54 protein-coding genes, 1 tRNA gene, 1 other RNA gene and 2 pseudogenes (1 of these 58 running past the window's edge) are annotated in these 57,671 nt (G+C 33.7%); 31 read left to right on the forward strand and 27 right to left on the reverse strand.

Features of this window, described 5'->3' with window-relative positions; translation table 11 throughout:
* Window positions 1-679: pseudogene (locus RMN97_RS08465) on the forward strand (molecular chaperone HtpG); the annotation flags it as partial.
* 512 nt (window positions 680-1,191) lie between these two features.
* Window positions 1,192-1,593, forward strand: a complete 402-nt coding sequence (locus RMN97_RS08470; protein ID WP_309614087.1) for a DUF2721 domain-containing protein — start codon at window positions 1,192-1,194, stop codon at window positions 1,591-1,593.
* 47 nt (window positions 1,594-1,640) lie between these two features.
* On the opposite strand, the gene RMN97_RS08475 is transcribed toward RMN97_RS08470, so the two are convergent.
* The 3 genes from RMN97_RS08475 to rpmH form a co-directional block, all read right to left on the reverse strand.
* A complete protein-coding gene (locus RMN97_RS08475; protein ID WP_309614088.1) occupies window positions 1,641-2,411 on the reverse strand; it encodes a hypothetical protein in 771 nt (256 codons plus the stop codon).
* A 78-nt stretch (window positions 2,412-2,489) separates the two neighbouring features.
* Window positions 2,490-5,342 (reverse strand): carbamoyl-phosphate synthase large subunit, encoded by a 2,853-nt coding sequence (gene carB, locus RMN97_RS08480; RefSeq protein WP_309614089.1) that lies wholly within the window; start codon window positions 5,340-5,342, stop codon window positions 2,490-2,492.
* A gap of 276 nt (window positions 5,343-5,618) precedes the next feature.
* A complete protein-coding gene (gene rpmH, locus RMN97_RS08485) occupies window positions 5,619-5,780 on the reverse strand; it encodes a 50S ribosomal protein L34 (protein WP_008464848.1) in 162 nt (53 codons plus the stop codon).
* 156 nt (window positions 5,781-5,936) lie between these two features.
* Here rpmH and RMN97_RS08490 point away from each other — a divergent pair, with 156 nt between their 5' ends.
* Window positions 5,937-6,452: a DUF2892 domain-containing protein gene (locus tag RMN97_RS08490; RefSeq protein ID WP_309614090.1), complete on the forward strand. Its 516-nt coding sequence runs from the start codon at window positions 5,937-5,939 to the stop codon at window positions 6,450-6,452.
* Between the two features lie 92 nt (window positions 6,453-6,544).
* On the opposite strand, the gene ilvA is transcribed toward RMN97_RS08490, so the two are convergent.
* The 7 genes from ilvA to RMN97_RS08525 all read right to left on the reverse strand — a co-directional run bounded on the left by ilvA (window position 6,545) and on the right by RMN97_RS08525 (window position 15,520).
* Window positions 6,545-7,789 carry a threonine ammonia-lyase IlvA gene (ilvA, locus tag RMN97_RS08495; RefSeq protein WP_309614091.1) on the reverse strand — a complete coding sequence of 415 codons (1,245 nt, stop codon included), beginning with the start codon at window positions 7,787-7,789 and terminating at the stop codon, window positions 6,545-6,547.
* A 21-nt stretch (window positions 7,790-7,810) separates the two neighbouring features.
* Complete coding sequence (ilvC, locus tag RMN97_RS08500) at window positions 7,811-9,286, reverse strand: ketol-acid reductoisomerase (protein ID WP_309614092.1); 1,476 nt, start codon at window positions 9,284-9,286, stop codon at window positions 7,811-7,813.
* 67 nt (window positions 9,287-9,353) lie between these two features.
* A complete protein-coding gene (gene ilvN, locus RMN97_RS08505) occupies window positions 9,354-9,941 on the reverse strand; it encodes an acetolactate synthase small subunit (RefSeq protein WP_309614093.1) in 588 nt (195 codons plus the stop codon).
* Window positions 9,942-9,951: 10 nt separating this feature from the next.
* Entirely contained in the window at window positions 9,952-11,700 is a 1,749-nt protein-coding gene (ilvB, locus tag RMN97_RS08510) for a biosynthetic-type acetolactate synthase large subunit (protein ID WP_309614094.1), read from the reverse strand.
* A gap of 56 nt (window positions 11,701-11,756) precedes the next feature.
* The gene (ilvD, locus tag RMN97_RS08515; RefSeq protein WP_309614095.1) at window positions 11,757-13,436 is read right to left on the reverse strand and encodes a dihydroxy-acid dehydratase; all 1,680 of its coding nucleotides are present in this window, start codon (window positions 13,434-13,436) and stop codon (window positions 11,757-11,759) included.
* 462 nt (window positions 13,437-13,898) lie between these two features.
* Window positions 13,899-14,792 (reverse strand): lytic transglycosylase domain-containing protein, encoded by an 894-nt coding sequence (locus tag RMN97_RS08520; protein WP_309614096.1) that lies wholly within the window; start codon window positions 14,790-14,792, stop codon window positions 13,899-13,901.
* A 62-nt stretch (window positions 14,793-14,854) separates the two neighbouring features.
* Window positions 14,855-15,520, reverse strand: coding sequence for an alpha/beta hydrolase (locus RMN97_RS08525; protein WP_309614097.1), 666 nt, complete (start codon window positions 15,518-15,520; stop codon window positions 14,855-14,857).
* A 69-nt stretch (window positions 15,521-15,589) separates the two neighbouring features.
* On the opposite strand from RMN97_RS08525, the gene RMN97_RS08530 reads away from it, so the two are divergent.
* Entirely contained in the window at window positions 15,590-15,901 is a 312-nt protein-coding gene (locus tag RMN97_RS08530) for an N-acetyltransferase (RefSeq protein ID WP_309614098.1), read from the forward strand.
* Between the two features lie 75 nt (window positions 15,902-15,976).
* Here RMN97_RS08530 and mtaB read toward each other — a convergent pair whose 3' ends face one another.
* The 3 genes from mtaB to RMN97_RS08545 all read right to left on the reverse strand — a co-directional run bounded on the left by mtaB (window position 15,977) and on the right by RMN97_RS08545 (window position 19,053).
* Entirely contained in the window at window positions 15,977-17,317 is a 1,341-nt protein-coding gene (gene mtaB, locus RMN97_RS08535) for a tRNA (N(6)-L-threonylcarbamoyladenosine(37)-C(2))-methylthiotransferase MtaB (protein WP_309614099.1), read from the reverse strand.
* A gap of 154 nt (window positions 17,318-17,471) precedes the next feature.
* Entirely contained in the window at window positions 17,472-18,647 is a 1,176-nt protein-coding gene (locus RMN97_RS08540; RefSeq protein WP_309614100.1) for a GlmU family protein, read from the reverse strand.
* 154 nt (window positions 18,648-18,801) lie between these two features.
* Window positions 18,802-19,053: a type B 50S ribosomal protein L31 gene (locus tag RMN97_RS08545; RefSeq protein WP_309614101.1), complete on the reverse strand. Its 252-nt coding sequence runs from the start codon at window positions 19,051-19,053 to the stop codon at window positions 18,802-18,804.
* Between the two features lie 227 nt (window positions 19,054-19,280).
* On the opposite strand from RMN97_RS08545, the gene RMN97_RS08550 reads away from it, so the two are divergent.
* The 6 genes from RMN97_RS08550 to RMN97_RS08575 are packed head-to-tail and all read left to right on the forward strand — an operon-like array spanning window position 19,281 to window position 25,069.
* Window positions 19,281-19,817, forward strand: a complete 537-nt coding sequence (locus RMN97_RS08550) for a DUF4199 domain-containing protein (RefSeq protein WP_309614102.1) — start codon at window positions 19,281-19,283, stop codon at window positions 19,815-19,817.
* Entirely contained in the window at window positions 19,818-20,774 is a 957-nt protein-coding gene (locus tag RMN97_RS08555; protein ID WP_309614103.1) for a glycosyltransferase family 2 protein, read from the forward strand.
* A 44-nt stretch (window positions 20,775-20,818) separates the two neighbouring features.
* Window positions 20,819-21,313, forward strand: coding sequence for an ORF6N domain-containing protein (locus RMN97_RS08560; protein WP_309614104.1), 495 nt, complete (start codon window positions 20,819-20,821; stop codon window positions 21,311-21,313).
* Between the two features lie 4 nt (window positions 21,314-21,317).
* Window positions 21,318-23,045, forward strand: coding sequence for a phospho-sugar mutase (locus RMN97_RS08565; RefSeq protein WP_309614105.1), 1,728 nt, complete (start codon window positions 21,318-21,320; stop codon window positions 23,043-23,045).
* Entirely contained in the window at window positions 23,045-24,874 is a 1,830-nt protein-coding gene (locus RMN97_RS08570) for an ABC transporter ATP-binding protein (protein ID WP_309614106.1), read from the forward strand. The genes RMN97_RS08565 and RMN97_RS08570 overlap by 1 nt, the downstream gene beginning before the upstream one ends.
* A gap of 15 nt (window positions 24,875-24,889) precedes the next feature.
* The gene (locus tag RMN97_RS08575) at window positions 24,890-25,069 is read left to right on the forward strand and encodes a hypothetical protein (protein ID WP_309614107.1); all 180 of its coding nucleotides are present in this window, start codon (window positions 24,890-24,892) and stop codon (window positions 25,067-25,069) included.
* Between the two features lie 4 nt (window positions 25,070-25,073).
* Here the strand turns inward: RMN97_RS08575 and RMN97_RS08580 are convergent, their stop codons facing one another.
* The 3 genes from RMN97_RS08580 to RMN97_RS08590 are packed head-to-tail and all read right to left on the reverse strand — an operon-like array spanning window position 25,074 to window position 30,009.
* Window positions 25,074-25,787, reverse strand: coding sequence for a hypothetical protein (locus RMN97_RS08580; protein ID WP_309614108.1), 714 nt, complete (start codon window positions 25,785-25,787; stop codon window positions 25,074-25,076).
* A gap of 37 nt (window positions 25,788-25,824) precedes the next feature.
* Window positions 25,825-28,302: a carboxypeptidase-like regulatory domain-containing protein gene (locus RMN97_RS08585; RefSeq protein WP_409024885.1), complete on the reverse strand. Its 2,478-nt coding sequence runs from the start codon at window positions 28,300-28,302 to the stop codon at window positions 25,825-25,827.
* Between the two features lie 9 nt (window positions 28,303-28,311).
* Window positions 28,312-30,009, reverse strand: coding sequence for a M23 family metallopeptidase (locus RMN97_RS08590; RefSeq protein WP_309614109.1), 1,698 nt, complete (start codon window positions 30,007-30,009; stop codon window positions 28,312-28,314).
* 185 nt (window positions 30,010-30,194) lie between these two features.
* Here RMN97_RS08590 and RMN97_RS08595 point away from each other — a divergent pair, with 185 nt between their 5' ends.
* The 4 genes from RMN97_RS08595 to rny all read left to right on the forward strand — a co-directional run bounded on the left by RMN97_RS08595 (window position 30,195) and on the right by rny (window position 32,555).
* A complete protein-coding gene (locus RMN97_RS08595) occupies window positions 30,195-30,485 on the forward strand; it encodes a hypothetical protein (protein WP_309614110.1) in 291 nt (96 codons plus the stop codon).
* Between the two features lie 4 nt (window positions 30,486-30,489).
* Window positions 30,490-30,783 (forward strand): cell division protein ZapA, encoded by a 294-nt coding sequence (locus tag RMN97_RS08600; RefSeq protein ID WP_136150536.1) that lies wholly within the window; start codon window positions 30,490-30,492, stop codon window positions 30,781-30,783.
* 53 nt (window positions 30,784-30,836) lie between these two features.
* A non-coding RNA gene (ssrS, locus tag RMN97_RS08605) (6S RNA) lies at window positions 30,837-30,943 on the forward strand.
* A 49-nt stretch (window positions 30,944-30,992) separates the two neighbouring features.
* Window positions 30,993-32,555 (forward strand): ribonuclease Y, encoded by a 1,563-nt coding sequence (rny, locus tag RMN97_RS08610; RefSeq protein WP_309614111.1) that lies wholly within the window; start codon window positions 30,993-30,995, stop codon window positions 32,553-32,555.
* A gap of 51 nt (window positions 32,556-32,606) precedes the next feature.
* Here the strand turns inward: rny and RMN97_RS08615 are convergent, their stop codons facing one another.
* From RMN97_RS08615 to RMN97_RS08630, 4 genes are all read right to left on the reverse strand, one after another.
* Window positions 32,607-33,002, reverse strand: a complete 396-nt coding sequence (locus tag RMN97_RS08615; RefSeq protein ID WP_309614112.1) for a response regulator — start codon at window positions 33,000-33,002, stop codon at window positions 32,607-32,609.
* Between the two features lie 66 nt (window positions 33,003-33,068).
* Window positions 33,069-33,968, reverse strand: coding sequence for a site-specific tyrosine recombinase XerD (gene xerD / locus RMN97_RS08620; protein WP_309614113.1), 900 nt, complete (start codon window positions 33,966-33,968; stop codon window positions 33,069-33,071).
* A gap of 77 nt (window positions 33,969-34,045) precedes the next feature.
* The gene (locus RMN97_RS08625; RefSeq protein ID WP_309614114.1) at window positions 34,046-34,606 is read right to left on the reverse strand and encodes a porin family protein; all 561 of its coding nucleotides are present in this window, start codon (window positions 34,604-34,606) and stop codon (window positions 34,046-34,048) included.
* A gap of 126 nt (window positions 34,607-34,732) precedes the next feature.
* Window positions 34,733-35,335, reverse strand: a complete 603-nt coding sequence (locus RMN97_RS08630; RefSeq protein WP_309614115.1) for an outer membrane beta-barrel protein — start codon at window positions 35,333-35,335, stop codon at window positions 34,733-34,735.
* A gap of 290 nt (window positions 35,336-35,625) precedes the next feature.
* Between RMN97_RS08630 and aroQ the strand changes: the two genes are divergently transcribed.
* The 4 genes and pseudogenes from aroQ (at window position 35,626) to RMN97_RS08650 (ending at window position 39,545) form a co-directional block, all read left to right on the forward strand.
* The gene (aroQ, locus tag RMN97_RS08635; RefSeq protein ID WP_309614116.1) at window positions 35,626-36,039 is read left to right on the forward strand and encodes a type II 3-dehydroquinate dehydratase; all 414 of its coding nucleotides are present in this window, start codon (window positions 35,626-35,628) and stop codon (window positions 36,037-36,039) included.
* Window positions 36,040-36,164: 125 nt separating this feature from the next.
* Window positions 36,165-36,536: pseudogene (locus tag RMN97_RS08640) on the forward strand (GxxExxY protein).
* A gap of 164 nt (window positions 36,537-36,700) precedes the next feature.
* Window positions 36,701-39,172: a DUF5686 and carboxypeptidase regulatory-like domain-containing protein gene (locus RMN97_RS08645; RefSeq protein WP_309614117.1), complete on the forward strand. Its 2,472-nt coding sequence runs from the start codon at window positions 36,701-36,703 to the stop codon at window positions 39,170-39,172.
* Between the two features lie 46 nt (window positions 39,173-39,218).
* A complete protein-coding gene (locus RMN97_RS08650) occupies window positions 39,219-39,545 on the forward strand; it encodes a hypothetical protein (RefSeq protein ID WP_309614118.1) in 327 nt (108 codons plus the stop codon).
* A 29-nt stretch (window positions 39,546-39,574) separates the two neighbouring features.
* On the opposite strand, the gene RMN97_RS08655 is transcribed toward RMN97_RS08650, so the two are convergent.
* From RMN97_RS08655 to RMN97_RS08675, 5 genes are all read right to left on the reverse strand, one after another.
* A complete protein-coding gene (locus RMN97_RS08655) occupies window positions 39,575-40,342 on the reverse strand; it encodes a TSUP family transporter (RefSeq protein WP_309614119.1) in 768 nt (255 codons plus the stop codon).
* Window positions 40,343-40,384: 42 nt separating this feature from the next.
* Complete coding sequence (locus RMN97_RS08660; RefSeq protein ID WP_309614120.1) at window positions 40,385-40,828, reverse strand: hypothetical protein; 444 nt, start codon at window positions 40,826-40,828, stop codon at window positions 40,385-40,387.
* On the reverse strand, window positions 40,828-42,141 hold the full coding sequence (gene murA, locus RMN97_RS08665) for a UDP-N-acetylglucosamine 1-carboxyvinyltransferase (protein ID WP_309614121.1): 1,314 nt from the start codon (window positions 42,139-42,141) through the stop codon (window positions 40,828-40,830). Before murA ends, RMN97_RS08660 begins: the two co-directional genes overlap by 1 nt.
* Window positions 42,142-42,234: 93 nt before the next feature.
* Complete coding sequence (locus tag RMN97_RS08670) at window positions 42,235-42,948, reverse strand: DUF4290 domain-containing protein (protein ID WP_309614122.1); 714 nt, start codon at window positions 42,946-42,948, stop codon at window positions 42,235-42,237.
* Window positions 42,948-43,232: a DUF493 family protein gene (locus RMN97_RS08675; protein WP_309614123.1), complete on the reverse strand. Its 285-nt coding sequence runs from the start codon at window positions 43,230-43,232 to the stop codon at window positions 42,948-42,950. Before RMN97_RS08675 ends, RMN97_RS08670 begins: the two co-directional genes overlap by 1 nt.
* A 157-nt stretch (window positions 43,233-43,389) precedes the next feature.
* Here RMN97_RS08675 and RMN97_RS08680 point away from each other — a divergent pair, with 157 nt between their 5' ends.
* From RMN97_RS08680 to RMN97_RS08700, 5 genes are all read left to right on the forward strand, one after another.
* Window positions 43,390-43,926, forward strand: a complete 537-nt coding sequence (locus RMN97_RS08680) for an ATP-binding protein (RefSeq protein ID WP_309614124.1) — start codon at window positions 43,390-43,392, stop codon at window positions 43,924-43,926.
* A 99-nt stretch (window positions 43,927-44,025) separates the two neighbouring features.
* Window positions 44,026-45,924: an ATP-dependent DNA helicase RecQ gene (locus RMN97_RS08685; RefSeq protein WP_309614125.1), complete on the forward strand. Its 1,899-nt coding sequence runs from the start codon at window positions 44,026-44,028 to the stop codon at window positions 45,922-45,924.
* Window positions 45,925-45,940: 16 nt separating this feature from the next.
* Window positions 45,941-46,888, forward strand: coding sequence for a methionyl-tRNA formyltransferase (gene fmt, locus RMN97_RS08690; RefSeq protein ID WP_309614126.1), 948 nt, complete (start codon window positions 45,941-45,943; stop codon window positions 46,886-46,888).
* A 146-nt stretch (window positions 46,889-47,034) separates the two neighbouring features.
* Window positions 47,035-47,337 (forward strand): HU family DNA-binding protein, encoded by a 303-nt coding sequence (locus tag RMN97_RS08695; RefSeq protein ID WP_290283893.1) that lies wholly within the window; start codon window positions 47,035-47,037, stop codon window positions 47,335-47,337.
* Between the two features lie 120 nt (window positions 47,338-47,457).
* Complete coding sequence (locus tag RMN97_RS08700) at window positions 47,458-48,018, forward strand: YqgE/AlgH family protein (protein WP_309614127.1); 561 nt, start codon at window positions 47,458-47,460, stop codon at window positions 48,016-48,018.
* Here the strand turns inward: RMN97_RS08700 and RMN97_RS08705 are convergent.
* Window positions 48,015-48,851: an aminotransferase class IV gene (locus RMN97_RS08705; RefSeq protein WP_309614139.1), complete on the reverse strand. Its 837-nt coding sequence runs from the start codon at window positions 48,849-48,851 to the stop codon at window positions 48,015-48,017. The two genes, RMN97_RS08700 and RMN97_RS08705, sit on opposite strands and share 4 nt — an antisense overlap.
* 62 nt (window positions 48,852-48,913) lie before the next feature.
* On the reverse strand, window positions 48,914-49,306 hold the full coding sequence (locus RMN97_RS08710; protein ID WP_309614128.1) for an START-like domain-containing protein: 393 nt from the start codon (window positions 49,304-49,306) through the stop codon (window positions 48,914-48,916).
* A 199-nt stretch (window positions 49,307-49,505) separates the two neighbouring features.
* Here RMN97_RS08710 and RMN97_RS08715 point away from each other — a divergent pair.
* From RMN97_RS08715 to RMN97_RS08750, 8 genes are all read left to right on the forward strand, one after another.
* Window positions 49,506-49,579, forward strand: a tRNA-Met gene (locus RMN97_RS08715).
* Between the two features lie 139 nt (window positions 49,580-49,718).
* Window positions 49,719-51,071: a site-specific integrase gene (locus tag RMN97_RS08720; protein ID WP_309614129.1), complete on the forward strand. Its 1,353-nt coding sequence runs from the start codon at window positions 49,719-49,721 to the stop codon at window positions 51,069-51,071.
* Window positions 51,072-51,149: 78 nt separating this feature from the next.
* On the forward strand, window positions 51,150-53,852 hold the full coding sequence (locus RMN97_RS08725) for a DEAD/DEAH box helicase family protein (RefSeq protein WP_309614130.1): 2,703 nt from the start codon (window positions 51,150-51,152) through the stop codon (window positions 53,850-53,852).
* 66 nt (window positions 53,853-53,918) lie between these two features.
* Window positions 53,919-54,758 carry a DNA damage-inducible protein D gene (gene dinD, locus RMN97_RS08730; protein WP_309614131.1) on the forward strand — a complete coding sequence of 280 codons (840 nt, stop codon included), beginning with the start codon at window positions 53,919-53,921 and terminating at the stop codon, window positions 54,756-54,758.
* On the forward strand, window positions 54,759-56,798 hold the full coding sequence (locus tag RMN97_RS08735) for a site-specific DNA-methyltransferase (RefSeq protein ID WP_309614132.1): 2,040 nt from the start codon (window positions 54,759-54,761) through the stop codon (window positions 56,796-56,798).
* A 2-nt stretch (window positions 56,799-56,800) separates the two neighbouring features.
* Window positions 56,801-57,256 carry a hypothetical protein gene (locus RMN97_RS08740; protein WP_309614133.1) on the forward strand — a complete coding sequence of 152 codons (456 nt, stop codon included), beginning with the start codon at window positions 56,801-56,803 and terminating at the stop codon, window positions 57,254-57,256.
* A gap of 6 nt (window positions 57,257-57,262) precedes the next feature.
* Window positions 57,263-57,451: a hypothetical protein gene (locus tag RMN97_RS08745; protein WP_284651337.1), complete on the forward strand. Its 189-nt coding sequence runs from the start codon at window positions 57,263-57,265 to the stop codon at window positions 57,449-57,451.
* On the forward strand, window positions 57,435-57,671 hold the 5' end (the start) of the coding sequence (locus tag RMN97_RS08750) for a hypothetical protein (RefSeq protein ID WP_309614134.1). Its footprint extends 2,187 nt past the window's final position; 237 of the gene's 2,424 nt are visible here — the first part of the coding sequence; the start codon lies at window positions 57,435-57,437; its stop codon lies beyond the right edge, outside the window. Before RMN97_RS08745 ends, RMN97_RS08750 begins: the two co-directional genes overlap by 17 nt.

Consider the following 57,671-nt stretch of genomic DNA (forward strand, 5'->3'; position numbering starts at 1 on the left):
TTTTAAAATTTTAAATAAACTCAACATCACCCACGACGAATTGAAAGAAGCCATCAAGGAAAATCAAACGGACAAAAACGGAAAACTAGTTGTTTTGTATGCTTCTAATAAAGAAACACAACACAGTTATATTGAAATTGCAAAAGAAAAAGGATACCAAGTTTTATTATTGGATTCGCCAATTGTATCGCATTTAATTCAAAAATTAGAAAGTGATAATGAGAATGTTACTTTTACTCGTGTTGACTCAGACCATATTGATAAATTAATTCAAAAAGAAGAAACTCAAATTTCTAAACTTTCGGAAGAGGATTCAACTAAACTTAAAACAGTTTTGGAAGAAATTGTACCTAAAGCCAACTATTCGGTTCAATTAGAACCTTTGGATAGCAATGCAGCACCATTTATCATCACACAACCAGAGTTCATGCGACGAATGAAAGAAATGAGTCAGTCTGGCGGTGGCGGAATGTTTGGAATGGGGAATTTCCCGGAAATGTACAATGTTACCGTAAACACCAATTCAGAACTAGCAAACACCATTCTTAATACGGAAGACAAAACGGCACAGGAAAGCTTGGTAAAACAAGCCTTGGATTTAGCTAAAATATCGCAAGGATTATTGAAAGGCGAAGAACTTACTGCTTTTGTAAAAAGGAGTTTTGAAGTTATTATGTAATTAGGCATTAGCCAAACGGCAATAGTTAAAGCCTGCAAGTACCAACTTGCAGGCTTTTTTGTTTACTTTTTTAAATTATTTATTAAACAAAAGAATTATTTTATTATATTTATAAATTATTAACATTTTAATTAAAAAAACATGTTTGACAAGTTTAAAAAATCAGAATTATTTATTTTATTAATAGTAATTCTGTTAATATTTATTTCTGAATATTACTATGTGATTTTAAAAAATCACGAAAGAGCTATATTTATTGGTTTATGGCCGCCAACAATTATCGGACTCTTAATTTTCTTTAACTTAAAACTAAAAAAATAACATGGAAAATCTTGACGTTATCATCCTTACCATCTTTGTTATTTTATGTTTTATAGCATTCCTTATTTCTACTTTTTGGGCATTTGAAAGTGCTACAAAACTAGACAACTTAAAATATGAAAAAAGTGGAATTATATCAAGACTACTTGCATATATACAAAGTTTAGTTAATTGATAAAAAATGATTAATAATGACACTTCACATCGAAACTCCGGCCTTACTCTTCTCAGCAACATCATTGATATTGTTGGCCTATACTAATCGTTTTTTAACCATTGCCCAAATCATACGCAGTCTAAAAAAACATTACGATGAAGTACATACGAAAAGTATTTTGCTGCAAATCAAAAACCTAAATCTGAGACTTTCGCTTATTCGCTATATGCAACTTTTTGGTGTGCTATGTTTGTTTCTTTCTGTGTTTGCAATGCTATCACTTTTTTTAGAGCAACAAACTATGGGTATTTATTTATTTGGCGCAAGCTTGTTGACATTACTGATTTCACTCGGAATATCTTTTTGGGAAATTAGTATATCAGTTACTGCACTACGACTTCATCTTAGTGATTTAATTGATGAGAAAACACAATAAACTGTAACGAAAATTGGAAACAGTCACATTACAACATATAAATTCCTTTAGTTGTAAAAATATTGGGTTGTTTCAGTCTCGCTTGGACTGCCATCTTCTATTGTCGTCTCAAGCGTAGGAAAGTTAAGTCCATTGTAGGTATAACTTGAACTGAAAACATAAGTCAATGAAGGCGAAGAATAACTTTGGGTCAAAACGTTACGAGTACCTCGAATGCTTTCACTATTTACAAATTTTAACTTGTCAAATCCAATTATATTTTTGAACGGATTATTCTTTACATCGTACACATAAGTAGTGGTAGAAGTCTCACCAAAACTTTCAATTGTATTTTCGTAGGTACTAACATCTCCATTAGCAAAAGTAATGACTCCGGTGCGCACTAAATTGGTTTGACTTGTTAAGTCGCCTTGAAAGCCAGTGACCGAAACTGTTGCGTCGGTGTTATAAACATAGGTCTCTCTAATTCCGTTATTGAAATCAAAATCTAAAGAAAGGCTCGATGTCAGCAATCCGGCGCTATTATAGGTGTATGTTTCTGTTTGCAATAGTGTGTTAGCAGCATCGAAATACTCGATTAAGGTAACTAAATCGCCTGTATATGTAAATTTCTCATAACCCTCTAAATCAGTAGCTCGCACCAATTTTTTTCCGTTATAAGTGAAGTTTGTGGTATACGTTGAACCATCATTTGCATATGTTTCTATTGTTCTCATAACCAAAACCTCATTTTCATCTGTAGTAGATGCACTTTCACTTGTAGAGCAAGAAGTTAGAACTAAAGCACAGAATCCAAGAAGGCAAAATAACTTTTTCATTTTATTTATTTTTTAGAGTGCAAGTTTAAAGAATAAACTTTAAAAATAATATATTTCCTTATTATTTTTATTGAAAGACTATTTGCTTAAATACATTTTTCTTCTCGAATACAATTCGTAAAATTGATCATCCTTTAAATCATCAATAAACAAAATGCTTTCACCTGTTGATTTCATCTCCGGACCAAGTGCTTTGTTCACATCTTTAAATTTGCTAAACGAAAAAACAGGTTGCTTTATTGCGAAACCTTTTAATTTTGGGTTAAATGTAAAATCGGTTACTTTGTTTTTACCCAGCATCACTTTCGTGGCATAATTTACATAAGGTTCGCCATAGGCTTTTGCAATAAAAGGCACCGTTCTCGAAGCTCTAGGATTGGCTTCAATAATATAAACTGTATCGTCTTTTATAGCAAACTGAATATTGATTAACCCAACAGTTCTTAATGCTAGCGCTATTTTCTTAGTATGATCTTTAATTTGCTGCATCACAAATTCACCCAAATTAAACGGTGGCAAAGTCGCATTACTATCGCCCGAATGGATTCCGCAAGGCTCGATATGTTCCATGATTCCGATGATGTAGATATTTTCACCATCACAAATCGCATCGGCTTCCGCTTCTATCGCTCCATCTAAATAATGGTCTAACAGCAATTTATTTCCGGGAATATTTTTCAGTAAATCAATAACATGTTCTTCCAATTCCTGCTTGTTGATGACAATCTTCATGCCTTGTCCACCCAAAACGTAGGACGGACGAACTAATAACGGAAAGTCTAGAACATCTGCCAATGCTGAAGCTTGGTCAGCATTCTCCGCAATTCCAAATTGTGGAAACGGAATTTTTAATTCAGTCAGTAATTCCGAGAATCTTCCTCTGTCTTCTGCTAAATCTAGCGCGTCGAATGAAGTTCCAAGTATCTTAATATCGTATTTTGATAATTTCTCAGCTAATTTCAAAGCGGTTTGTCCACCAAGCTGAACGATTACACCTTCGGGTTTTTCATGTCGAATGATATCATAAATGTGTTCCCAAAAAACAGGCTCAAAGTATAATTTATCTGCCGTGTCAAAATCAGTGGAAACCGTCTCCGGGTTGCAGTTAATCATAATAGTTTCGTAACCACATTCCTTGGCTGCCAAAACGCCGTGAACGCAAGAGTAATCAAACTCAATTCCCTGCCCTATTCTGTTTGGTCCTGAACCTAAAACAACCACCTTCTTTTTATCGGTAACGATGCTTTCATTGTGAACATAACGTTCTCCTGTTGCGGTTTCAATTTCAGCTTCGAATGTCGAATAATAATAGGGTGTTAACGCTTTAAATTCCGCCGCACAAGTGTCTACCAGTTTGTAAACACGCTTGACATTCATATCGTCACGCAATTTATAAACTTGGCTTTCCAAACATTTTAGCATGTGGGCAATTTGACGGTCGCCATAGCCTTTTTGTTTCGCTTCGAGTAATAATTCCTTTGGAAGACTGGTAACGTTATATTTTGAAATTTCTTTTTCTATCGTATATAATTCTTCATATTGTTTCAAAAACCACATATCAATCTTAGTGATTTCGTGGATTCTGCTTAACGGAATTCCCATTGCAATCGCATCATAAATCACGAATACTCTGTCCCAACTGGCAAATGTTAGTTTCTCGATGATTTGCTCGTAGTTCTTGTATCCTTTTCCGTCAGCTCCTAATCCGTTGCGTTTTATTTCTAGTGATTGTGTCGCTTTGTGTAAGGCTTCCTGAAACGAACGCCCGATTCCCATTACTTCCCCTACTGATTTCATCTGCAATCCTAACGTTCTGTCTGCTCCTTCAAATTTGTCAAAGTTCCAACGCGGGATTTTTACAATCACATAGTCCAAAGTTGGTTCAAATAAGGCTGATGTTGATTTGGTGATTTGATTTGGCAATTCATCTAAGTGATATCCTAAAGCCAGTTTAGAAGCGACTTTTGCAATTGGATAACCCGTTGCTTTAGACGCCAATGCAGAGGAACGGGAAACTCTTGGGTTGATTTCAATCGCAACGATATCTTCCTTTTCATCTGGTGAAACAGCAAACTGTACGTTACAGCCTCCAGCAAAATTCCCGATAGAACGCATCATCAGAATAGCGTAATCCCGCATTCTTTGAAAAGTAGTATCGGATAAAGTCATTGCTGGTGCAACCGTAATCGAATCTCCGGTATGGATTCCCATTGGATCCATATTTTCGATGGAGCAAATGATGACAACATTGTCGTTTTTATCTCGAAGTAATTCTAATTCATATTCTTTCCAACCAAGCAAAGCCTTATCAATAAGTACTTCATGTATTGGTGACATTTCTAATCCGTAGGTTAGTTTTTCGTCAAATTCTTCTTTGCTGTGTACAAAAGCTGCTCCGGTTCCACCAAGCGTAAACGAAGGTCGAATTACCAATGGAAAACCAAATTCCTGTGCAATCTCTTTTCCTTGCAAGAAAGAAGTTGCGATTTTGGCTGGTGCTGTAGGTACATTTATTCTTGCTAATAATTGTTTAAATTGTTCTCTGTCTTCAGTAACGTTAATTGCATTTACATCAACCCCAATTAATCGCACACCAAAGTCTTCCCAGATTCCTTTTTCATCTGCTTCAAGACAAAGGTTCAAAGCTGTTTGTCCGCCCATTGTTGGAAGAACTGCATCAATCTGTGGATGTTCTTTTAAAATCTGAATTATGGATTTGGTTGTAAGTGGCAATAAGTAAACGTGATCCGCCATACTGGGATCGGTCATAATCGTAGCCGGATTGGAATTGATTAGGATTACTTCAATTCCTTCTTCGCGGATGGAACGCGCGGATTGTGAACCGGCATAATCAAATTCGCATGCCTGACCAATTACGATTGGACCTGAACCTATGATTAAAACCGATTTAATGGAGTTGTCTTTGGGCATTTTAGTTTGTAGTTTATTGTTTTTAGTTTGTAGTTGTTGTTATTATTTATGCTGGTCTCTAGCCCCGATTGTAACGGAAATCCTTTTTATTTTTGATGCTGTCCCGAAACTTCGGAATGTCGAAGCATAAAAATAAAAAGATTGCAGTGGAAAGCGGGAAATAGCTCCTAAAAATTATCATTATTTATAAACATGTTTGCTTCGTTCCTCGCAATGACCTAAAAAAAAGCCGTTACTAATAAAAGTAACGGCTTGATATTGATTAATTACTAATCATTATTTTTTGTGTCTTGGTTCAGAAGATACAGTCAATTTATGTCTTCCTTTTGCTCTACGACGCGCAAGGACTTTTCTTCCATTTGCAGAAGCCATTCTGTCCATAAATCCGTGTTTATTTCTTCTCTTTCTTTTCGATGGTTGAAACGTTCTTTTGCTCATTACAGTGTATCTTTAAAATCTTGTATTAATTTCTATGGTAATACGGCTCTTTAAAACCGAGTGCAAATATACAAACCTTTTTTTTTCTGGCAAGTAGTTTTATAAAAATATTTTCATTTGATTTTATTACATTTGCAACCACAAAATATATAACATATGTTTCACAGATTTATCAAATTAATTATAGCGGCTTTATTAGTGGCAACAGCCGTTTGGCAATTCACTGAAGGAAATATCGGAAACGGGATTTTTCTAATCCTATTGACGACCATTCCTATTTTTCTTTATTACAAAAACGAATTTATTCTTTTGGCCTTTTTAAAATTGAGAAAACAAGACTTTGCAGGTGCGAAAGTATGGCTAGATAAAATCAAAACCCCTGAAACAGCTTTGGTTAGAAAGCAACAAGGCTATTACAATTATCTTCACGGATTGATGATGTCGCAAACGAATTTGCATCAATCGGAGAAATTCTTTAAAAAAGCAATTGAATTGGGTTTGAGTATGGATATGGATTTGGCTGTTGCCAAGTTAAACTTAGCCGGAATTGCGATGTCGAGAAGACGCAAAATGGAAGCCACAGCATTGTTAAACGAAGCAAAAAAGCTTGACAAACAAAACATGTTGAATGATCAGATTAAGATGATGAAAGAGCAGATGAAGAAGATTTAGTATTCAGTCTGCAGTAGCAGTTGGCAGTAATATGCTAAATAAAAAACGACCTGTCTCGTTCCAAAAAACGAGACAGGTCGTTTTTTTATGACTTAACCAATCAGTTGCGCGTATAGATCTTCTTTTTCGTTTAAATAGCGGTATTCAAATCCATGCTCTTTCATTCTTAATTTTATAGCATCGATATCTTCTTTATTTTTGAGTTCTAAACCAACTAAAGCGGGTGCTATTTCTCTATTATTTTTTTTAGTAAATTGGAAAAAAGTAATGTCGTCTTCTTTGTTCAATATTTTATTTACAAATTCTTTCAATGCTCCAGGACGCTGTGGAAATTGAATCATAAAATAATGTTTTAATCCTTCGTATAAAAGGGAACGCTCTTTTATTTCTTCTGTTCTTTCGATGTCATTATTGCTTCCGCTAACGATACAAACTACATTTTTACCTTTTATTTGTTCTTTATAAAAATCTAATGCCGCGATTGAAAGTGCTCCCGCGGGTTCAACAACCATAGCTTCTTCGTTATATAATCGCAAAATAGTTGTACACACTTTTCCCTCAGGAACCAAAATAATATCATCTAGGTGTTCTTTGCAAATTTCAAAGTTTAAATGCCCAACCTGTTTTACAGCAGCGCCATCAACAAATTTATCGATAGTTTCTAAATACGTATTTTCGCCGTTTGCAATAGAAGTTTTCATGGCTGGTGCACCTGATGGTTCGACGCCAATAATTTTAGTTTTGGGACTTAACTCAGCAAAAACGGTTGAAAGTCCAGCAGCTAAACCGCCTCCGCCAATGGGAACGAAAACATAATCAATAGGATTTTTTGATGCTTCTAAAATTTCCAGACCAACGGTTCCTTGACCGGCTATAACTTTGATATCATCAAATGGATGAATAAAAACTTTATGGTTTTCGTTAGCATTTTTTATCCCTTTAGCATAAGCATCATCAAAAGTATTTCCCGTTAAGACGATTTCTACATACGATTTGCCAAATAATTGCACTTGTTTTATTTTTTGTTTCGGAGTAGTTTTTGGCATATAAATGATGCCGTTTATTTGAAGAAGATGACAAGAATAAGCAACGCCTTGCGCATGATTCCCGGCACTGGCACATACAATACCCGCGTTTTTTTCTGCATCTGAAAGTGAACTCATTTTGTTATAAGCACCGCGTATTTTATAGGAACGAACCACTTGCAAATCTTCTCTTTTGAAAAGAATTTTTGCCTCAAATTCCTCTGATAAATTTAGGTTTTCAGTCAATGGCGTAACTTGAACTACTCCATTCAACTGATTTTTTGCTTGTGCTATTTCTTGAAATAAATTCATGTTATCTCCTATTTGGATTTCTTATTCTACAATTTTTTTCATTGCGGTCATAGCGTTACGAAGTTCGGCTCCACAAATTTCAATGGAATGATTTCTAATCGCTGCATTAATTTTCACCAATTCGAAATTATCAGTTACAGCATTATTAGTGTTATAGCTTTTTCCAATTAAATTGGTGTCGACTTTTTTCATAAAATCAGCTAAAAGCGGTTTGCAGGCGTGATCAAATAAATAGCAACCATATTCAGCAGTATCCGATATCACTCGGTTCATTTCAAATAATTTTTTTCTGGCAATTGTATTCGCAATAAGCGGTGCTTCGTGCAATGATTCATAATAGGCCGATTCATTTTTAATTCCGGCAGAAGTCATGGTTTCATAAGCCAATTCAACTCCCGATTTTACAAAAGCGACCATCAAAGTGGCATTATCAAAATATTCCTGTTCCGAAATTTCCATTGTTCCGGCAGCTGTTTTCTCGAAATGAGTTTCGCCTGTTGCTTCTCTCCAAGTTAATAGATTTTTATCGCCATTTGCCCAATCTTCCATCATAGTTTTTGAAAATTCACCAGACAAAATATCGTCCATATGTTTTTTAAACAAAGGAGTCATAATGGTTTTCAATTCGTCTGCCAATTTAAAAGCTTCGACTTTTGCCGGATTTGAAAGTCGGTCCATCATGTTGGTAATTCCACCTATTTTCAATGCTTCAGTAATTACTTCCCAACCGTATTGAACCAGTTTAGAAGCATAGGAAGCATCAATTCCTTTTTCTATCATTTTGTTAAAACTCAAAATCGAACCCGTTTGCAGCAAGCCACAAAGAATGGTTTGTTCTCCCATCAAATCCGATTTTACTTCAGCCACAAACGACGATAATAAAACACCTGCTTTGTGTCCGCCAGTTCCAACGCAATAGGCTTTTGCGATTTCCAAACCATCACCATTTGGATCGTTATCTGAATGCACCGCAATTAACGTTGGTACACCAAAACCGCGTAAATATTCGGCACGAACTTCTGATGCAGGCGATTTTGGAGCAATCATAATAACGGTTAAGTCTTTACGGATTTGCGTTCCTTCTTCCACAATATTAAATCCATGTGAATAGGATAAACAGGCACCATGCTTCATCAAAGGCACAATTTTATTGATTACCGGAGTGTGTTGTTTATCTGGCGCTAAATTGGAAACCAAATCGGCAGTTGGAATAATTTCTTCAAAAGTTCCCACTTCAAATCCGTTTTCGGTAGCATTGACAAACGAAGCTCTTTTGTTGTCAATAGCTTCTTGACGCAAGGCATAAGCAACGTGAAGTCCACTATCGCGAAGATTTTGGCCTTGAGCCAAACCTTGAGCACCACAACCAATTATGACTATTTTTTTACCATTTAATTTTGAAACTCCATCTGCAAATTCGCTGCTTTGCATAAAATCACATTTTCCTAATTCCTGAACTTTTAAACGATGAGGAAGTGAATTGAAATAATTTGACATTGTATTTTTTTTTAAATTTTTGCTTATATTGATATCGTATTTTGCAATTGATATTGCCATTGAAAATTTACATTTCGAAAATCATACTCTTATGATTTAAGAATTCGTTGTTTATTGGTTTCTTGGTTGGATCATTTTTCTCCATATCCAAAACTTTTTTGTGAACACCTTCACTTGATTTTATAATGGCAATTCGAGAGCTTTTTACAAATTCTATCAAACTGTATTTTGACAATTCGGTTAATAAATTATCCACTTCATCGTCTTGACCTGTAGTTTCAAAAACGGTATAATCATCCCGAATAACTACAGCTCTTGCTCCAAATTCTCTAAGCAAACGCTCTACTTTCACGTCTTTCATTATAACTGAGGTTGGAACTTTATAAAGTGCTATTTGTTGCCAAATAATTTCATCATTGGTATTGTAAAAAACTTTGAAAACTTCAACATTTTTTTCCAATTGACGAACAATGTTTTTAACTATGGCCTCTGTTTCTCTGATTACAATTGTAAATCGGTAGATGTTTTCAATTTCGCTTGGAGAAGAATTAAAACTGTCCAAACTTATTTTCCTTCTTGAAAAAATAATGGCTATTTTATTGAGCAACCCAACCTGATTCTCGGTGTAAACGGTTAATGTGAATTCCTGTTTCATAATACAATTTTTAAATTTCTTCTTTGCTCAAAACGATTTCGGCAACACCTTTTCCTTGCGGAACCATTGGAAAAACATTGTCTTCATGAAGTACGGCAACTTCTAAAAGAAACGAACTCGGGTTATCTAACATTTCTTTCAAGCCTTCTCGAAGTTCTTCCCGTTTCGAAATTTGTTTTCCATCAATATTGTAGGCTTTCGCCACTTGTACAAAATTCGGACTTTGAATATCGGTAAACGAATAGCGTTTTTCATGAAATAGTTCTTGCCATTGGCGTACCATTCCAAGATAGCTATTATTCAGAATTAAGATTTTTACGTTTGGTTGAAACTGCATTATTGTTCCCAATTCCTGTAGGTTCATTTGTGCTCCTCCATCACCCATAATGGCTATTACTTGACGTTCCGGTGCTCCAAGTTTTGCTCCAATTGCAGCTGGTAGTGCATATCCCATCGTTCCTAAACCACCGCTTGTAATATTACTTCGGGTTTTATTTTGTTTTGTATAACGACATGCCACCATTTGATGCTGACCAACATCAGTTACGATTACGGCATCACCATTGGTTAGTTCATTAAGCACATTTATCACTTCACCCATTGTTAAACCACCTTCGGTTGGATTTAGTTCTTTTTCTATTAAGGTTGTGGTTTCTTTTTCTCTTTTGATTTCAAATTCTTGAAACCATTCTGGGCGAGGTTTATTTTCAATTAAAGTAGTAAGCAAAGGCAAAGTTTCTTTGCAATCGCCCCAAATAGAAACTGTAGTTTGGACATTTTTATCAATTTCTGCTGGATCAATATCTAAGTGAATGATTTTTGCTTGTTTGGCATATTTATCTAATCTCCCAGTAACACGATCATCAAATCGCATTCCGATTGCAATTAAAACATCACATTCATTGGTTAAAAAATTAGGCCCATAATTGCCGTGCATGCCCAACATTCCAACCCCTAACGGATGATCCGTTGGAATTGCACTCATTCCCATAATTGTCCAAGCTGCAGGTAAATTTCCCTTTTCAATAAAACTTTGAAACTCTTTTTCAGCATTTCCTAAAATGATTCCTTGACCAAATACTACAAATGGTTTTTTAGCCTCATTGATTAATTTTGCCGCTTTTTCAATATATTCAGGTCTCACAATAGGATTTGGTCTATAACTTCTAACATGAATACATGATCTGTAGCCAATATAATCGAATAATTGCAATTGTGCATTCTTCGTGATGTCTATTAAAACTGGACCCGGACGACCACTTTTCGCAATGTAGAATGCTTTAGCAAGTACTTCAGGAATTTCATTAGCATCCGTAATTTGATAATTCCATTTTGTAATTGGAGTAGTAATGTTAATTATATCTGTTTCCTGAAAGGCATCAGTTCCCAATAAATGAGCAAAAACTTGACCTGTAATACAAACCAACGGAGTGGAATCTATCAAAGCATCTGCCAAACCTGTAACCAAGTTTGTTGCTCCTGGACCGCTTGTCGCAAATACAACACCCGTTTTTCCGCTAACTCTTGCATAACCTTGTGCTGCATGAATGGCACCTTGCTCGTGACGAACCAAAATGTGATTTAGCTTTTCTTTAAAGTCAAAAAGAGCATCATAAATTGGCATGATTGCTCCTCCAGGATAACCAAAAATAGTAGTTACACTTTCAGATAATAAAGCATCAATTACTGCCAAACTTCCTGTGGTAGAAATAGGTTGTCTTCCTGCTTTTTCGATTTTATCTAATTCTAATGTTTTCATAGTTTTATTTTTTTATACCTACAAGGTTTTAGAAACCTTACAGGAAATCTATATATTTACTCTTCATCGGTTACACAACCTTCTGAAGCATCTTTAACCAATTTTACGTATTTATAAAGTACTCCGTTTGTGACTTTTAGTGCAGGAATTATTAATTTTTTTCGTCTTTCTGCCAATTCTGAATCAGTTACTTTAAGATGTATTGTGTTATTAACGGCATCAATTTCTATAGTATCTTCATCATTTACTAATGCTATTGTACCTCCGTCAAAAGCTTCTGGTGCAATATGTCCAACAACAAAACCATGTGTTCCTCCACTAAATCTTCCATCGGTAATTAAGGCAACACTTTTTCCCAATCCAGCACCAATTAAGGCAGAGGTTGGTTTTAGCATTTCTGGCATTCCGGGACCACCTTTTGGGCCAACATATCGGATGACAACAACATCACCAACTTTAATTTTTTTATCCTCAATTCCTTGGATTAATTCTTTTTCGCCATCAAATACTCTAGCTGGACCAGTAAATTTTTCACCTTCTTTTCCAGTAATTTTTGCAACAGAGCCTTTGATTGCTAGATTTCCGTAAAGTATTTGAATATGCCCTGTTTCCTTAATTGGTTTTTCAATTGGGCGAATAATGTTTTGGTCTTCAAAATCAATATCCTTTATATTTTTTAAATTTTCTGCTAATGTTTTTCCGGTTACGGTGATACAATTTCCATGAAGCATTCCTTTACTTAAAAGGTATTTTAATACCATTGGTACACCGCCTTTTTCGTGGAGATTTTGCATTAAATAATTTCCGCCTGGTTTAAAATCGGCTATCAAAGGGGTTTTATCACTAATTCTTTGAAAATCATCGATCGTAATTTTAATGCCAACGCTTTTTGCCATTGCAATCATATGCAATACTGCATTGGTGCTACCACCAAGTGCAATTAAGGTTGTAAGTGCATTTTCAAAAGCCTCAAAAGTCATGATGTCTTTTGGGCAAATATTTTTTTCTAACAATAGTTTTATATAATAAGCAGTTTGCTTACATTCTTCAATTTTTTCATGACTTACTGCAGGATTAGAGCTCGAATAAGGCAAGCTCATTCCGAGAGCTTCAATTGCGATTGCCATTGTATTTGCAGTATACATTCCACCACAAGCACCAGCTCCTGGACAGGAATTTTTAATAATTCCCCTAAATTCTTCTTCGGATATTTTTCCGGCTATTTTTTCACCTAAAGCTTCGAAGGCTGAAACGATGTTCAAATCTTTTCCTTGGTATTTTCCCGGAGCAATGGTTCCGCCATATACCATAATTGATGGCCTATTCAATCTTCCCATTGCAATAATTGCTCCTGGCATATTTTTATCACAACCCGGAACGGCAATAACACCGTCATAATAATGTCCTGCAACCACACTTTCAATACTATCTGCAATTATTTCACGACTTACTAAGGAATAACGCATTCCATCTGTTCCGTTAGTGATACCGTCGCTAATTCCGATAGTATTAAAAATCAATCCGACCATTTCATTTTCATTTACTTCAACTTTGATGTAAGAAGCCAAATGATTGAGGTGCATATTACACGTATTTCCATCATAACCCATTGATGCAATCCCAATGAATGGCTGAGCCAATTGAGTATCATTCAAACCAATCCCATATAACATCGCTTGAGCTGCAGGTTGAGTTGGATCTTGAGTTACGGTTTTACTGTATTTATTTAATTCCATTAGTAATTTGTTTCTTTTAATTCTTCTTGCTTTGAGCTCAGTAAATTTATAATTGAAAAGTATTTTTATAATATCATTATTTAATTTTTTTACAGTATCCGATTAATTTTTTATTAGGTTAATTGATTGATATTCATAATTTTAAATTTATTTTTTTACGATGTCAATTACTTAAATATTAACTTCATTTTCCTTCTAAATTTAGAATAAATGTCATTTACAAAAGGTTTTTATCAAAATTGTATTAAATAAAAAGACCTCCTAAATAATTTTGGAGGTCTTTATGTTTGCAACTAACAAAATCTCCTATCCAAATTGTGGAATGATAATGATAGAGACAATGTTAATAATGTTTGTATTTGAATACATTTTTTTTATTTTTTGAATTTATAAACTCATTTTATCAAATATGTAATAATTTAATTAAAAATTTATAATCTTAAATAATATTATATCTGCAAATTAATAACCTGAAAGTGGTATTTCTATTTCGTATTTTTTCTTGAATGGATTAAGCAGTTTTTTATCGCGTAGCCAGGGATTGTGGATTTTTAAAATTTTATAATTGATGCCTTGTATTTTGGCGAAATTTGCTAAATCGCTTATAGTGCTGTCTACTTCTATTTTTTTAGAAGGAATTCGAGAGTACAAATCACTTTCATAAATACTAAACCCATAAACAGCAGGGTTTTTCATTATTTCCTTAAGTGCTAAAATTCTAAAAACATAACGTGAAGTTTCCTCGGTCAAACCTAAATCGTAGTAATTCGAAACTTTTTGTTCGTCAATTTTTTTACCAACTCCAGTCATTCCTCCATTATAAGATGCTGCAGCCAATGTCCAGGAACCGAATTTTTCTTTGGCGGTCAATAAATATTTACAAGCTGCTTCGGTAGATTTTTCTAAATGGTAGCGCTCATCCACAAGTTCGTTAACTTCCATTCCTTTTTCTTTGGCAGTATCTGGCATAAATTGCCAAACTCCTTTCGCTCCCGAAGGAGAAGTAGCGTTTACGAGACCACTTTCGATTACGGCTAGATATTTAAAATCATCAGGCACACCATACTTTTGCAAGATTGGTTCAATAATAGGGAAAGCTCGGTTAGCTCTTCGTATTATTAATACTGTAGTTGCGTCTAAATTAGCATTGATAAGTAATTCTCTGTCTAATCGTTCTCTAACGTCACTTATTTGCAGTGGTGCAGGCTCTCCTGCAAAGTCAACAGCAGTTGGAAAATACATTGGAGTGCCTTCGCGTAATAATTTTTCTTTGTTGTCTCCTGCTATTCCAAAAATCAGTATTCCGGAAATCAAAATTACTACGAATGTCGATAATAGGGCTTTATTCGTTTTCATAACTGTAGGATTTAATTTTCTCAATCATTTATATTGGTAAAACTACAAAAATCAGTACAACATCACCCATTTTCTAACATAATTTTAGGTAAATTTTCGTTAAACCATTTGTATTTTGTTATAATCATAATATGAGTTCCACCCTTTACTTGGATGCAATTTTTAATTTGTATTATCGGAAAAACTTCATCAGCATCGCCATGAATATGGATAATTTCATTGTCAATTTCTGTTCGATCCCAATTGATTATTTGCTCAATTGCCCAATCTAAATATACTTTATCCCGAACGGAAAGAAACTTTTCATAGAGTTTAAATTTTTGCTTTAAAATGGATGAACCAAAGGTGAATTTGGCTAAAAGCTCAATGTTTTCAAATAGTTTTGTTGGAATAAGTTTGTATGCTTTAGTAGTTTTAGCAATTTTCATTCGCCTTGGTAATTCTGCATTTGATTTTACACTTGAAATAATAATTACCTTTTTGGGATTAATAAATGGCTTCATTTCCTGAACCAAAATACCGCCAAAGGAAACACCAACTAAAATAACATTTTCATGTTTTATGTTTTTTGCCATTCGCTTCGCGTACTCTTTCAGCGATTCATTTTTATTGGGTAAAACCCATTCTAATAAATGCACTTCAAAAATATCAGTTGGTAAATGAATTCGCTCAAAAATACTTGAACTGGCAGCCATTCCAGGCATAAAATAAACATGAATTTTAGTCATTTTTTAACTCGAAACCGGTTAATTATTAGTAACTTTGCATAAAAATAATCCTTTTTATTTACTTGATTTATGGAAGCGACAGTAATTTTAGAAAAAATTGAAATTAAGGACAACACCTTTGCACGTCAATTTGAGACTTTGGTAGATGGAAAATTAATTTCTGTAGAATATTCATTTCAAGAGAAGAAGATATTCCTAACACGAATAAATGTTTTTGAAGGTTTCAACAATGAAGAATTTATCAATGATTTGCTGAAGAACATTATGGAAATTGCTTATGAGCGCAAGTTAAAAGTGGTTCCTATTTTACCAAAAATTGCACTTTTCTTCAGAAAGAATATTTGTTACAGAGATTTACTTCCTCCTGGAATTAAAATATAAATTTTAAAAAATACAATACGGAAAATACAAATTCCAAATAAATATCAAAAAGTAATTTTAAATCCCAAACTTCAACTATACTGGAATTTGGGATTTTTCATTTTGGAATTTTAACCTTACGCTTCCGTCTTCGTCTATTCTAGACAAACTGATTTCGTGAAGTGTGTTTACCAAATCCGGATTCCATGGTATTTTTACTTTCACGTAATTTTCAGTAAACCCATGAATATATCCTTCTTTGTTTTCGCCTTCAAAAAGTACCGTTCGATTCGTTCCAATCTGACTTTCATAAAAAGCACGACGTTTCTTAACCGATAATCCACGAAGCATTTTACTTCTTTTATTTCTCACATTCATCGGAACAACACCATCCATTTCAGCAGCTTCTGTGTTGTCTCTTTCCGAATAAGTGAAAACGTGCAAATACGAAATATCCATTTCGTTTAGGAAATTATACGTTTCCAAAAAGTTTTCATCAGTTTCACCAGGAAAACCAACAATAACATCTACTCCAATGCAGGCATGAGGCATTACTTCACGGATTTTATTTACTCGCTCTGTATAAACTTCACGTAAATAACGTCGCTTCATTTTCTTCAAAATCTCGTTACTTCCAGATTGTAATGGAATATGAAAATGCGGCACAAATGTTCGGCTTTGCGAAACAAATTCAATGGTTTCGTTTTTCAAAAGATTTGGCTCGATAGAAGAGATTCGGAGTCTTTCAATACCTTCGACTTCATCCAAAGCCTGAACTAAATCCAGAAAAGTATGCTCGTGTTTTTTATTTCCGAATTCGCCTTTTCCGTAATCACCAATATTTACTCCGGTTAGCACAATTTCTTTAATTCCCTGTTTCGAAATATCAGAAGCGTTTTTCAACACATTTTCCAAAGCATCACTTCGAGAAATTCCTCTGGCTAACGGAATCGTACAGTAAGTACATTTATAATCACAGCCATCCTGAACTTTCAAAAATGCACGCGTTCTATCGCCAAGGGAATAACTTCCAACGTAGAAATCGGCTTCTTCAATTTCGCACGAATGCACTTCGCCCATATCATTTTTGGACAAATCATTAATATAATCGGTGATTTTGAATTTTTCAGTAGCGCCCAAAACCAAATCAACGCCGTCAACAGCAGCTAATTCTTCCGGTTTTAATTGTGCATAACAACCAACGGCAGCAACGAATGCTTTGTCGTTGAGCTTCATGGCTTTTCTTACTACTTGTTTGAATTGTTTATCGGCATTTTCAGTTACAGAACATGTATTGATAACATAAATATCGGCAACTTCTTCAAAATCGACGCGGTCAAAACCTTCGTCCTGAAAATTTCTCGCAATGGTAGACGTTTCGGAGAAATTTAATTTGCAGCCTAAAGTATAAAAGGCAACTTTCTTTTTTTGTTCCATAATTCAATTCAATTAATGAAATCGTTGTCAAAAATTGAGAACGCAAAAATACAAACTAAATTTCTATTAATAAAGCTGTTAAAAATAAAAGACCGCAAATTCGCAAATTGATTATTTAATTTGTGAATTTGCGGTTAAATAAAATTAAAAGAAACTATTCTTTTCTGTATTTTTTTGTGATTTCAAAAACGTGTTCCAGGATTTTAGCATCTTCATCTGAAAATTCTACCTGACGACGTGCCATAACAATTTTAGCAGTTTGAAACGCTTTGGAAGTTAAGTAAGTTGTGAATCCTGCAGCTCCGCCCCATGAATAACTTGGCACAAAGTTTCTTGGAAAACCAGAACCAAAAATATTAGCGGAAACTCCAACCACAGTTCCTGTATTGAACATCGTATTGATGCCACATTTGCTGTGATCTCCCATCATTAATCCGCAGAATTGTAAACCCGTTCGGGCAAAACCTTCGGTTTCATAACTCCACAAACGCACTTCTTCGTAGTTATTTTTCAGATTTGAATTATTGCTGTCTGCTCCAATATTACACCATTCGCCTAAAACGGAATTCCCTAAAAAACCATCGTGTCCTTTATTAGAATAACCCATTAAAACTGAATTACTTACTTCACCACCAATTACGGAATGTGGCCCAACAGTTGTAGCACCATAAACTTTGGAAGCCAACTTAACTCTACCCGATTCGCCCAAAGCAAATGGTCCGCGTATAACAGAACCTTCCATGATTTCAGCATTTTTACCAATATAGATTGGCCCGGTTGAAGCATTTAAAGTCACAAAATCCAGTTTTGCTCCTTCTTCAATAAATATATTTTCAGGAGAAAGTACATTGACACTTTTTGGAATGGGTTGTGAATGTCTACCTTCGGTAATCAACTCAAAATCTTCGCGCAGCGCTGCATCATTTTTGGCAAAAATATCCCAAGTATGTTGCACGGTCAAGCATTCTTCGCTAAATTCAATTATTTCATAACTATCAAAATCAACTTCTTCCTGCGTATCATTCGTATAAAAAGCGATGACTTCATCACCTTGAAAAATAGCTTGATTCTTTTCTAAACTTTTAACCATTTCAGAAAGAATGTCATTTGGAAGGAAAGAAGCATTAATCATAACGTTGTCTTCCATTTCTACCATTGGAAACTTTTCGGAAAGATATTCTTCGGTTAAAGTTGTTGTGGTGTATCCTAAATATTTCTCCCATTTTTCACGAATGGTCAAAATCCCGATGCGAATATCGGCAACTGGTCTTGTGAAGGTGAAAGGCAATAAAGCATTGCGAACTGTTCCGTCAAAAAGTATGTAGTTCATGTTTATTTTATATTTTTTTTGGAGGGACAAGTCGCGACTTGTCCGTACTTGTGCATTGTCCGTACTTACGAAAGCCAAAGTTACAAAGTTTATTCCATAAAAAAACCACTCTCTTTTGGAGAATGGTTTTATAAAAATTTGAATACTTGAACTCTTATTTTGAGTGCTTAGCGTATTTAGTTTTGAATTTATCAATACGTCCTGCTGTATCGATAAGTTTAGATTTACCTGTGTAAAAAGGATGAGAAGTTCTGGAAATCTCCATTTTGAAAACTGGATATTCAACACCTTCGTGCGTGATTGTTTCTTTTGTTTCTACTGTTGATTTAGTGATAAAAACGTTATCGTTTGACATGTCTTTAAAAGCAACTAATCTGTAATTTTCCGGGTGAATTCCTTGTTTCATTTGTAAATCTTTTTTATTGTTATGAAGTAGTTTGTTTTGAAGCTTTCTTTTTGAAAGGTATAAACTAGCTACAGCTTTTATTGTTCTTTTTTTAATTTAGCGTCTGCAAAAATACAACTATTTTTTAAAAATCAAACCAATAGGTAAACTTTTTTTAATTGTTTTGCACTTACTGAAAAGTAATTACGGAATTACTATATTTGTTAACTAATCAAAACCTAAACATTATGAACGAAATTATTAAGAAAAACGGTTTAACGTATGGCGCAATTTTAGGCCTAATCTCAGTTGCATCTACAACTCTTATTTATGTTGTAGATATAAAGTTGTTTATGAGTTGGTGGCTTGGAGGAATTAGCCTTATTTTAAATATTGTGATTGGCGTTGTTTTAGTTTCGAAAACAAAAAAACAGCTAGATAATAACATCAGTTTTAAAGATGCTTTTTCTGTTTATTTTATTGCTGGAGCACTTGGAAGCACTATTTCTGCTCTATACAATTATGTTTTATTTAATTTCATTGATCCTCAAGTCAAAGAAACACTAAAAGAAATGACCATCAAATATACTGTTGAAATGATGGAAAAATTTGGGACACCAAAAGAAGCACTAAATCAAACCATAGCCGAATTGCAAAAAGCCGATAATTATTCTTTAGGAAATATATTTATGGGGTTATTGTTTGTCTATATTATTGTTGCCATTTTTGGTTTAATTTTGGCTGCTATTTTCAAATCTAAATCACCTTCATCACAAGGATTATAAATGAATTTATCTATAATAATTCCACTTCTTAACGAACAGGAATCTTTACCCGAATTACACCAATGGATTGTCAAAGTAATGACAACCCACAATTATTCCTATGAAGTAATTTTTATAGATGATGGTAGTTCGGATGAGTCGTGGCAAATTATTGAACAGCTTTCAAAAGAAAATCAGAACGTAAAAGGAATTCGTTTCCTCACAAATTTTGGCAAATCACAAGCCTTGCATGCCGGTTTTGCCAAAGCCAAAGGCGACGTAATCATTACAATGGACGCGGATTTGCAAGATAGTCCGGAAGAAATTCCTGATTTATATAATATGGTTTTGAACCAAAACTATGATTTAGTTTCGGGTTGGAAAAAGAAACGCTATGATTCGGTTGTTGGTAAAAATTTACCTTCCAAATTATTTAATTGGGCTGCCAGAAAAACTTCCGGAGTTAAATTAAATGATTTCAACTGCGGATTAAAAGCCTATAAAAATATCGTTATCAAAAACATAGAAGTTTCGGGCGAAATGCATCGTTACATTCCGGTTTTAGCCAAAAACGCTGGCTTTGGAAAAATCGGAGAAAAAATAGTCATCCATCAAGCCCGAAAATATGGCGAATCAAAATTTGGTATGAGCCGTTTTATAAATGGTTTCCTGGATTTGATAACCATTTGGTTTTTATCCAAATACGGTAAACGTCCGATGCATCTTTTTGGAGCAGGCGGTGTTTTGATGTTTTTAATTGGATTTATATCTACCGGATTTATAATAATTTTAAAATTAGTTAAACTATATTCAGGTTTTCATACTGTTTTAGTAACCGAAAATCCCCTTTTCTATATCGCCTTAACAGCTATGATTATTGGCTCTCAACTATTCTTAGCCGGATTTTTGGGTGAAATAATTTTAAGAACAAAGAACAACGAAGAACGCTATAAAATTTCTAAAGAAGTGAATTTTTAGTTAAACTTGAGGACGCAAATTGCGACCTCAAACATTTTAAAAGAATGGAATTAGAAGTTATTCAAAATAAAATATTTGAAATACGCGGAAATAAAGTCATGCTTGATTTTGATTTGGCATTGCTTTATAATGTTGAAACCAGGATTTTAAAACAAGCTGTTCGAAGAAACGCTAATCGCTTTCCCTTGGATTTTATGTTTGAACTTTCTGAAATTGAAATGAATTCTTTAAGATCACAAATTGTGACCTTAAAGAAAGGACGAGGCCAACATTCTAAATATTTACCTTTTGCTTTCACAGAACAAGGAATTGCAATGCTTTCCAGTGTTTTGAATAGTGAAAAGGCAATCGAAATCAATATTTCTATTATTAGAGCTTTTGTTATCATTAGGCAGTTTTCTTTAACTTACGCTGAACTTAAAACTAGAATTGAAGAAATAGAAAGTCAATTTCCCGATATTTACAAAGCTCTGAATTACTTAGTTGACAAGGATAAAAATCCAAAAACTGAAAGAAATAAAATAGGTTACAAAAAATAAGATCATGCAAATCGAAAAAAACATATTAGATAAAGTAAACGAATGGCTTACGCCGACATTTGACCAAAAAACGCAAGACGAAATCACAGAAATGATGACTTCTTCTCCAAAAAATCTAGAAGAAAGCTTCTATAAAAATTTAGAGTTTGGAACAGGTGGAATGCGCGGAATAATGGGGGTTGGAACCAATCGCATTAACAAATACACACTTGGAAAAAACACTCAAGGTTTATCCGATTATTTAAAAAAATCATTTCCTGGTGAACAACTAAAAGTCGCTATTGCTTATGATTGTCGACATAACAGCGATACTTTGGCGAAAGTTGTTGCTGATGTTTTTTCGGCAAACGGAATTCAGGTGTATTTGTTTTCAGAAATGCGACCAACTCCGGAATTATCTTTCGCAGTCAGACATTTAAATTGTCATGCCGGAATTGTTTTAACAGCTTCTCACAATCCACCGGAATACAATGGATACAAAGTGTATTGGCAAGATGGTGGGCAAATAGTTCCACCAAATGATGCTGAAATTGTTCAGGTAATTGAAAACTTAAAATACAGCGAAATCAAATTTGACGCTAACGAAAATCTGATTGAATATATTGATGTTGCCGTAGATGAAGCTTTCGCCAAATCAACTGTTGACAATGCAAGTTTTAACACTTCGGTGGAAGCCCGAAAAAATTTAAAAATTGCTTATACATCGTTACACGGAACTTCTATTAAAATGGTTCCGAAAGTATTAGAAAAAGCAGGTTATACTGATGTAAATATTGTTCCTGAACAAGAAATACCAGACGGCAATTTTCCAACCGTTATTTCTCCAAATCCTGAAGAACCGGAAGCATTGACAATGGCCTTAGCTTTGGCAGATAAAATAAATGCCGATATCGTTTTTGGAACTGATCCGGATAGTGACCGTCTTGGTGTTGCCGTTAGAAATAACAAAGGCGAAATGCAGTTGTTAAACGGAAATCAAACGATGGTTGTTATGACGCATTATCTTTTGGAACAATGGAAAAAAGCAGGAAAAATTGATGGCAAACAATTCATCGGTTCAACTATAGTTTCAACACCAATGATGTTAGAATTAGCTTCTGCATATAATGTAGAATGTAAAGTAGGATTAACTGGTTTCAAATGGATTGCAAAGTTTATCAGAGATTTTCCTGAACTTAAATTTATTGGCGGTGGCGAAGAAAGTTTCGGCTATATGGTTGGTGATGCTGTTCGCGATAAAGATGCTGTTGGTGCTATTTTACTAATGTGTGAGATTGCGGCTCAAGCAAAAGAAAAAGGAAGTTCCGTTTACAAAGAATTGGAACAAATGTATGTCGACTTTGGATTCTATAAAGAACATTTAATTTCGATTACCAAAAAAGGAATGGAAGGCGCAAACGAAATCAAGCAAATGATGGTTGACATGCGTGAAAATCCAGTTTCCGAAATAAACGGACAACGTGTAATCATGGTTGAAGATTATCAAAACTCGACAGCGAGAAATCTTTTAACCAATGAAACTGAAACCTTATTCATTCCAAAATCGGATGTGTTGATTTATTATTTAGAAGACGGCTCTAAAATTTGCGCACGTCCAAGTGGAACTGAACCAAAAATAAAATTCTATTTTAGTGTAAATACTGCTATTGAAAATGTGGATGAAATTTTGGCAGCTGAAGCATTTTTGGATACTAAAATTGCAAACATAATTTCAGAAATGCAACTGAACTAATGGATAATAATCTCAAAAAAATACTTCCTTTTGCCTTAAAGTATAAGAAGAATGTAGTTTTAAATATTGTATTCAATATATTTTATGCCTTATTTTCAACACTGGGAATGGTTTCTATAATTCCAACTTTGAAAGTTCTTTTTAAAGAAACGGAACAAGTAACAGTCCATCCAACGTATAAAGGCATTGGCTATTTGGGTAAATATGGAGAAGATTTATTGAATTATTATATCACGAAATTATCAACAGAAAGAGGTGAAGAATATGCACTTTTACTTGTAGTATCCATTGTAATTGTGATTTTTTTACTGAAAAACATTTTTAATTATCTTGCCTCATTTCATGTAACCCGATTGAGAACCGGCGTTTTAAAAGACTTGCGTGAAAAGTTATATCAAAAAATTATTCATCTTCCTGTTTCCTATTATTCTGATGCACGAAAAGGAGACGTCATGTCAAGAATGCTTGGGGATATAAATGAAGTTCAAAACTCCTTTTTCCAGGTGTTAGAATTAGTTGTTCGTGAACCTTTGACTATCCTATTTTCAATTGTGGCAATGTTGGCTATTAGTACAAAATTGACGCTTTTTGTATTTATTTTTATTCCAATTTCAGGTTTAATTATTTCAAGAATTGGGAAAAATTTAAAAGCAAAATCAACACGAGCGCAGCAAGAAACGGGTTATTTCATCTCAATTTTAGATGAAACTTTAGCTGGAATGAAAGTCGTAAAAAGTTATAATGCAGAAAATCTTTTTATTTCAAAATTTAATTCTTCGGTAAAAAAACTGCAACAATTATCCAATAGTATTGGGAACAAAAGTAACCTGGCATCACCTATGAGTGAATTTCTGGGAATACTAACCATTGCTGTACTTTTATATTATGGAGGCTATATGGTTTTAGTTGATAAATCGTTGGCAAGCACTGCTTTTATTGGTTATATTGCTTTGGCTTACACCATTTTGACTCCAGCCAAAAACATTTCGAAAGCATCGTATCAAGTTAAAACAGGTTTGGCTGCAGCCGAAAGAGTTTTCACTTTGATGGAAGAAGAAAATACCATTACATCCAAACCAAATGCTGTTGATAAAAACACTTTTGAAACTGGAATTTCTATAGAAAACATCAACTTCAGATATCACGAAGAAAATGTATTGAAGGACTTTTCGCTTCACGTTCCAAAAGGGAAAACAGTGGCACTAGTTGGTCAATCCGGAAGTGGAAAAAGTACAATTGCTAATTTATTGACCCGTTTTTATGACGTTAATGAAGGTCGAATAATGATTGACAATGTTGACATCAAAAACATTGATTTGCATTCGCTTCGCAACTTGATGGGATTAGTAACACAAGATTCAATATTATTCAACGATACAATTAAATCGAATATTTCATTAGGAAAATTAGATGCCACTGACGATGAAGTCATTGCTGCTTTGAAAATTGCCAACGCTTATGAATTTGTAAAAGAGTTACCGAAAGGAATCTATACTAACATTGGCGACAGCGGAAATAAACTTTCCGGTGGACAAAAACAACGTTTGTCTATTGCTCGTGCCGTTTTGAAAAATCCACCTATTATGATTTTGGACGAAGCTACTTCAGCTTTGGATACGGAAAGCGAACGATTGGTACAAATTGCTTTGGAAAACATGATGCAAAACAGAACATCAATTGTTATTGCGCACCGACTTTCAACCATTCAAAAAGCGGATTTCATTGTAGTGATGCAAAAAGGAAAAATTGTAGAAAAAGGAAATCACGAAGAACTTTTAGCCAAAAACGGAACCTATTCTAGATTGGTTTCGATGCAATCGTTTGATTAATTTAAAACCTATTTTATGAAAAGAGAATACTTTGGAATGCTGTTTTTAATCGTATTTGTAGCTTCAATATTCATTGCTGAGGAATTTTTTGGGGAAGCAAGAGTAACACACTGGTTAAGCACCTTCATTGTTGTTTGGATTATGCTTGCGTTTCAGGTTGGACAATATTCCATGCGATTCCCAAAAGCATTTTAAAGGTTTAAATCGGCTTATAACTAATTACTTTCCACTCTTTATCCAATAAATTCACGAATTGATATTGCACACTGTCTTCTGCATCAAATTCGCCGTTTTTATTAGTATCTTCAATAGTTCTGAAGTAAAGAATATTTTTTGATTCGATGATTTTCCAATCAATTAATTCTTGAAAATCAACAGAAAGCTTAGTAAATTTTTGACCTGAAATCGTGCTTATGTACAACGATTTTATATCGTTGCTGTCTAACTTTCCGTCTTTGTTAGTATCCATATCAGCCATAGAATAGACCAATAATTGTTGTTTGCTTTTATCTGCAAAAGTCTTTAAATAAGTAGCCGTTTCAATTAAAATTTGCTTGTCTGTTAAAGTATAAATGGTATCCTTCCCTATTTCCTGAAACTTCAAATTCTTCAAATAACCTGTAATTTGGTATTCACCATAATTAGAAACCGTAAAACTTTGCTCCGAATCATAAGAAGATTTAATTCCTTTTCCTTTACCCGACATGACACCAATTGGATGAATTAAAAAGTTCGTTCCCTCCATGTTGATTGGCAAATCGGCGACTTCAATTTGATTGGTATCAACAACGACTTGAGGTTTTACTTTTGAAGTTGATTCGTAAGTAACTTTGGGCTTTTCGGCTTCTTCTTTTTTGCAGCTTACAAAAAGTCCAACAAAGACCAAAGCAATATAGAGAAAGTGATTTTTCATTTTCATAAATTTGATTCTCAAAATTAGTGAATTATTTCTACAATCTCGCTGTCAGTTTAACATTGAAAACCCGCGTTGTCATATAGTTTGGAATTCCGTATTGATTTTTGGTATACACATCGCGAACCCAAGTGTTGGTTATAGCATTCTGATTGTTGAACAAGTTGTAAATTTCAAATCCAACCGACAAATCTTTCCATTTCTTTAACCAATGTCCGTCTGGTCTTTCGTTGTTTCTTTCGGTCAGGACATAGGAAAACCCAACATCAGCACGACGATAATCACGCAAACGACTTTGGTATTGGTAGGAATCGGCATAAGAAGGCGAACCACCTGGTAAGCCAGTATTATAAACCAAATTCATGTACAATTTCATATTCGGAATATTAGGCATATAATCCTGGAATAGAATTCCAAATTTCAATCGTTGATCAGTTGGTCGGGCAATATAGCCTTTGTTGCTAATGTTTTCCTCGGTTTTCATATAACCAAAACTCAACCATGATTCCGTTCCAGGAACGAATTCTCCGTTCAATCTCATATCCAAACCATAGGCATATGCTACAGCATCATTATTCGCACGATACCGAATCCTGACATTTTCCAAAGTATAACTGTTCACATCAGTCATCGTTTTATAATAGGCTTCAGTAACTAATTTGAACGGACGATTATTCATTTTGAAATTATAATCATTGCTCAACACAAAATGAATGGATTGTTGTGCTTTCACATTCGGTCTAACAATTCCCAATGAATCTCTCAACTCACGATAAAATGGCGGCTGATGATAATATCCAACAGACAATCTGAATAACATATCTTTATCCCAATCGGGTTTTAATGCAAATTGTGCTCTTGGACTGAAAACTGTTTGTCTTTTTGCACCAGAAATGCCATCACCAGAAACTAACCAACTATGAAAACGAGAACCAGCGGTAACCCAGAATTGGCTTTCTCCAATTTTAGTTTTGGTGTTCCATTGTGCAAATCCGGAAAATCTATCGATGTCAACAAAATTAGTAGCTCTAACATTCTGATACGGAACCAACGGACCAACATAAGGATTGTAAGGTTGTTGATTTGGAAAATCTAATTGTGGTGGATTTATAGAAAACCCAGCAGAATCAATAACTTCCCACTCTACTATTCGGTCTCGAATGTTTTCACGAGTATATTTAAAACCCCAATCTATTTGATGTTTTTTGTCGTTTAACTGGTGTGTTCCTTTTATTTCCGCATTAACGATTAAAGCATCCAAATCGTTTCGGGCATGGTTTAATTGTGTTCCAATGCCTCGATTAAAAGTTACTTCCCCCAAAGTTTCTGAACCAATGTTCGTGTCCACTTCGCCTAAAAAGTAAGCGGCATAAATATCAAAATATTCTTGTTCCTGCGTATGATAAACAGAACCTATAAGTCTGAAAGTATTATTTTCATTGGCAACATAATTGGTTTTTAATGCTCCAAAAAGTGTTTGGTATTTATCTTTTTCCTGACCTTCATAAAAGACTTGCAAGGCAATTGGTTCATCTATAGTTCCAAAATTGGTCTGACGTGTCAATGGTTGGTAATTGTATTTGTTTTGGGAAACATTACCAAGAAAACTGAACTGCCATTTTGCATTTGGATTGAAATTTACATTCGTTTGAACATCGGCATATGTTGGTCTGTAATTCGTTGATGTTTCCTGACTGTTTACCAAAAGTGAATTGTCACGGTATCGAATTCCGGTAATGGCTGACCATTTTTTATTTTTAGAAATGCCTTCGCCGGTTAAGCTTCCGCCAAGGAAACTGGCTTCAGCGGCAATTCCATACTTGGTTGGTTTTCTGTAGGTGATATCCAAAACGGAAGATAATTTGTCTCCATATTTTGCCTGAAATCCTCCAGCTGAAAAATCAACATTCTGAACCATATCAGTATTGGTAAAACTCAATCCTTCCTGTTGCCCTGAACGAATTAAAAACGGACGATAGACTTCAATTTCGTTTACATAAACTAAATTCTCATCATAATTCCCGCCACGAACTGAATAGGTTGTGCTCAATTCGCTATTGGAATTTACACCTGCAAACGTTTTTAAAACGCTTTCAATTCCGGCATTCGCACTCGGGTTTCTTCTAATGGTTTCCGGTTCAATCGACGTAATTCCTTGCACTCTTCTTCTGCTGCTTGTAATGACTACATCATTTAATTGCTCCGCTTTATCGGTCATCACAACATGATATTCGAAATTCTCACCAGGTTTTAACTGAAAGGTTGCAGTAATACTTTTTAATGCAGTATGAGTATAAACCAATACTGCTTTTTGATTTGCGGGAACGGTTATTTCGTAGAAACCATTTGCATCTGTATTGACAGTTTTTGTTTGGTAATTTACATTAACACCTTCAACAGGTTTACTGTTTTCATCAAGCACAATTCCGGCAACTTTAGCGGTTTGATTTTGTGCAAATGCAATGATACTTATTGTAAAAAATAGGAGCGTAAAAAGTAATTTAATCGTTTTCAAATTATAGCGTTAAGGTTTTTGACTTCTAAAAAATTGTGTTTCAAAGATAGTAGAATTTCCAACATTATCAGTTATGACTACTTTTAAATCGTTTTTACCTTCGTCAACAATGCCATCCGAAAAACGATGAATGAGCTTTTTGGTTTTGGGTTCATATTCCAGCAAAATCCATTTCCCATTCAAATAACCATCATAACTTTTAATTCCAGATAACTCATCTGAAATGGTGAATTTCAATTCGTTTATATTACTAATCCATTTCCCACCAATGTGCTTGTACGATTTTATTTTAGGTGGTTTACCATCTTTTATGAGCTTGTATTCGCCCAAATATTTGGTATAGATAGTAAACGAGTTTTTATAGCGTTTAGTATTGTAATAGCTGATTTTTTTTTCGTAAACCAACCCGATAAACATTTTTTCTCTGTCTTTTTGAGGCGCAATACTGTCGTCAAAAGTGATTGAAAAGTTTGTAAATGCTGGCACACTATCTTCGTGAAGTTTTAAGTTTCCTTTATTTACTTCAAAATTCATATAAAAATCATCATAGAAAGTATTCGCCGGGAAATTGACTGTAACATTTTCGAGAAAAAAAATATTTTCTTTTTTGGCTTTTACAAAATATTTAGACGTATTGGGCACTTCGGCAACTTTTGCAGGCAATGCTGAATATTGAATGGGAATATAAATTTTGGCGATATTTTCGCTGAAATCAGCAACTTCAATGCGATACGACTGTGTTATATTACTCGAAACTGAAATGATCCCGTTATTTGAACCCGGTTTTATAATGCTTAATGGATACGGTGTTTCCATAAACAGTTTTTGAACACGTTGTCCGAGATTTTTGTATCGTTTGTAATCAATCAAAAGATTGACAAATCGTGTTTCATCAAATGCAAATGTGTCAAATTGATATCCAAAGTCGGTTTTCCCATTGAGAAAAGTCTGCACTCTAAAAATTCCATTAGAATTCCAGGAAACATCATCATAATCAAAAGTTGTCATTCCGAAACCGATTTTTCCTGTCGCTGAAATTTTTTCCGCTATATAACTTCCATCTTCCTGCAATGATAAATTTACCGAAATTGGTCTTTTCGATTCATTTACAATACTGTTTTCATCCAAAGGATAAACCCACAAACTGTTTATTGCCGGACGTTTTGTATCGCTTATAACCGTGTCAAATCCAAAATACAACGGATTTATAATTTTTTCTGATTGCGTATCCCGAATCTCAAAATGCAAATGTGGTCCATCGGAACCGCCTGTATTTCCGGAAATAGCGATAATATCTCCTTTTTTCACCACTAAATCATTTGGATTTAAAGGCACATCAATCTCATAAGATTTTGCTTTATATTGTTCTTTCTTAATGGCTTTTTCGATTTCTCCGTAACCCGATTGCAAATGACCATAAACAGTAGTGTAACCATTTGGATGCGAAATATAAATGGCTTTTCCATAACCAACTTCTGAAATTTTTATTCTGGAAACATATCCATCGGCAACAGCGTAAATCTTTAAACCTTCTTTTTGTTGGGTTTTACAATCAAAGCCTGAATGAATATGATTGGAGCGCAGTTCACCAAAATTCCCCGAAAGCTGTATTGGAATATCGAGTGGTGAACGAAAATAATCTTTTGGATATTGAGTTTGTCCAAAGGCGAAAATTGAAAATAAAAAAACAAAACAAAAAATTCTCATAAAACTTGTTTTTGCTAAGATAATGAAAAGTACGTAAAAATTTACAAGAGAACTGCTTTTTATAACTCCTTAAAAAACAATTTATTATAATTTCATCTCAAAATAGCGATAAATAATTGGCAAAAATATTGCGAAAACAAAATAGAATCCTAACTTTGTGAAGTAAGTAATGAATAAAATATTTCATGAGTGAAATTGCAGAAATAATTGATTCTGTTGAAAATAGAGTAGCTAAACTTTTTACTAAAATTAATAGTTTAGAGCAAGGTTCTGTTTCAATCAAAGAGGAATTAGATAAAGCTGCTGCGGTGATTCAAAAGCAATCGGAAGAGATTGCCGCTTTGAAATCGGAATGCGAATCACTCAAAATGGCTAATTCATTATTAGGCGGTGAAGAAAATAAACGAGATACAAAGCTTAAAATAAATTCATTAATCCGAGAGATAGATTACTGTATTGCTCAGTTATCAGACTAAAAACATGGATGAAAAGCTTAAAATAAAGTTATCAATTGCAGATAGAGTTTATCCGTTAACGGTTGACTTGTCTCAGGAAGAAGGGCTGCGAAGTGCTTCCAAAAAAATTGATGCGATGATTAAGCAATTCGAGGAAAACTATGCTGTTCGCGACAAACAAGATGTATTGGCCATGTGTGCTTTACAGTTTGCTTCGCAAGTAGAACAAAAACAAGTTGACAGTTCTATTGACAGTAAAGATCTTGAACGATTGAAAAAAATAAATGATTTATTATTCGACTATCTCGAAAAAAAATAACGTTCTTATCACATAGGATTACAATACCGCCTACATTAGATTTTAATTGGTAAACTCAACACTAACAAATTAGAATGAGCAAATCGTCGTTACTAAAGCATGCCGCTATATCGCGGATCCTTGACCAACGAGTTAGCTCAAAACTTGTCTTTTCGAGTTTATGCATTCACCTAATGTAGGCTTTTTTTATATATAAACTAAAACAAAAAATGGAAACAATACTAATTATAATTGCGCTTATAGCGGGAATTGCTGGAGGTTTTGGAATTGCAAAATTCCTCGAAAAAAGTAATATCTCCAATATGGTTAAAAATGCCAAAAAAGAAGCAGCATCAATTTTAAAAGATGCCAATCTTGAAGGTGAGAATATCAAGAAAGACAAGTTATTGCAAGCAAAAGAAAAGTTTTTAGAATTAAAATCAGAACATGAACAAGAGATTTTGAATAAAGACAAAAGAATTGCCGAAATAGAAAAAAGAACGCGTGACAAAGAGTCGCAAGTTTCAAGTGAATTAGCAAAAGCTAAAAAAGTAAACGACGATTACGAAGCAAAAACAACGGAATACAATTCTAAAATTGAGTTGTTAGACAGGAAGCAACAAGAGCTTGAAAAGCTTCATAAAAGTCAGGTGCAACAACTTGAAGTTATCTCAGGTCTTTCTGCCGAAGATGCCAGAGAACAATTGGTGGAAAGCCTAAAAGCGGAAGCCAAAACTAAAGCCATGTCGCATATTCAGGACACTATTGAAGAAGCAAAATTAACAGCACAACAAGAAGCTAAAAAAGTCATCATAAACACCATTCAACGTGTTGGAACAGAAGAAGCCGTTGAGAATTGTGTTTCTGTTTTCAATATTGAATCGGATGATGTTAAAGGAAGAATCATTGGTCGTGAAGGAAGAAACATCCGTGCGCTTGAAGCAGCAACCGGAGTTGAAATCATTGTGGACGATACGCCGGAAGCTATTATCCTATCATGTTTTGATCCTGTGAGAAGAGAAATTGCTCGTCTATCATTACACAAATTAGTAACTGACGGCAGAATTCACCCAGCTCGAATTGAAGAAGTTGTCGCTAAAACAACCAAACAAATTGATGATGAAATCATTGAAGTTGGAAAACGTACCGTAATAGATCTAGGAATTCACGGCTTACATCCAGAGTTAATTAAAGTCGTGGGAAGAATGAAATACCGTTCGTCTTACGGACAAAATTTATTACAACACTCGCGCGAAGTTTCTAAACTTTGTGGAATCATGGCAGCTGAATTAGGTTTGAATGTAAAATTAGCGAAACGTGCCGGTTTACTTCACGATATCGGAAAAGTGCCTGATGCGGAAAGTGATTTACCACACGCATTATTAGGAATGCAATGGGCAGAAAAATTTGGTGAAAAAGAAGAAGTTTGCAACGCCATCGGTGCTCACCACGATGAGATTGAAATGAAATATTTAATCTCTCCAATTATACAAGTTTGTGATGCCATTTCTGGCGCAAGACCAGGCGCAAGACGTCAGGTTTTGGATTCATACATTCAAAGATTAAAAGATTTAGAAAATATTGCATTTGGATTCAACGGAGTTAAAAACGCTTATGCTATTCAGGCCGGACGAGAACTTCGTGTCATTGTTGAAAGCGAAAAAGTAAGCGATGAAAATGCAGCCAGTCTTTCTTTTGAGATTTCGCAAAAAATTCAAACAGAAATGACTTATCCTGGTCAAGTTAAGATTACCGTAATTCGTGAAACCAGAGCAGTAAATATTGCGAAGTAGAAATTATAATTAATAAAAAAAGGCGGTCTCGTTTACAAACAGACCGCCTTTTTATATGGCAAAAATTGAATTTAAACATTCAATTGTCATGGGTTTTAAGTAATAATTTTTTATATCATCTTCAAACTCTTTAGCTTTATTCCTATCTACTGCATTATCTGAAGAACTAATGATATAGATACTAATCTCTTCCTTTAAGAATTTTTTTAATAATTTAAATTCTTCTAAAAATTGCCAACCATCAAGAACCGGCATATTGATATCTAACAAAATTAAATCAGGCGGAGTTTCGCCATTTTCCAATTTACTTTTAATCCCTTCTATAGCTTCTAATCCATTTTCAAAAAAAGAAGGATATACATTTATATTATTATTCAGAAGTAACTTTTTTATTATGAAATGGAATATTTTATCATCATCAACTACGAATACGTTGTTAAACTTCATTTTAAAACAGATTTGGGTTTGTTGTTTCTTTTTGACAAAAACAAAAATAGATAATTAATACCCAAACTAATTTTTTCTAGGGTGAAATTTATTGAGAATTTGTGTTAAATGTTTTCGGTCTAAATGAACATAAATTTCTGTAGTTGTAATCGATTCGTGCCCAAGCATCATTTGAATAGAACGCAAATCGGCACCGTTTTCAAGTAAGTGTGTTGCAAATGAATGTCTTAAAGTATGCGGGCTAATATTTTTCTGTAAACTAATTTTGACTGCTAATTCTTTTACTATTGTAAAGACCATTGCTCGGGTAAGTTGTTTTCCTCTTCGGTTTAAAAAAAGCGTGTCTTCAAACCCTTTGACAATATCAAGATGTGTTCTGATTGAGTTCTTATATAATTCAATATACTTCTGTGTTGATTTGGCAATCGGAACAAATCGCTGTTTATTACCTTTTCCTGTAATTTTGATAAAACCTTCTTCAAAAAACAAATCCGAAATCTTTAAAGTAGTAATTTCAGAAACCCGAAGTCCGCAACCGTATAAGGTTTCCAACATGGCTCTGTTTCGTTCCCCTTCCGGTTTGGATAAATCGATGGCTGCAATCAGATTGTCGATATCTTCTAACGATAATGTATCGGGAAGTTTTCTACCTAATCTTGGTGCTTCAATCAATTCCATTGGATTATCAGTTCGATAATCTTCAAAAATGAGATAGGAGAAAAAGCTTTTTAAGCCTGAAATAATTCTGGCTTGGGAACGAGCGTTTACTTCTTTAGAAACAGCATATATAAACTGTTGAATTGTTTCTTCATTTATTTTTTCCGGAGAAGTAGCTATTTCATTTTCAATTAAAAATTTAGACAAACGCTCTAAATCAAAGCTGTAATTTTCGACGGTGTTTTTGGACAAACCTCGCTCAATTTTTAGATAGGATTGAAAACTTTTGATATAACTGTTCCAGTTCATAGCGCAAAGTAACGAAATGTAAAGACATAAAAAAACCACGCATTAGCTGCGTGGTTTCCTAAATACTTTTTTGAGGATTAGAATCTGTATCCTAAACCAATTTGGAAAGATGTAGTAGTGATTTTTGCATCACCAAAAGCTGTAGTATCATCATTAAGATCTGACAATCCTAAATTATAACGTGCATCAAACATTAATCCTGATGACAATTCATAACCCGCACCAAAACCTAAACCAAAATCCATAGATTTTAAGGCATCTTTAATAGCGCCTCCGCCGGCAACAAATGCCAATTCTGGACCAGCCTGTAAATTAAAACCTTCACCTACAAAGAATTTAGCCATAACGGGAATTCTGATGAAATCTAAATTAGCTTCATCATTATCAGCTCCTTCCATAGAGTACAATAATTCCGGTTGCACGTGGAATTTTTCTGATATGTGAAAATCTACTAAACCACCAATGTAGAAATTTGAAGCCGCATCGAAATTATCGATATCACCGGCAAAATTGGTGTTAGCATAACCGCCTTTTACACCGAATACAATTTCCTTAGTAGTAACACTTTCTTTTTTGTCTTGCGCATTTGCAAAAGTTGCAGCCATTACTACTGCAATTGTTAAAATAATTTTTTTCATGTTTGTTTAATTTTAAAATTAGTAAGACAAATGTAACATAATTTATTGAAAAAACAAATAAGGCATTTGCCGTATATAAAAAAACCGCGCCAATGGCGCGGTTTAAATCTGTATGTTCTAAACTAATTACAGTTTGTATAACAAACCGAAAGAGATAGAAGATAAATCAACTCCTAAATTAAATCCAGTAGTTTTATCAGCACCATTTCCTCCGTTATCGTTAGAAGAATAACCGAACCCACCCCAAGTAGAAGTAAGAGCAAAGTCATTAGACACGAAATAGTTCAATCCTAGTGGAATGTTGAAACCAATTTCTTTTCCAGTTGCATCAAAAGTTCCGTCATCATATTTTGTTGACATGTAAGAGATGTTAGCTCCTACTGAAAGAGAAAATTTACTTGCTGGAGTCCAGAAGTATTTAACACCTGCAGCGATACCAAAACCTGTAGTTTTAATATCATCTCCACCTGTACCATCATTTTCAGTACCTGAAGAGATGTTCAACATACCTTCAATTGCAATGTTGTCAGCTATGAAATAACCAACTCCTGGAGATAATGTAAATCCGCTAGATTTAGCATCTCCAGTTTTACTACTGTCGAAACCAGCTGTACCAGTTAAATACAAATCTCCATTAGAGAAACCTTCACCAGTACTTTCTTTTTTGTCTTGTGCATTAGCAAACGTCAAAGCGAATACTGCAGCTACTGTTAAAATAATTTTTTTCATGTTTGTTTAATTTTAAAATTAATATGAACAAATTTATAAGTAATCCTTTTCTATCAACGTAAGGCACTATTACAGTTATTAACAATTTTATTAACAATAAATAGATTTAACCCTTTATTTTACAACGCTTTAGCCCTATTTTAGCCTGTTAACAACGATATGCTGTTTTTGATAATTTCAATAAATTCATGAAATGTTCGCATTTTTCCTATTAATAAATGCTTTTTTTAGATAAAACTAAGTGCTCATTTAAACTGATTATTCCTATTTTTACAGAAATATATCTTCCTATGAAAATAATCATAATTAACGGTCCAAATCTAAACTTGCTAGGAAAGCGTGAACCTGAAGTATACGGAAACATGACTTTCGAAACTTTTTATGAAGAGTTGACAAAGAAATATCCAAGTATTACTCTTTCTTATTTTCAAAGTAATATAGAAGGTGAACTGATTGATAAAATTCAGGAAGTTGGGTTTACTTATGATGGTATTATTTTAAATGCAGCGGCTTATACGCATACTTCAGTGGGAATTGGTGATACGGTAAAAGCAATATCAACACCAGTAATCGAAGTTCATATTTCCAACACCTTTTCCAGAGAGACTTTTCGTCATCAATCTTTTATTTCTCCAAATGCTAGAGGAATCATTATTGGTTTTGGTATGAAGAGTTATGAATTGGCGTTGCAGTCGTTTTTTTAGTACACAGAAAGATGAGAAAGTTTCACGGAGATACACGGAGAAAAAAAGAGATACACAGAGAAAGTTTAAAACTCTGTGAATCTCAAAAAATCTCTGTGAATCTCTGTGTAACAAAAAAATAAATTATGGAAATAAATGATCTAACAGAAAAAATTATTGGGTTAGCTATTGAAGTTCATAGACATCTTGGCCCAGGATTATTAGAATCTGCTTATAAAGAATGTTTATTTTATGAAATTAAAAAAAATGGAATTTATGTTGAATGTGAGAAAGCATTGCCTTTAGTTTATAAAGAAATAAAACTAGAACAAGGATATAGAATTGATTTATTGATATAAAACAAATTAGTTGTTGAATTAAAAACTGTTGAAACTTTTACAGATGTTCATTTTGCACAAATTCTTACTTATATGAAACTCGGGAATTATTCAACTGGATTATTAATAAATTTCAATACAAAAATGCTAAAACAAGGAATAAAAAGATTTCGAATATAAACTCTGTGAAATTATTTTGTTACACAGAGACACACGGAGAAAAAAAGAGATACACAGAGAAAATTTAGTAAGCTATATATCTCTGTGAATCTCAAAAAAGAAAAAAAATAAATCTCTGTGAATCTCTGTGTAACAAAAAAACTCTGTGTAACAAAAAAATATTTATGAAAAAAATTAGCTTACTACTATTACTATTAATTTCTGCAGGTTGTTATTCCCAAATAAAAGGAACCGTTACCGACGACAAAGGAAATCCATTAGCATTTGTAAACATCTTTGAAGAGAATACCTATAATGGAACCACTACAAATGAAAAAGGGAAATTCACTTTAAATGTAAAAAACGAAAATCCAATAATAATCTTTCAATATTTGGGTTATAAAACCGTAAAAAAAGCAATTACTAAAAATCAGTTTGCTGAAAGTTTGAGTATCACTTTGGCAGAAGAAAATATTACGTTGAAAGAAGTGGTCATCAACCCGAAAGACAATCCTGCAAATGAGATTATTCGGAATGCAATCAAAAACAAAAAAGAAAACTCCGAAAAGACCGCTCGCTTCAAATCCGATTTTTATTCCCGCGGTATCATCCGATTGAAAGATGCGCCAAAAACCATCATGGGTCAAAAGTTTGATTTCTTTGATGAAATTCTTGACTCTACACGAAGCGGAATCATTTATCTGTCGGAAACCGTTTCTAAAATAACATTCCAAAAACCGGATAAAATGAAAGAAGTCATCGTGGCTTCCAAAGTAAGTGGAAAAGACAACGGCTTTAGTTTTAACAACGCTGCTTCGGTGAATTTTGATTTTTATGAAAACTATCTTCCGTTTGAAATTAATGTCGTTTCCCCAATAGCTGATAATGCTTTCAACTATTATAAATACAAATTTGAAGGTTCGTTTTTTACCGAAAATCGTCAGCAGATTAATAAGATAAAAGTAATTCCGCGTCGCGAAACAGAACCGGTTATGGAAGGTTACATTTATATAGTAGACGATTCCTATGCTATTTATGCCACTGATTTATCTATCAAAGGAAATCAAATGCAGTCGCCGGCAATAGACAACCTGACTTTGAAACAGAGTTACAGTTACAATTCTAACAATAAAATTTGGGTGAAAAATACGCAAACACTTGACTTTATCGCCGGATTGTTAAGCATCAAAGTCAATGGACGATTTACGTATGTGTATTCTAATTTTGAATTTGAAAAGCAGTTTGAGAAAAAGACTTTTACCAATGAAATCTTATCATTTCAGGAAAATGCCAATAAAAAGGAAGATACTTTTTGGAATACCATCCGTCCGGTTCCTTTGACAGAAGAAGAATCAACCGATTATACAAAGAAAGATATACTGCAAACCAAAAAGAAATCAAAAGTCTATTTGGATTCAATTGATGCCAAACACAACAAATTCAAAGTGATGGATGTTTTGAGTAGCTACAGCTATAAAAATTCCTTTAAAAAATGGTCAATTGATTATGATGGCCCGTTGACGTCAATCTCCTTCAACACGGTTCAGGGCTATCGAATCAACGCCGGTTTATCCTATACCAAACGAGATGAAGACAAGAGAACGTATACCAGAATTAGTTCAAAGTTTGACTACGGCTTTTCGGAAGAAAAGATAAGAGCAACTGCCAACTACACACATAAATTCAACAATACTAACAATAGTTTATTGACTTTCAATGGTGGAAGTTCCGCCAGTCAATTTAACGGAAGTAATCCGATTTCAAATATTGTAAACACAGTCAGCACGTTGTTTTTTAAAAACAATTTCATGAAATTGTATGAAAAGAATTTTGTTTCTGGATTTTTTGGAAGAGAGGTTGTCAATGGTATTTACATGAACATCAATGCCGAATACTCTGAAAGAAAACCTTTGTACAATATCACTGAATATACCGTTATAAAAAGTGATGATTTATACACGTCAAACAATCCGCTTTCACCAACTGATGAAACTTCAGCTGCGATAAGCAAACACAATTTGGTTAAAACCAATATTGCAATGCGCTTCAATTTTGGGCAAAAATACATAACGCGTCCAGATGGAAAATACAATATTCCGAATGATGATTATCCATCTTTGTCTTTAGGTTATGAAAAAACATTTGCCGCCACCGATAAAAATTATGAATATGATTTTGTCGCAGCTCGAGTAAATTATGATGTGACTTTGGGAAATAAAGGAACGTTGCAAATGGCCTTCAAAGCGGGGAAATTCTTTAATGACGACAATATTTCATTTGTTGATTACAAACATTTCAACGGGAACCAAACCCATATTGGGCAATCTGAAAGTTATACTAATGTGTTTAATTTATTGCCTTATTATGCCGCAAGTACTAATGACAGCTATAGCGAAACCCATATCGAACACAACGACAAAGGCTTTTTTATGAATAAGATTCCGTTGCTAAAACTCCTGCAATCACAATTGGTCTTAGGCTTTCATAATCTTGCTATTCCCGACAGAAAACCGTATCAGGAATTCTCAGTTGGATTGGACAATCTTGGTTTTGGAAAATTCCGTTTATTCCGAGTGGATTATGTCCGTTCGTATCAAAACGGTTATCAGGGCGATGGCGTTATCTTTGGTTTGAAGTTTTTGAATGTGTTAGAGTAATAAAAGATGATTTTAAGCGTTTTACAATAACACTAAAATCAATATTATGAAAAAAGCAATTTTTATCGTAGCTATTGCAGTCTTTGTTTTGGTTGCTATTGTTTTATCAACGGCTATAGATACTTCTATGGAAAATTCCGTTAAGGTTTCCGGAACCGTAAAATCAATTTCTGAAGGTGGAGTTAAAGATATCGTTTTTGAATTGGAAAATGATTCAACTCTTTACTACATCAACCGCGGATTTGAAAACGGATTTAATCTCGCGAAAGCCAAAAAAGACTTTGAAGGAAAGAAATCAAATTGTTTTATGCCAAATCACGTTCACCCTTGGCTTTGGAAGGCTGCAGCAAACACATCACACATGCCGTGGTAAACGACAGCGTGATTTTTAGTGAATGGTAATTACTTAAAAAACACATCATAACCAAAACGAATCAGTGTTCCGATTACTACAATCAAAAAGAAAACACGTATAAATCCGTTGCCTTTTTTGATAGCGAGTTTGGCGCCAATCCAACCACCAAAAGCATTGCAGACAGCCATTGGAAGTGCGATTGCCCAAATGATTTTCCCTTTTAAAACAAACAAGCAAATCGAACCAAAATTGGTGGCAAGGTTAACCATTTTGGCATTTGCCGAAGCATGAAGAAAATCAAAACCTAAAACGCTTACAAAACCTAACACCAAAAAACTACCCGTTCCGGGACCAATAAATCCATCATAAAATCCAAGGACGATGCTCATAGAAATAGCTAATAAGAATTGGCGCTTAACTGTATGTTCTTTTGCTTGGTGAATTCCGAAGTCTTTTTTGGTAAATGTATAAATGGCAATTAAAGTCAAAACCACCAAAAGCAGCGGTTTCATAAAATCATTATGCACTTTGGTTAGCAAATGGGAACCTAAAAAAGCGGAGGCAAAAGCTACTAACGCCATAATGGAAAGCAATTTCCAATTCATATCCACTTTTTTCAAATACTGATTCGCCGCAAAACTGGTTCCGCTAAAAGCCGGAATTTTCAACGAGCCAATTATGGATGAAACGGCAAGGTTTGGCATTAAAATCAAAGCAACCGGAGTTTGTATTAATCCGCCGCCGCCGACAATAGCATCTACAAATCCGGCCAAAAAAGCTGCGACACAAAGAAGTATTAAGATGTATGTTTCCATTATATGAATTAAAAATCCCAATGCTTACACATCGGGATTCTGTTATTTTTTATAGGGTGTATATTCGTCTTGCCATTCCTTCCAAATGATTCCCTGAAATTTTCCATCGGTTCCTAACCAGATTCTGATTTCCCTTACCACGTCATTTCTTTCAAAATTTCCTTTATATCGGTAAACTTTAGAATTGCTAGTATACGTATCATCAATAACTTCAATCAGTTTCATATCGATGAATTTACCATTTGTCTTGCCTATGGCATCGCAGGCATTTTGCATTTCTGCTAATGAAAGCGTAGCAAGGCTTTTTGAAACTTCCCTTTCACTTAACTGAATAAATTGTCGCGTTTTGCAAGTTTCTAAAAGTCGCCTTCCAAAATCGTAAACCTTTGCTTTCTCTTTTTGAGATATAGAACTGATGTCAGCTCTACGATAAGTGGTTTTGCACGAAATCAAAAGAAGCAGCAGACAAAAGCTTAGGATTCTCATTACTCAACCCTTACGATATTAGCTCCTAATGCGCGAAGTCTTTCGTCAATCCGCTCGTAACCTCTATCAATTTGCTCGATATTCTGAATCGTTGAAGTTCCTTTAGCAGAAAGCGCAGCAATCAATAATGAAATTCCGGCACGAATATCCGGAGAAGACATCGTTGTTGCTTTTAACTGAGATTGGAAATTGTGTCCCATAATCACGGCTCTGTGCGGATCACACAACATGATTTTGGCACCCATATCAATCAATTTGTCCACAAAGAACAAACGACTTTCAAACATTTTTTGGTGAATTAATACGTCGCCATTGGCTTGCGTTGCTACAACCAAACAGATACTCAATAAATCAGGTGTAAATCCTGGCCATGGTGCATCGGCAATAGTCAATATCGAACCGTCAATATCAGTTTTTACTGTATAGCCTTTGGTATGCGCCGGAATATAAATATCGTCGCCTTTTCTTTCCAAAGTAATTCCCAGTTTTCTGAACACACTCGGAATTACACCAAGATTGTCCCAAGAAACATTTTTAATCGTGATTTCGCTTCTTGTCATCGCCGCAAGGCCAATCCAGGAACCAATCTCAATCATATCAGGCAAGATTCTGTGTTCGCAACCGCCCAGTTTTTCAACACCTTCTATGGTCAATAAGTTAGAACCAACTCCGCTGATTTTGGCTCCCATCGAGTTCAACATTTTACACAACTGTTGCAAATATGGTTCGCAGGCAGCATTATAAATTGTAGTAATTCCTTCGGCTAAAACAGCAGCCATAACGATGTTTGCCGTTCCGGTTACTGATGCTTCATCAAGCAACATATGTGCACCTTTTAATCTTCCTTTTGTTTCAACACCATAGAAATGGTCTTCTCTTTCATAACGGAATTTTGCACCCAAATTGATAAATCCTTCAAAGTGTGTATCCAAACGACGACGACCAATTTTATCGCCACCTGGTTTTGGAATATAGCCACAACCAAATCGGGCTAAAAGCGGCCCAACAATCATAATAGAACCTCTTAAACTTCCGCCTTCTTTTTTAAAAGCTTCGGTTTTTAAATAATCAATGTTTACTTCATCGGCTTGGAACGTGTAATCTCCAACTCCGTTTTTTTGAATTTTTACACCCAAATTTCCTAGTAAAACTATTAGTTTATTAACATCTATAATATCCGGAATATTTGTAATCCTAACTTTTTCTGAAGTTAATAATGCAGGACATAAAACTTGCAATGCTTCATTTTTTGCGCCTTGTGGTTGTACATCACCTTTTAATTGGATTCCTCCTTCAATTTTAAAAGTTCCCATATTTTTTAGTAGCTGAGTAGCTGAGTAGCTGAGTAACTGAGTTTTCTTGAGACTAACATTCTCAGGCACTCAGCAACTAAGGCACTCAGGCACTTATTTCTGATTGTTATTATTTTTCTTTATAAACGGCTTCTTACCGTTTTTGTTAATTTTAATCTTCGGGTTTGAAGCAGGCATATTTTTGTTGGACATTTTTTTATTGGTACGCATCAAATCAGTTGTGGTTAACAACTCTTCGGTGCTTTGCAGTAGATTTAATTTTCCTGCCGACAATTCATAAAGATGTTCAAAAATCACAGTGTCTGTAACCGTGTCTTTGTTCCAACTCAAATAGGACTTTTTCATGTGGTTGGCAATGACTTTAACCAAAGCGTTTTTCATTTCACCATCTTCCCAACTGTTAGCCACATCAATCATATACTTGATGTTATTCCCATAAAAACGGTATTTTGGATTTTTTTGAGGATAGGCTAATCTTTCCGGTTTTAGATGAATTACATCTCGAGTCGGAATTGGATAAGGAGAATCTACATCCAATTTAAAATCGGACATGATAAATATCTGATCCCATAATTTGTGCTGAAAATCAGGAACATCACGCAAGTGTGGGTTTAAACTTCCCATGACTTGAATAATATATTTTGCCACTTGATTGCGCTTTTCCTTATCTTCAATAACGGTTGCCTGGTCAATCAATTTCTGCAAATGACGACCGTATTCTGGAATGATCAAATGCGATCTTTCGGCATTGTATTCCAAATGATGAACGACCTCGTTTGCATTTTCTTTTATATATTTTTCTGGCATTATAATGATATTATTCCTTCAATAGAAGATACTTCTATGTACTTTTCAATAACGTGTTCTGGACTTTCCATCATCACGTTTATTGAAACACTCGTGTATTTAGCGGTTTTTGATTGTTTGGTATGAATTACCGCACCTATATTATCAAAAGCATTCTCAACTTCTTCAATTGTTTTTGGACTTGTTGGCACAATAAATTTATATAAATATTCACTAGGCCATGCTGAAGTATTGCTCAGTTCTTCCTTTAATCTGATATAAAATTCTTCTGTCTTCTTATCCATTTTTAAACAAAATAAAAGCAAATATACAGTATTGATTTCAGAATTTAGAATGGTTTCTATGATTTCAAAAAAATAATTTTTAATCCTAAAAATAAATCTTAATTCGCTTTAGATATTCTAATTAGTTTCGATAAATTTGCCCTTCATTTCAAAAATCTTGAAAAAAGAAATTATAGTTATTATCGGAGGTCCAGGAACCGGAAAAACAACCATTATCGACGGATTAGTATCCAAAGGATATTGTTGTTATCCGGAAATTTCCCGCGAAATAACATTAGAAGCTAAAAAGCAAGGAATAGAACAATTGTTTCTTGAAAAGCCATTGTTGTTTAGCGAATTACTTTTGGAAGGAAGAAAAAAACAATACAAAAGCGCAATTGCCGAACCACATCCAGTAGTTTTTATCGACCGTGGAATTCCAGATGTTTTAGCCTACATGCATTACATTGGCGACAGTTATCCTGCTTTTTTTGATGAAGCCTGCAGAGAACACAAATATTCCAAAATTTTCATACTTCCACCTTGGGAAGAAATTTACGAAAGCGATGAGGCGCGTTATGAAAACTTTGAACAGGCAAAGCTAATTTACGGTCATCTTACAGAAACCTATCAAAAATATGGCTACGACCTTATAGAAGTGCCACGCGGAACTGTTGAAGAACGTATTGAGTTCATATTTAAACATCTATCATAATACACTTTTGCTGTACCAGCAACACAATCTTATTTTATATCTTTGATTCAATAATAACATGTCACCCTGAGCGCAGTCGAAGGGCATAATAAACATCCTTTGAGTAAAGCACTAGAAATCCTGCAAAAATACTGGAAACATGATGCCTTCCGTGAACCGCAGGAGGAAATCATAGCATCTGTTTTGCAAGGAAAAGACACTTTTGCTTTGATGCCAACTGGTGGTGGAAAATCGATTTGTTTTCAAGTGCCTGCTATGATGCAGGAAGGAATTTGCCTTGTCATTTCACCATTAATTGCTTTAATGCGTGACCAAGTTGAAAATCTGCAAAAGAAAGGAATCAAAGCCATCGCATTAACTGGAGGAATTTATCACGATGAAATTATTGATTTATTGGATAACTGCCAATTCGGAAATTATAAATTCTTATATCTTTCACCCGAGCGATTGCAAAACGATTGGATTTTAGAACGCATAAAAAATCTGCCAATAAACCTCATCGCCATTGATGAGGCACATTGTGTATCGCAATGGGGACATGACTTTCGTCCGGCTTATTTAAAGATTGTACAATTAAAAGAGTACTTTCCGAAAGTTCCTTTTTTGGCCTTGACCGCTTCGGCAACTTTGAGAGTGAAAGAAGATATCATTACCCAATTAAAACTTACTTCACCACAAGTTTTCTCGAAATCATTTTACAGAGCCAACATCGCATATATGGTTTTTGAAACCGAAGACAAACTCCATCTTTTGCAGCAAATTTTAAAAAAGAACCCGCAACCTTCTATTATATATGTAACCAACAGGAAAAGTTGTTTGGAAACGGTTCATCAACTGGAAAGCCACGGTTTTACTGCGACATATTATCATGGCGGATTATCATCCAAAGAGAAAGAAAAGCATATGAAACTTTGGATGGAAGAAAAAGTGCAAGTCATTGTTGCCACCAATGCTTTTGGAATGGGAATTGACAAAGCCAATGTGAAAACAATTATCCATTTGCATTTGCCTCAAAATCTGGAAAACTATTATCAGGAAGCCGGTCGCGCCGGAAGAGATGGCGAAAAAGCATTTGCGGTGCTACTTAACAATCCATCGGATGTTTTGCATGCTGAAGCACAATTTTTGAGTGTGTTACCAGATAAGGCTTTTTTGAATTTGGTTTTTGTCAAATTGTGTAGCTTTTTTCAAATTGCGTATGGCGAAGGCATTGATGAGCAGTTTAGCTTTAATCTGAATCAATTTTGTGCCAAATATAATTTTCCAATACTGAAAACCTATAATGGGTTACAGTTTTTGGACAGACAAGGAGTAATTAATTTATCACAGGAATTTTCAGAAAAAGTTAGCATTCAGTTTATCATTCCGTCTAAAGAAGTGATTCGGTATATGAGTTTGAATCCGAAAGATGAAGAAATTATCCTAACAATTCTTCGAACCTATCCCGGAATTTATGATATGCAAACGGCTTTCAATCCGACTTTGATTGCCAAGAAATCGAATAGTACTGAAAAAGAAGTGCTTTCACTTTTGCAAAAATTAAATGAAAAGCAAGTCATTGATTTGATTGCCAAAAATAACGATGCCACGATTACCTTTAATGAAGTTCGGGAAGATGAGCGCACGATTAACAGAGTGTCAAAACATCTGGAAGCACAAAACAAATTAAAAACGGAACAACTGCAAGCGGTATTATATTATAGTAAAGAAACTAAAACCTGTAAACAGAAATTGCTGATGCAATATTTTGGCGAAACTATTACAGCCGATTGTGGCGTTTGCTCCTATTGCATTTCCAAAAATAAAAAGAAGCAAAATCCGGAAACGATTTCTGAAAAAATTATTGCCTTACTGAAAATGCAGGACTTCAACTCAAGAGATATTCAAAAGTTAACCAAACTTTCAAAAGACGATGTTATCTTTGCGCTTCAGAATCTTTTGGAAAACGAAACCATTAGTATCAAATCAAATAATTTATATTCATTAAAAAGATACTGAACTAAATTCAGCATATATGGAAAAGTTACGCATCGTTTTTATGGGAACACCAGAATTTGCCGTTGGTATTCTGGATACAATAATCAAAAACAATTATGAAGTTGTTGGTGTCATAACTGCTGCTGATAAACCTGCCGGTCGTGGCCAAAAGATTAAATACTCGGCTGTAAAAGAATATGCGTTGGAACACAACTTAAAATTATTGCAACCTACGAATTTAAAAGACGAAGTTTTTTTAACCGAATTAAAATCGCTAGATGCCAATCTACAAGTTATTGTTGCCTTCAGAATGTTGCCGGAAGTTGTTTGGAGAATGCCAAAATTGGGAACCTTCAATCTTCATGCATCGTTGTTGCCAAACTATCGTGGCGCGGCGCCTATCAATTGGGCGATTATTAATGGAGAAACAAAAACCGGAGTTACTACTTTCTTTATTGATGATAAGATTGATACCGGTGCTATGATTTTAAATGCAGCAATCGGAATCAGCCCAAATGAAAGCGCTGGAGAACTTCATGATAGGCTTATGCTTTTAGGAAGTGAAGCTGTTGTAGAAACTTTGGCTTTGATTGAAAAAGGAAATGTTCAGACTTCAGTCCAACAAGATAATCCGGAAATTAAAACAGCCTATAAGCTCAATAGAGAAAACTGTAAAATTGATTGGACCAAACCAGCAACTGAAATTCATAATTTGATACGCGGATTGTCACCTTATCCTTCGGCTTGGTGCTTCTTTAAAGATAATGAACACGAATGGAATGTGAAAATCTATGAGGCGAAAATTATTTTTGAAAATCACTCTTATACTATAGGTAGCATATTCACTACCAAAAAGGAAATTAAAATTGCTGTAAAAGATGGCTTTATCGAAATCTTAAGTATTCAATTTCCTGGGAAGAAAAAAATGCAGGCAAATGAGCTCCTAAATGGGATTACCTTTTCAGAAAGAGCGCAAGCAGAATAGGGACTCATGGCATTTTTTGAATAAAAGAATCGACAAAACGCGTGGGTTTATCAACAAATGAACCAAGTTATCAACAAATATTTGAAAAAAACCCGAAAACGCTTGTGCAGTAAGGAATTCCTATTAAATTTGTTATCATTAACAAAATGTTTAACCAACAATTAATAACTAACATTATGAACAAATCAGAATTAATCGATGCGATTGCAGCTGACGCAGGAGTAACAAAAGCAGCAGCAAAATTAGCTTTAGAATCATTTTTAGGAAATGTAAGCGGTACTTTGAAAAAAGGCGGAAGAGTATCTTTAGTAGGATTCGGATCTTGGTCAGTATCTAAAAGAGCTGCAAGAGATGGAAGAAATCCACAAACAGGAAAAACTATCAAAATTGCTGCTAAGAATGTAGTTAAATTCAAGGCAGGAGCAGATTTAGACGGAGCAGTAAACTAATAATTTAGTACTTCTGATATACAAAAGCCATTCGCAAAACGAATGGCTTTTTTGCTTTTAGCTTTCAAAAATTTGGAAAATCATTTTTTTTTCAGCAACTTTATTAAAAATTAATTCAAAATGATTGCAGAAAAATTAGAAAAAGGACATTTGTTAATAGCCGAACCGTCTATTATTGGTGACTTATCTTTTAATAGATCTGTAATTTTGTTGGCTGACCATACTTCTGAAGGTTCCGTTGGATTCATTTTAAACAAACCACTAAAATACACTATTAAAGATTTACTTCCTGAAGTTGAATCCAATTTCAAGATTTATAATGGTGGTCCTGTAGAACAGGACAATTTATATTTTATTCATAATGTTCCTGATTTGATTCCGAATAGTATTGAAATTTCTAAAGGAATATATTGGGGCGGTGATTTTGATTTCACCAAAGAATTAATCAATACCGGAGTTATAAAGAAAAAAAACATCCGCTTCTTTTTGGGATACACCGGTTGGGATGCAGAGCAACTAGAAAATGAGATGCAAGCCAACTCATGGATTTTGATAAAAAATAATTACGAAAACAAAATTCTCGGAAAAGCATCTGTTCATTTTTGGAAAGAGAAAATTGTTGAATTGGGCGGTGATTACCTTATTTGGTCTAATGCGCCAGAAAATCCAATATTAAATTAAGCTTGGATTAAAGTATTCAATTTATCCAACAGCAGATTAGCTAACCGAGTTTCAAATTCTTTTTTTCGGTATTTTGTGATGGGTTGAATTCCAATAATAACATTAGTTATAAATAATTCATCTGCTTTCTGTAAATCAAAAGGAGAAATAGCTGCTTCAATAACTTCAATTGAATCTATTTGTTTTGCAATAGACATAATTTGTTTTCTCATTATTCCGTTCAAACAGCCTTCAGAAATTGGCGGTGTTATCAGTGAGTTTCCCATCAATATAAACAGATTACCGTTTGCTGCTTCAATTACATTTTTAGTTTCATTAATAAGTAAGGCAGAATCCAATTGATTTTCTTTAGCGAAAATACTTGCCGTTACATGCGTAATTTTATTAGCTGTTTTGAGTGTTGAAAGTAATTGCTTTGGAACAATAAAATCTTTATATAAATCAACTTCAAATTGACTTTTAAGAATTTTATATCTTGTGTTTTCCAACTTCGTTGCCTGAATAATAAAGGAAATTGAATTATCAGTTGGCAAATAAAAACCTCCTTCGTTTCTAAAAACAGTAAATCGTACTCTGGCAGAATCTTTAATAGTGAGTATATCAACTAGTTTCAAGATTTGTTCTTCAAGATATTCCATAGTGAAAGACATCGGAATTTCCATTCTAACAATTCTCATGGAAGCCATTAATCGAAAATAATGATCTTCAAAAAATAATATTTTATTGTTTACAATTTTCAAAGTTTCAAAAACGCCATCACCATATAAGAATGACCTATTTGAAACTGTTACTTGTAAATCCGAATCCTGAATTTGACCATTAAAATTAATCATAAAAAAATCCCGTCTCATTTTTAGAACGAGACGGGACAAATATAACTTTTAAAAAATTAATTTTAAATAGAACCTATTACGTGTTTTAAATCGGAAATTTGATTTTCCCATAATAATCGTGATTCATCTAATTCATCTTCTTCGGCAAAATCAACAACCATCAATGAAACGTCTTTGGTGATTTCATCTTCTAAAATTCTTAGTTCAAAGTAGTATTCGGTATCCTTCTTGTCATCATCAACCCATTTAAACTTTACTTTTTCTCCAGTCTTTTTAGATGCAAGACGCGCATTTTCATCAACATGATCCCAAGTAAAAGTAAAAAATTCTCCTCTTGAATTAACGTTATCTGCAAACCATTCCTGTAAACCAGATGGTGTCGAAATATATTGATACAGTAATTGCGGTGAAGAGTTTAATGGAAACTCTAATTCATAACGTATTTTATTATCCATGATTTGAACAAATTTTTTGGAAATATATAGAATATAAAATCAATAAAAAAGTGTTTTTTAAAAATAAAAAAAATAAGCACTTTAAGTTTGTAACCATTGATATTAATTTTATATTTGCACCCGCAATTAAGCCGTAGGCGTATCACTGAACTCCTATGACAAATAGAAACCATTGAAGTATTAAGGGATTGCAATAGTAGGCGAGGTAGCTCAGTCGGTTAGAGCGCAGGATTCATAACCCTGAGGTCGGGAGTTCAAATCTCCCTCTCGCTACAAAATTGAAAGTAAGGAAATCAACCGTTTAGGTACTCTAAACGGTTTTTTTATGTCTAAAATATTTTTACATTTACAAAAAGTACACGATTTAGTACACGATTTAGAACACTTTTCCAAAATTAATCACTTCAACTTGTTGAAACAAAAAGACTTTACTGCACCAAAAATATTTACAGGCGGTGTAAACATTCTGCTATGGAATCAACTTAGTGAATCCGAAAAAGCAAAAGCATTATCTAAAAGTTGGTACATTTATTATAGTTTTAGAGATGCAGAAACTGGCAAACTAAAAAGAATGCCAAACATCAAAGGCAATGTAAATAAGCTAAAAACTAAAAAAGAAAGAGTTGAATACTTGAATGCAATGTGTGTTGCGCTAGAATTTTTACTTGAAAAAGGCTTCAATCCTAACATAACCAATAATATTGAAGAGCTACTCAATAAAAAGCAATCCGAAGCTTCAAAAGGAAACAATACTAGCATTGCAATACCAAAAGAAAACATTGCAATTCCAAGTAAAACCATTGCAATACCTACTGAAAACATTGCAATTCCAAGTAAAATCATTGCAATACCTAAAGAAAATATTGCAATACCCGAAATTCTATCAATTAAAGAAGCTTTTGAATTTGCATTAAACTTAAAGAAGAATACCATTAGAGATACTTCATATAAAAACTTTGAATTAAGAATTAGAAAATTCAGAAAGTCATTAGATGAAAACAAACCTATAACTGACATAACTAAAAAGGTTATGAATGATTATTTGAATGAAGTGCTGATTAATTCGAGTGCTAGAAATAGAAATAACACAAGAGCAGACTTTAGTTCATTGTTTCAAGTATTGGAGGACAATGAAATAATTGCAGATAACATAGCAAAAAAGATAAATGTTTTAAAATCCAATCCAGAGAGAAATAAAACTTATACCTCTGAAATGCAAAAAGACATTTATTCTTTTCTCGAAAAAAACGACCAAATACTTTTACTATTCATAAAATTTGTGTCTTACAACTTTTTAAGACCAATCGAAGTTTGTGAATTGAAGATTAAAGACATTGATTTAATTGGCAAAAGGATTTATTTAAGAACTAAAAACAAGGCTGTAAAAATCAAAATCATACCTGAAATATTGATGGATGATTTACCCGATTTGTCAAAATACAATCCCGATAGTTTTCTCTTCACTCCCAGTGGCTTTGGTCAAGACTGGATTACAGAACCAAACAATAAAAGAGACTATTTTTCAAAACGATTTAAAGAAGTTGTGAAAACACATTTTAATCTAAACAAAGATTACGGAATGTATAGTTTCAGGCATACTTTCATCACTAAATTGTATAGAGAAATGCGGAAAACTAGCTCACAATTTGAAACTAAAAGTAAATTAATGCTTGTAACAGGGCACTCTACTATGACTGCACTCGAAAAATATCTTAGAGATATTGATGCTGAATTACCAGAAGATTATTCAAACTTACTACGATAAGTAATTTGATTATTTCTTACTAAAATTATAGTATTTTTCTATTTATATTTACAATTCAATAATAAACAACCTCCCTTAATGGAATTTAAGTTAGAAAACCTTAATTATCAAGATATAGCAATACAATCCGTTGTAAAGATTTTTGATGGTACTGACAAAAATAATTTTGATAATTCTTGTATTGAGGGCATTCGTTCAAACACTACCAAACTTACTACAGTTGATATTGAAAATAACATTAAAAATGTATTACTAGAAAACGGTATTTCGGAGGAAATTGCAAAGCTTTCAAATGATAGGGATATTTGCGTTGAAATGGAGACTGGAACAGGTAAAACACTTGTTTACATCAAAACTATTTTTGAACTTTTTAAAGAATACGGTTTTACAAAGTTTATAATTTTAGTTCCATCAGTTGCAATTCGGCAAAACATTATTGGAACTTTTAAATCATTTGAGAAACAACTGGAAAACATTTATGGATTTAAACCTGATGCTTTTGAATATGATAGCAAAAAACTTCAAAAAGTAAGTCAGTTCATTGAGGAACAATATCCCCAAGTAATGATAATGACTTTGGCTTCTTTCAATTCAGAAGATAAAATTTTGAACCAAGCACAAAGGGAAGATTTATTTAACAACATTCCTTTTATTGAAGCCATTGGTAAAACAAATCCAATAATTATAATGGATGAACCGCAAGAGGGAATGGATACAGACAATTCCATAACTCAAATTGCAAAACTCAATCCACTATATAAAATTCGTTATTCGGCTACCCACAAAGTCGTTAAAAACTTGCTTTATAGATTAACCCCTTATGATAGTTACAAAGAGGGTTTGGTTAAGAAAATTGAAGTTTTGACAGTAACCGAAAAAAATGACGAAGCAACGTTAAAAATTGAATTAGCTGATATACAATTCGGAAAAGGAGACCCAAAAGTAAAATTGAAAGCGTGGCATTTAAGTAAAACATCAAATAAAATTGAGTTTAAAGTTACTGGTTGGCTTTGCAATGGGGATAATTTAGGAGATAAAACAAATAATCCAAGTTATCTAAATTATTCAATTTCTAATATCAATAAAAGTTTAAAAACTGGTAAATGGACGGTTACGTTTTCTAACGGTGCAGAAATTTTAGAGAAACAAATTTCAGGAACATTGGAGAATATTTGGGCTTTGCAAATAGAATGGTTAATTCACAGACATTTTGCAAAATCACAAAAATTAGCACCAAAAGAAATAAAATGTTTGTCGCTTGTATTTATTGATAGAGTTGCAAACTACATTGGAGAAACACCAATAATCAAAAACCTTTTTGTTGCAAAATACAAAGCTATTTATCCTGAATATCACAATGGAAACATTCCAACTGACGAACACATACAAAGTGTTCAAGGTTATTATTTTGCTCAAAAATCAAGTGGCGAATTTGCAGATAATGAGGGCGGAGTAAAAGAACAATCCAAAATTTATGAATTGATATTAAAGGGCAAAGAAGAACTACTCACATTAACTAATCCTGTTCAATTTGTATTTTCTCACTCAGCTCTGGGAGTTGGTTGGGATAACCCAAATGTATTCAATATTGCAACACTTAATAACTCTTATTCTGAAACAAAAAAGCGTCAAGAAATTGGCAGAGGTTTGCGTATTTGTGTTAATCAAAAAGGGCAAAGAGTTTATGATGCGATTGATGTTGATGATAACGAACGTATAAACCAATTAACTGTGATTCCAAATGAAACTTATGAAACATTTGTAACACAATATCAAGAAGAAATTAAGTCGGTTTATGGCACTACAAATGCAGGTGCAGGAATGACACACAACCATAAAGGTACTCAAACAGATGAAGTAAAATTCAGACTGAATACTAACGAGACTATTGATAAAGCATTCAGAAAATATTGGAGTGCTTTAGCTAAAAAAACAGAATACTCAGTTAGTTTTGATGAAGGGCGGTTGATTAATAGTGCGGTTGAAGAAATTAATAAAATTACAATCCCTGATTTTGTCATTGAAGCATCTAGCTTTTTAATTGATTCAATTAATGAAGATGGCAAACAAGATACTTTTCAAGGTTCAGAAAATGTAAAACAAAAAACTAATTTTACTCCATTAGATTTAATTGAAGAATTAAGCGAAAATACTGGATTAAGTTATACTTCTATGTTTAAAATATTTGAGCAATTGACTAATTTAAAAGAAGTAATTAAAAATCCTCCTAGATTCATTCACGAAGCTTCCGCTATCATTCGTAATGCAGAATTAGACGAAATGATTCGAGGTTTAAACTATGAATTAACTGGAGAAAGTTTTCCTTTTGAGTTCAATGATTTTGTTAAAAATATATCCGACAAAGGGTATGTTGCAACACCCAATAAAGGCGTTTTTGATAAAATGCTAATTGATAGTGATGTTGAACGCTATTTTTCTTTAGATGCTGATAAAGATGTAGAAGTAGTTTGTTTTCTTAAACTACCAAGTTGGTATAAAATAAAAACACCGATTGGAGATTATGAGCCTGATTTTGGTTTAGTAATGAAACGTAAAAGCCTAAAAGACGGCAATGAAAATGAGTTTTATTTTGTGATTGAAACCAAAGGAACAAATGACATCAATGACAAAAAAGCATTGAAAGAAAGTGAGATTTACAAAATAAGATGTGCTATTAAGCATTTTGAAAAATTGGGATTAGAAGTACAATACAAAGCTCCAGTAAAAGAATACAGTTTCTTTAAAACCGAAGCAGAAAAAACAATTAATACTATTATTTAAAAACACCATTTTCCTGACGTTAGGAAAATGATAAAGAAAATATATTTAACTAAAACTTTTGTGATTATGAAAAGTGAAGAGATTATGGCGTTATTTCAACAATTTGAAGCAGTTGCTTCTGAATTAGAAGGTGTTGAATGTTGGAGTGCAAGAGAATTGCAAAAGCTTTTAGGATATAGTAAATGGGAAAACTTTGAAAACGTTATCCAAAAAGCAAAAGATGCTTGCCATAATGCAGGCGAAGATATAAACAACCATTTTCCCGACATCAAGAAAATGGTTTCTATTGGTTCTGAAACTGAAAGAGCAATTGAGGATATAGCTTTAACTCGTTATGCCTGTTATTTAATTGCTCAAAATGGGGATAGTAGAAAAGAAGAAATTGCTTTTGCGCAAAACTATTTTGCAGTTCAAACTCGTAGAGCTGAAATTATTGAACAGCGTTTATTAGAATTTGAACGTGTTAAAGCGAGAGAAAAACTAACACAAACCGAAAAACAACTTTCTGGAATTTTATTTGAACGTGGCGTTGACAGCAAAGGTTTTGGGATTATCCGTTCCAAAGGAGACCAAGCATTATTTAGATTGTCAACGATTCAATTGAAAAAGAAAATGGGAGTTCCTGACAATAGACCAGTTGCAGACTTTCTTCCGACAATAAGCATAAAAGCCAAAGACCTTGCTGCTGAAATGACTGGATTAAATGTACAAAGTAAGGACTTGAAAGGGTTGAACAAAATTGAAAACGAACACGTTGAAAATAATAAGGCGGTTAGAAAAATGCTAACACAAAGAGGAATAGTTCCAGAGAATTTGCCACCTGCCGAAGATGTTAAAAAAATTCAACGCAAGTTAGACGGTGACGATAAAAAAATATTGAAAGATTCAAAGAAACCCAAAAAGTAAATGGAAAGCATTAACGACTTCATGCCAAACAGCAACGATTGGAACAACGAACGTTTGCAAACACTAAAACAACTCTATCCTGATTGGTTTACTAGTGAAGGTAATTTGAATATTGATGAAATTAAAAAAGCAGTCAATCCTGAATTGATTAATGAAACCGAACGTTATGAATTTCGTTGGTTTGGCAAAAGCCAAGCCAAACGCAATGCCTTTACGCCTAGTAATGCAACGTTAGTTTTTGACGAAGACCGAAGCATTAATTCTGACAACAGCGAAAACATTATTATTGAAGGAGAAAACCTAGAAGCCTTAAAACTATTAAGTGGAAGTTATCGAGAAAAGATAAAGTGTATTTACATTGACCCTCCATACAACAAGGATAAAGACTTTGTATATTCTGATATTTTTTCTCAAGATAAAAAAAGTTATTGGGAAGATTCACAGTATGTGGAAAATGGGGTAATAATTGATACAAATTCCGAAACGGATGGTAGGTTTCACAGTAATTGGTTAAACATGATGTATAGCCGTTTACTAATTAGTCGCCAACTATTAAAAAACGATGGCGTAATTTTTATTTCTTTAGATAATAGCGAGATACATCATTTAAGGAAACTATGTGATGAAGTTTTTGGCGAAGAAAATTTTATTGAATGTATAACTTGGAATAAAAGAGTGCCGAAAAATGATAAAGGCATTGGTAATATCCATGAATATATTTTAATCTATGTTAAGGATGCTTCAATTAAGCATGAGTTTACTATGCGAAAAGGAGGTTTGGATGATGTTACAAATCTAGTTTCAAAATTGAAGAAACAGAAAGTTGCCATTCCCGAAGCAGAAAGCCAAATAAAAAAGCTTTATAAAAAAAATGATTTTGATAGAGGTATAACTTTATACAATTCACTTGACGAGAATTATAGATTATGGGGTAAAATAAATATGAGTTGGCCAAACGCAGATACTTTTGGGCCAAGATATGATGTTATACATCCAAAAACAGGAATGGTTGTAAAAGTTCCAGATAGAGGTTGGAGATGGAAAAAAGATACATTTGATGAAGCATCAAAATTTAAAGATGGTAAATATCAAAATATAGTTGAGTTACACGATGGCAGTTATATGTGTGGTAAAATTTGGTTTAGTAAAGATGAAAACACACAACCAAGCTCTATAACATATTTTGATGAAGTAGAAAGTTTTTTATTGAGGTCTATTATTTCTATGAAAAGTGATGGAGGTATTGAATTAGAAAAAATATTTGATGGAAAAAGTTACTTTTCATACCCAAAACCAAGTGCTTTAATACAATTATTACTCGGTTCAATCAAATCTGATTCTAATGATATTTTCCTTGATTATTTTGGAGGTTCTGGAACAACAGGTCATGCAATTTTTAAATTAAATTCTGAAGAGAATTCAACGAGAAAATTTATTTTGATTCAAATGCCCGAAGCAACAGCAGAAAAAAGTGAAGCTTTCAAGGCAGGTTATAAAAAAATAAGTGATATTACTATTGAGCGCAACAAAAGAGTTGTTGAAAATATCATAAAAGAAAAAGAAAGTAAACAACCTGATTTATTTACTGGCGATAAGAAAGAAGATGCTTTGCAAGGTTTAGGATTTAAAGTATTCAAATTGCAAAAGTCAAATTTCCCTAGAGTAGATTTTGCACCAGACCCTGAAAAAACAGAAACAGAAAACATTGAATTGCTCAAAACCTACATTGCAAACAAAGAATTGCAATTAGTCAATGCGTTCAATAAACCAGAGCTTATAACCGAGATATTGCTGAAAAATGGCTTTAATCTTAACTACAAACTAGTTTTGCAAACCCAATTTGCAAGCAATGAAGTACAACTTGCAAGCGATGGCGAAAAAGAAACTTTGATTTGTCTTGATGTAGTAATCAATGAAGACACCGTAGACTATTTCAAAACCCATACAGATAAAAAATTCATTTGTTTAGAAAGAGCATTAGATACCACCAAAAAATACAACTTGAAACATTATTTAGGAGATAAATTTAATGCGTTTTAAGTGTGGAAAATGAAATTACAATTTATTTCGATGAACCAAAAAAATTTGAAGCATCAAACATTAGACCTTTGAATGGTTTAGCAGGATTGTATTTTATTTTTAGTAAATCAATTGATATTCAATATCCTTTTGCAAAATCCAAATTATTGTATATTGGTATGAGCGAAAGAAAAACTAACAGCATTGGGAGTAGATTACTTAGCCATTTTGAAGGTAAATCGAAGAACATTGGATTAATAAATTATAGAAAAATAGAACCATTATATTTTACTTACATAAATTTTGAAATATTGCAAAATATATGGAAATTCAGAATTGAGGACTTGGAAAGCCACTTCATATCAAATTTTGTTGAAAATTATGGTGTTTACCCTATTTGCAATAATAAGACTGGACTAACAGTCTTAGACAAAAAGCAGTCAGGTAATTTAAAAATAGATTGGAAATATTTTAAATAAAAAAGTATGGAAGAGAATGTAAAATCAGGCGAAGAGATTGTTAATGATTTTTTCAATTCAATTGAAGAAATTAAAGGCGTTGATGCAAATATTGCAAAGATGTTAGCAACACTTTATAAAGAGGGGAAATTGACTGATATAAATGTGAAAAACGAACTTCAAAAATTAAGAGAGCAAGATGGCAACAAAGATTAATGAAATTAGTTTAAAGGGGATTCGAGGAACAAAAGACACATTAAAACTTCCTTTAAATGGAAAGTCTGCACTATTATATGGAGACAACGGAACAGGAAAAAGCAGCATTTCAGATTCTTTGGAATGGTTTTTTACTGATAAAGTAGAGCATTTAAACAGTCTTGAGATAGATTTAAAAGAAGCTTTAAGAAATGCAAAGATTGATGCCTCTGTCACATCT

It is taken from the genome of Flavobacterium sp. (assembly GCF_031381455.1).
Taxonomy (GTDB): domain Bacteria; phylum Bacteroidota; class Bacteroidia; order Flavobacteriales; family Flavobacteriaceae; genus Flavobacterium.

Bases quoted from the DNA above. Each gene is read 5' to 3' on its own strand.
- RMN97_RS08520 (WP_309614096.1), bottom strand. From the start codon at position 14,792: ATGAAAACGAATAAAGCCCTATTATCGACATTCGTAGTAATTTTGATT.
- ilvA (WP_309614091.1), bottom strand. From the start codon at position 7,789: ATGAATTTATTTCAAGAAATAGCACAAGCAAAAAATCAGTTGAATGGA.
- RMN97_RS08570 (WP_309614106.1), top strand. From the start codon at position 23,045: ATGGATAATAATCTCAAAAAAATACTTCCTTTTGCCTTAAAGTATAAG.
- fmt (WP_309614126.1), top strand. From the start codon at position 45,941: ATGGAAAAGTTACGCATCGTTTTTATGGGAACACCAGAATTTGCCGTT.
- RMN97_RS08540 (WP_309614100.1), bottom strand. From the start codon at position 18,647: ATGAACTACATACTTTTTGACGGAACAGTTCGCAATGCTTTATTGCCT.
- RMN97_RS08590 (WP_309614109.1), bottom strand. From the start codon at position 30,009: ATGAGAATTTTTTGTTTTGTTTTTTTATTTTCAATTTTCGCCTTTGGA.
- RMN97_RS08555 (WP_309614103.1), top strand. From the start codon at position 19,818: ATGAATTTATCTATAATAATTCCACTTCTTAACGAACAGGAATCTTTA.
- RMN97_RS08625 (WP_309614114.1), bottom strand. From the start codon at position 34,606: ATGAAAAAAATTATTTTAACAATTGCAGTAGTAATGGCTGCAACTTTT.
- mtaB (WP_309614099.1), bottom strand. From the start codon at position 17,317: ATGGAACAAAAAAAGAAAGTTGCCTTTTATACTTTAGGCTGCAAATTA.
- RMN97_RS08705 (WP_309614139.1), bottom strand. From the start codon at position 48,851: ATGATTAATTTTAATGGTCAAATTCAGGATTCGGATTTACAAGTAACA.
- carB (WP_309614089.1), bottom strand. From the start codon at position 5,342: ATGCCCAAAGACAACTCCATTAAATCGGTTTTAATCATAGGTTCAGGT.
- RMN97_RS08475 (WP_309614088.1), bottom strand. From the start codon at position 2,411: ATGAAAAAGTTATTTTGCCTTCTTGGATTCTGTGCTTTAGTTCTAACT.
- rny (WP_309614111.1), top strand. From the start codon at position 30,993: ATGGAAACAATACTAATTATAATTGCGCTTATAGCGGGAATTGCTGGA.
- RMN97_RS08700 (WP_309614127.1), top strand. From the start codon at position 47,458: ATGATTGCAGAAAAATTAGAAAAAGGACATTTGTTAATAGCCGAACCG.
- RMN97_RS08565 (WP_309614105.1), top strand. From the start codon at position 21,318: ATGCAAATCGAAAAAAACATATTAGATAAAGTAAACGAATGGCTTACG.
- rpmH (WP_008464848.1), bottom strand. From the start codon at position 5,780: ATGAGCAAAAGAACGTTTCAACCATCGAAAAGAAAGAGAAGAAATAAA.
- aroQ (WP_309614116.1), top strand. From the start codon at position 35,626: ATGAAAATAATCATAATTAACGGTCCAAATCTAAACTTGCTAGGAAAG.
- RMN97_RS08575 (WP_309614107.1), top strand. From the start codon at position 24,890: ATGAAAAGAGAATACTTTGGAATGCTGTTTTTAATCGTATTTGTAGCT.
- RMN97_RS08650 (WP_309614118.1), top strand. From the start codon at position 39,219: ATGAAAAAAGCAATTTTTATCGTAGCTATTGCAGTCTTTGTTTTGGTT.
- RMN97_RS08600 (WP_136150536.1), top strand. From the start codon at position 30,490: ATGGATGAAAAGCTTAAAATAAAGTTATCAATTGCAGATAGAGTTTAT.
- ilvD (WP_309614095.1), bottom strand. From the start codon at position 13,436: ATGGAATTAAATAAATACAGTAAAACCGTAACTCAAGATCCAACTCAA.
- RMN97_RS08725 (WP_309614130.1), top strand. From the start codon at position 51,150: ATGGAATTTAAGTTAGAAAACCTTAATTATCAAGATATAGCAATACAA.
- RMN97_RS08550 (WP_309614102.1), top strand. From the start codon at position 19,281: ATGAACGAAATTATTAAGAAAAACGGTTTAACGTATGGCGCAATTTTA.
- RMN97_RS08615 (WP_309614112.1), bottom strand. From the start codon at position 33,002: ATGAAGTTTAACAACGTATTCGTAGTTGATGATGATAAAATATTCCAT.
- RMN97_RS08545 (WP_309614101.1), bottom strand. From the start codon at position 19,053: ATGAAACAAGGAATTCACCCGGAAAATTACAGATTAGTTGCTTTTAAA.
- RMN97_RS08525 (WP_309614097.1), bottom strand. From the start codon at position 15,520: ATGACTAAAATTCATGTTTATTTTATGCCTGGAATGGCTGCCAGTTCA.
- xerD (WP_309614113.1), bottom strand. From the start codon at position 33,968: ATGAACTGGAACAGTTATATCAAAAGTTTTCAATCCTATCTAAAAATT.
- ilvN (WP_309614093.1), bottom strand. From the start codon at position 9,941: ATGAAACAGGAATTCACATTAACCGTTTACACCGAGAATCAGGTTGGG.
- RMN97_RS08470 (WP_309614087.1), top strand. From the start codon at position 1,192: ATGACACTTCACATCGAAACTCCGGCCTTACTCTTCTCAGCAACATCA.
- ilvB (WP_309614094.1), bottom strand. From the start codon at position 11,700: ATGAAAACATTAGAATTAGATAAAATCGAAAAAGCAGGAAGACAACCT.
- RMN97_RS08710 (WP_309614128.1), bottom strand. From the start codon at position 49,306: ATGGATAATAAAATACGTTATGAATTAGAGTTTCCATTAAACTCTTCA.
- RMN97_RS08670 (WP_309614122.1), bottom strand. From the start codon at position 42,948: ATGCCAGAAAAATATATAAAAGAAAATGCAAACGAGGTCGTTCATCAT.
- RMN97_RS08630 (WP_309614115.1), bottom strand. From the start codon at position 35,335: ATGAAAAAAATTATTTTAACAGTAGCTGCAGTATTCGCTTTGACGTTT.
- RMN97_RS08560 (WP_309614104.1), top strand. From the start codon at position 20,819: ATGGAATTAGAAGTTATTCAAAATAAAATATTTGAAATACGCGGAAAT.
- RMN97_RS08595 (WP_309614110.1), top strand. From the start codon at position 30,195: ATGAGTGAAATTGCAGAAATAATTGATTCTGTTGAAAATAGAGTAGCT.
- murA (WP_309614121.1), bottom strand. From the start codon at position 42,141: ATGGGAACTTTTAAAATTGAAGGAGGAATCCAATTAAAAGGTGATGTA.
- RMN97_RS08735 (WP_309614132.1), top strand. From the start codon at position 54,759: ATGGAAAGCATTAACGACTTCATGCCAAACAGCAACGATTGGAACAAC.
- ilvC (WP_309614092.1), bottom strand. From the start codon at position 9,286: ATGTCAAATTATTTCAATTCACTTCCTCATCGTTTAAAAGTTCAGGAA.
- RMN97_RS08675 (WP_309614123.1), bottom strand. From the start codon at position 43,232: ATGGATAAGAAGACAGAAGAATTTTATATCAGATTAAAGGAAGAACTG.
- RMN97_RS08530 (WP_309614098.1), top strand. From the start codon at position 15,590: ATGGAAGCGACAGTAATTTTAGAAAAAATTGAAATTAAGGACAACACC.
- dinD (WP_309614131.1), top strand. From the start codon at position 53,919: ATGAAAAGTGAAGAGATTATGGCGTTATTTCAACAATTTGAAGCAGTT.
- RMN97_RS08490 (WP_309614090.1), top strand. From the start codon at position 5,937: ATGTTTCACAGATTTATCAAATTAATTATAGCGGCTTTATTAGTGGCA.
- RMN97_RS08660 (WP_309614120.1), bottom strand. From the start codon at position 40,828: ATGAGAATCCTAAGCTTTTGTCTGCTGCTTCTTTTGATTTCGTGCAAA.
- RMN97_RS08645 (WP_309614117.1), top strand. From the start codon at position 36,701: ATGAAAAAAATTAGCTTACTACTATTACTATTAATTTCTGCAGGTTGT.
- RMN97_RS08695 (WP_290283893.1), top strand. From the start codon at position 47,035: ATGTTTAACCAACAATTAATAACTAACATTATGAACAAATCAGAATTA.
- RMN97_RS08745 (WP_284651337.1), top strand. From the start codon at position 57,263: ATGGAAGAGAATGTAAAATCAGGCGAAGAGATTGTTAATGATTTTTTC.
- RMN97_RS08655 (WP_309614119.1), bottom strand. From the start codon at position 40,342: ATGGAAACATACATCTTAATACTTCTTTGTGTCGCAGCTTTTTTGGCC.
- RMN97_RS08580 (WP_309614108.1), bottom strand. From the start codon at position 25,787: ATGAAAAATCACTTTCTCTATATTGCTTTGGTCTTTGTTGGACTTTTT.